Source organism: Microbacterium sp. SS28, assembly GCF_022761035.1.
Classification (GTDB): Bacteria; Actinomycetota; Actinomycetes; order Actinomycetales; family Microbacteriaceae; genus Microbacterium.
Genome location: NZ_JAKWJP010000006.1, coordinates 342,496 through 399,885 on the forward strand (window position 1 = coordinate 342,496; position 57,390 = coordinate 399,885).

Here is a 57,390-nt window from a genome sequence, read left to right on the forward strand (position 1 = left end):
CGGTTCACCTGGATGTGCCCGGACTCCGTCATCTGGATGCCGGCCTGCTCGAGGCCGATGCCCTTCGTGTTGGGCACCGAGCCGACCGCCATGAGGCAGTGGCTGCCCTCGACGGTCCGGCCGTCCGACAGGGTCACGCGGACGCCGTCGCCCGTGTTCTCGACCTTGTCGGCGCGCGACTTCGACAGCAGGGTCATCCCGCCGCGCTTGAAGACCTTCTCGAGAACCGCCGCGGCATCGGTGTCCTCCCCGGGGAGCACCTGGTCACGGCTCGAGACGAGCGTGACCTTGGAGCCGAGGTTCATGTAGGCGCCGGCGAACTCGGCGCCCGTGACGCCGGACCCCACGACGATGAGGTGCCCGGGGAGTGCCTGCATGTCGTAGAGCTGCGTCCACGTCAGGATGCGCTGCCCATCGGGCTTGGCGCTGGGCAGCTCGCGCGGGGACGCGCCCACTGAGACGACGAGCGTGTCGGCGACGATGCGGTCGAAGTCGGTGCCGCCGGGGCCCGTCGAGACCACGACGGCGTTGTCGCTCTCGAGGCGCCCGCAGCCCGGGATGATCCGCACGCCGGCCTCGATGAGCGACGCGCGCATGTCGTCGGACTGCTGCCGCGCGAGCGAGAGGAGCCGCTTGTTGACGGCCGTCAGGTTGATGGCGACCTCGGGCTTGAGCGGCTTGCCGTCCGCCCCCTTCGCGAAGAGCTGCACGCCGAGGTCGCCCGCGCCCTTGATCGCGACGGCGGCGTCGGCGGTCGCGATGAGCGACTTCGAGGGGACGACGTCGGTGATGACCGCCGACCCGCCGATCCCCGCCTGCTCCACGAGGGTGACCTCCGCGCCCAGCTGCGCCGCGGCGAGCGCCGCTTCGTAGCCACCGGGCCCGCCGCCGATGATCGCGACGCTCTGGGTGACCTCGAAGCTGACAGACATGGTTCCTATTCTCACAGTCCGAGGGCCTCATCACGCATTCACGGCGACGGATGCCGCGTCCCGCGCCCGTCGCGGCCGTCTGGCCAGGCGGCATCCGGTCTCCCTAGAGTGGGCTCATGTCAGACCAGACCGGCAATCCTCTCGACGACCCCGCCGCCGACCCGTTCGCGATCGCGGCCCAGGCTGCGTCCGATATCGCGCGCATCACGGGCGTCGAGCGCCATGACATCGCGCTGACGCTCGGCAGCGGCTGGGGAGCGGCCGCCGACATCATCGGCGAGACGACGGCGAACTTCCCCGCGACCGAGGTCACGGGATTCAGCGCGCCCGCGCTGGAGGGCCACGTCGGAACGCTCCGCAGCATCCTGACGCCGCGCGGCAAGCGCGTGCTCGTCATCGGCGCGCGCACCCACTTCTACGAGGGTCACGGCGTGCGCCGCGTCGTCCACAGCGTGCGGACGGCCGCCGCGACCGGCGCCAAGACGATGGTGCTGACCAACGGCGCGGGGGGCATCAAGCACACGTGGAAGCCCGGAACCCCCGTGCTCATCAGCGACCACATCAATCTGACCGCCGCGACACCGCTCGAGGGCGCGACGTTCATCGACCTCACAGACCTCTACTCGATGCGGTTGCGCGACCTCGCGCGCTCGATCGATCCGAGCCTCGACGAAGGCGTCTACTGCCAGTTCACGGGGCCGCAGTACGAGACGCCCGCCGAAGTGCAGATGGCGAAGGCCATCGGCGGCCACATCGTCGGAATGTCGACGGCGCTCGAGGCGATCGCCGCCCGGCAGGCGGGCATGGAGATCCTTGGCTTGACGCTGGTCACGAACATGGCAGCGGGCATCCAGACGACGCCGCTGAGCCATGAGGAGGTGATGGAGGCGGGCCGCCTGGCCGGCCCCGTCATCTCGTCGCTTCTGGCCCGCGTGATCGGGGCGCTGTGAGCGGCTCGCTCGAGCAGGCGCACGCCTGGCTCGCGCAGGACCCCGACCCGCACACGCGGGCCGAGCTGGCAGAGCTCATCTCGTCGGCGGAGGGCGGAGATGCCGCGGCCGAGGCCGACCTCGACGACCGCTTCGCCGGGCGCCTCGCCTTCGGCACGGCAGGACTGCGCGGGCGGCTCGGCGCGGGCAGTAACCGCATGAACCGCGTCCTGGTCGCGCAGGCCGCGGCCGGGCTCGCCGCGTACGTGCGCGAGCGCGCCGGAGCCGACGCCGAGCCGACAGTCGTCATCGGCTACGACGGCCGCCGCAACTCCGACGTCTTCGCGCGCGACTCGGCCGAGATCTTCGCAGGCGCCGGCATCCGGGCCCTGCTTCTGCCCCGCCTCCTGCCGACCCCCGTCCTCGCGTTCGCCGTGCGGCACCTCGGCGCCGACGCCGGGGTCATGGTCACGGCGAGCCACAACCCGCCGAACGACAACGGCTACAAGGTCTACCTCGGGGGCGCCGAGGACGGCGCGCAGATCGTGCCGCCCGCCGATGCCGACATCGCGGCGCGCATCCAGCGCGTCGCGGACGAGGCCGACGCGCCCGCGATCCCGCGCTCCGCCGGGTACGAGACGGCGCCCGAGTCCGTCATCGACGCGTACGTCGCCGCGACGGCTGCCGTCGCTCCGGCCCCTCCCGGTGCCGAGGGGCTGTCGTGGGCGTACACCGCGATGCACGGCGTCGGGTGGGAGACGCTCGAGCGGATCCTGGATGCCGCGGGCTACCCCGCACCGACGCTCGTCGAGGCGCAGATCGCGCCCGACGGCGCCTTCCCCACTGTCGCGTTCCCCAACCCCGAGGAGCCCGGCGCGATGGACCTCGCGTTCGAGACGGCGCGGCAGTCCGGCGCCGAGCTCGTCATCGCGAACGACCCCGACGCCGACCGCCTCGCGGTGGCGCTCCCCGACGAGACCGCCGACGGCGGCTGGCGGCGCCTCACGGGCAACGAGATCGGGCTGCTGCTGGGCTGGCGCGCCGCGCAGCTCGCGAGCCTCAGCGGCGGCGCGAAGGCCGCGGCCGAGGGTTCGGATGAGGCAGAGGGCTCCGAGGACGACCGAGAGCCTCAGGATGCCGCTCCCAAGCCGTCGCTCGCGTGCTCGCTCGTCTCGTCCCCCGGCCTCCAGACGATCGCGGAGCACTACGGCCTCGACTTCCACGCGACGCTCACGGGGTTCAAGTGGATCTCGCGCGCCCCCGGCATGGTGTTCGGCTTCGAGGAGGCCCTGGGCTATCTCGTGAACCCGGAGACCGTCCGCGACAAGGACGGCATCTCGGCCGCGATCGCGATGCTCGGCCTCGTCGCCGACGCGCGCGGCCGCGGCGCGACGCTCGGCGACCTGCTGCACGAGTTCGAGCAGATCTTCGGCTTCTTCGCGAGCGACCAGATCTCGGTCAGGGTCGACGACCTGTCGATCATCGGCCGCATCATGGCGGGGCTGCGGGAGCAGCATCCGTCCCACCTCGCCGACATCCCCGTGACGCGCGTCGACGACCTGCTCGAAGGCGTCGACGATCTGCCGCCGGGCGACGTCCTGCGGCTGTGGCTCGAGGACGGCTCGCGCGTCATCGTGCGCCCGAGCGGCACCGAGCCGAAGCTCAAGGCGTACCTCGACGTGCGCGGCGACTCGGCCGACGACGCGCGGGCGCGGATCGGGGCACTCGCCGCGAGTGTGCGGACGCTGCTCGACGACCACTCCTGACGCGGCCGCACTCTAGGCTCGGGACCGTGCGCTTCACGGAACCGATCACGCTCGAGAACGACTGGGTGCGTCTCGAGCCGCTCTCGCTCGCCCACACGGAAGACCTCGCCGAGGCCACGAAGGGCCTCGAGTACGCCTGGTACACCTCGGCGCCCGCTCCGGACGGCGTGGCCGCCGAGATCGAGCGCCGCCTCGCGTGGCAGGCGGACGGCGAGATGAACCCGTGGGCCGTGAGACGGCTCTCGACGGGGCGCGTCGTGGGCATGACGACGTTCTGCAGCGTCGACCAGCCCAACCGGCACGTCGAGATCGGGTACACGTGGCTCTCGCCGTCGGCGCAGCGCTCCGAGGTCAACTCCGCCGCGAAGCTGCTGCTGCTCGGTCACGCGTTCGAGGCGTGCGACGCGATCGCCGTCGAGCTGCGCACGCACTGGCACAACCGCCAGTCGCGGGAGGCGATCGCCCGCCTCGGGGCCAAGCAGGACGGCGTGCTGCGCAACCACCGCCTCGGTCCCGACGACAGCCTGCGCGACACCGTCGTGTTCTCGATCCTCCCGCACGAGTGGCCGGCCGTCCGCCTGGGCCTGCAGGAACGGCTCGCGCGGCGCTGACCCTCCCCCCTCGCGAAGAGCGGAGACGAACCGGCGGGTGGAGATCCGCACCGCGGGCTTGGGCGGGCGCAGCCGTCGGCGGGCTCAGCCGTCGATGACGGCGACGAGCTCGTCGAGGAAGGTGGCGAAGTCCGTCCCGCGGCGCAGGATGCGCTGGACGCTCTCGCGCTCGGAGAACACCTCGACCAGCTGCTCGAACACCGTCTGGAACGCCTCGCGGTCGGTCTCCGAGAACGCGACGAGCGCGACGACCTGCACGCGGCCGTCGCCCCACGGGATCGACGGGTCAGCGATGCCGACGGCGATCGCGGTGCGCGTCGCCGTCATGCCGAGGGCGTGCGGCACCGCGAGCGCATCCGTGAACGCGGTCGAGGAGAGGTGCTCGCGCTGGATCGCACGCTGCACGTAGTCATCGTCGATCACGCCCCGGGCGACGAGCGGCTCGCCGAGCAGACGGATGACGTCGTCCTCGCCGCCGGCCGGATCGAGGCCGCGCACGAAGGCCGACTCCTCGAACCATCCCTCGAGCTCGGTGCGCAGCCGCGCGAGCCGGCGTCCGCGGCGGATGCGCCCCGCCGCCGCCTGAACGCGCTCGACGTCGCCGTCGGTGAGGAACGGCTGGATCCGCACGAGCCGGTCCCCCGGCATCCAATCCCCCGCCGGCGGCTCGATCGTCGTGAGCACGAGGTCGGTGTCGATCGAGGCCCAGTCCGGGTCGACGCGGGTCTCGACGCCCGTCACCTCGATCGCCTGCCCGAGCGAGCGGTCGACCGACGAGCGCAGCAGCTCGTGCAGCTCGTAGTACCCGGGGCACACGATCGTCGCCGTGAGCAGCTGATCGGCCCGCCGGCTGCGCTCCAGGCGGCCCCCGACATGCATCGCGATGTACGCGATCTCGTCGTCGAGCAGCGGGATCCCGAGACTCTCGTGCAGGCCGTTCGCGATGTACACGGCGACCTCGAAGATCATCGGGTACGACGCCTTGAGCGAGCGCGTGAGCGGATTGCGCGACCACGCGTCCTCGCGGGCGCGCAGGCGCAGGTTCTGCACGTGCAGCGCGAGCCGCAGGATGAAGTCCTCATGCAGGATGTCGACGAGGAACTCGGATGCCGCGGCCTCGACGATCGCGCGCACCGCCTGCTCGACCTCGGCGTCGAGACGTTCGCGCACGTGCATCTGCGGCGCCGTGGCGCCCGGCGCGACGACCCGCGTGAGCACGAGCGACGAGAGGTGCTGCACGTCGGCCGTCCCGAGCGCGACGCCCAGGTGCGCTTCGGCGAGCTCGGCGAGGATCGCGCCGACCTCGGCGCTCGCCGGTGACGCCGAGGCGGTGTCGCTCTCGAGGGGGCGGTGCTGCGCCGTGCGGTCGGCCGAGATCGCGATGTGCATGACGACGTCGGCGATGCCGTACTCGTTGACGAAGTAGCCGAGCGCTCCGAGGCGCGTCACGAGGTCGGTCTTGAACGGCCCGAAGGCGCGCGCCCCGACGGAGGCGTCGCCCAGCGTGCGGCGCAGCGCCTCGAGGTCGAACGACCCCGCGTCCATCTCGTCGTGCGCGAGGCGGCTGAGCAGGCGCCGCTGCGCGCCTTCCGTCCCCCGCAGCCGCGCCTGGGACGCGGATCGCTCGAGCGTCAGCTGCGTGCCGCCGAGGAGCGAGCGCACCCGCGCGAGGTCGGCGTCGAGCGTCGCCGACGACACGTGCAGGCGCTCGGCCGTCTCGAACACGTCGATGCCCTCGGGTTCGTCCAGGAGGGCGCGCACGAGCGTGTGCAGGCGGTCGCGGGGGGTCGCGGCATCCGTCGTTCCATTCGTCCGCAGGGCCGAACCCGCCTCGGACCCCGCGCGGTAGCCGAGCGGGCCGGATTCGATCGCGGTGCCCGGGAGGACGCGCGCGTTGACGGCGGTCACATACGACCGGATGCTGCGCGGAGTCACCCCCAGCGCATCGGCGAGCGTGGACGCCGTCGCCCACTCGCCGTCGCGGGCGAGCAGGACGAGCAGGACGAGCAGGCGGTCCTGCCTCGCTCTGGTCACGATCCCCCTCCGCGCCGCGCACTGCACCGGCGCGCGCGTCCAGTCAACCACGCACCGCTCGCCCGACGGCCGCGGCCTTCCGCAGGGGCGGAAAGAGACATGGTTGTCCCCTCCCAGCGTTTTCACAAGAATGGCCACACGAAGGAAGGCTGGTCGATGAGGATCCTCGTGGTCTGCGGTGCAGGGGCGTCGAGCACCTTCGTCGCGCAGCGCGTGCGCCACGCCGCGAGTGAGGTCGGGCTCGCGTATTCGGCCTTCGCCGGCACCGAGCACTCCCTGCCGATCGACCTCGACTCGGCCGACGTCGTGCTCGTCGGACCCCATCTCGCCCACGCGATCCCCGCGATCGAGAAGGGCGCCGCGGCCCGCGGCACGACTGTCGTGCTGCTCCCGCCCGACATCTTCAACGACCTCGACGGGAAGCGCACGCTGCAGCTCGTCCGCGACGCCCTCGCGAGCGCGGGCGAAACCGACCCGCCGCCCGCCCAGCGGGCCACCACGCCGCCCGACACTTCGACGCTGTAACGACTGAGAGGAAACGACATGCCAGAGATCTCCCGCACCGTGCGGATCGGCTCGTCCCACGGGCTGCACGCCCGGCCCGCGAAGCTCTTCGCGCAGGCCGCCAAGGGCGCCGGCATCCCGATCACGATCGCGAAGGACGCGGGCACCCCGGTCAACGCGGCGAGCATCCTCGGAGTCATCGCGCTCGGCGTCGAGCACGGCGACTACGTGACCCTCACGGCCGACGGCGAGGGCGCCGAGGCGGCGCTCGACACGCTCGCCGAGCTCCTCACGACCGATCACGACGCGGAGTAGATCATGGCAGAGCTGCGAGGAGTCGGAATCGGCCTCGGGGTCGCACAGGGACCTGTCGCGCGGATGGCGGAGCCGCTGCCCGCGCCGAGCGACGGGCCGAGCGCGCTGAGTGCCGACGAGGAGAAGGCGCGCGTCAGCGAGGCAGTCGCCGCGGTCGCGCGCGAGCTCGAGGAGCGCGGCGCACAGGCCGGCGGCGCCGCGAGGGACGTGCTCGAGGCGCAGGCGATGATGGCGGAGGACCCGACCCTCGAGGACGAGGTCGCGTCGCGCATCGCCGCGGGCAAGACGGGCGAGTTCGCCGTGTTCGACGCGTTCGCGTCATTCCGCGACCAGCTGACTGCCCTCGGCGGGTACCTCGGCGAGCGCGCCGCCGACCTCGACGACGTCGCCCAGCGCGTCATCGCGCGGCTGCGCGGCGTGCCGGCTCCCGGCGTGCCCGACCCCGGGCATCCGTTCGTCCTCGTCGCCAAGGATCTCGCGCCCGCCGACACGGCCCTCCTCGACCTCGACAAGGTGCTCGCGCTCATCACGAGCGACGGCGGACCGACCTCGCATACCGCGATCCTCGCGCGCGAGAAGTCGATCGTCGCGATCGTCGGCGTCGCCGCCGCGAAGGACCTCACGGACGGCGAGGAGGTGATCGTGGATGCCGCAGCCGGCGTCGTCACGACCGCGCCGACGGCCGAAGAGCTCGAGCGCGCACTCAAGCGCGCGGCCGACCGTGCGGCACAGGCATCCGCCCCGCTCACGCCGGGCGCCCTCGCCGACGGCACTGCGATCCCGCTGCTCGCGAACCTCGGCAAGCCCGAGGGCGCGGCCGAGGCCGTCGAGCTGGGGGCGGAGGGAGTGGGGCTGTTCCGCACCGAGTTCCTCTTCCTGAGCTCGAACCAGGCGCCGACCGTCGCGCAGCAGAAAGAGGCCTACACGGCGCTCCTGTCGGCCTTCCCCGGCAAGAAGGTCGTCGTGCGCGCCCTCGACGCGGGAGCCGACAAGCCGCTCGCCTTCCTCAACGATGCGCACGAAGAGAACCCGGCACTGGGTCTGCGCGGCATCCGCGCCCTGCGCGCGAGCGAGGACATCCTGCGGGAGCAGCTCACGGCGCTGGCAGAGGCGGATGCCGCGACCCGCCAGACAGCGGATGGCCCGGCCGATCTCTGGGTCATGGCACCCATGATCGCGACCGTCGAGGAGACGGAGTACTTCACGTCGCTCGCACGCGAGTACGGGATCAAGACCGCCGGCGTGATGGTCGAGGTCCCCTCCTCGGCTCTCCTCGCCGACCGCATCCTCGGGATCGCCGACTTCGCGTCGATCGGCACGAACGACCTGACGCAGTACACGCTCGCGGCGGACCGCCTGCTGGGATCGGTCGCGTCCTTCCAGGACCCGTGGCATCCCGCCGTCCTGCGGCTCATCCGCGAGGTGGGTCAGGCGGGCCGCGAGAACGGCAAGCCCGTCGGGATCTGCGGCGAGGCAGCGGCCGACCCGCTCCTGGCCGTCGTGCTCGTCGGTCTCGGCGCGACGAGCCTGTCGATGGCCCCCACCGCACTCGCCGACGTCCGCGCGTCGCTGCTGGAGTACACCCTCGCCGAGGCGCGCGGAATCGCCGAGGCGGCCCTCGCCGCCGATGATGCGGCATCCGCCCGGGACGCGGCGCGGGACGCCGCGGCCGCGAAGGGCACCGTAGCGGCCGGGTAGGCCGTCACCCGAGATAAGGAGAACAGCCATGACAACGGCGTCAACGCCCACTGCAGCCGGCAGAGCGCGGGTCGGAGTTCAGCGCTTCGGAACGTTCCTGTCCGGCATGATCATGCCCAACATCCCCGCGCTCATCGCGTGGGGCATCTTCACGGCCTTCTTCATCGAGGTCGGCTGGACACCCAACGCGGCCCTCGCGACGATCGTCGGCCCCTTCATCCACTACCTGCTGCCGCTGATCATCGCCTACACAGGCGGCTCGATGGTCTACAACATCCGAGGCGGCGTCGTGGGATCGATCGCGACGATGGGTGCGATCGCGGGGTCGGACTACATCGTCGCGCAGTTCAACGCGGGCCTCGAAGAGGGCGCCGCGCAGCTGCCGCAGGTGCATATGTTCATCGGCGCCATGATCCTCGGCCCGCTGGCCGCGTGGACGATGAAGTGGCTCGACTCGCTGTGGGAGGGCAAGATCAAGGCGGGCTTCGAGATGCTCGTCAACATGTTCTCGGCCGGCATCTGGGGCTTCGCGATGGCGATCGTGGGCTTCTACCCCGTGGCCCTGATCGTCAACTGGATCATGGCGGCGCTGGGACGCGGTGTCGAGTGGCTCGTCGACATGAACCTCCTGCCGCTGACCAGCGTCCTGATCGAGCCGGCGAAGGTGTTCTTCCTCAACAACGCGATCAACCACGGCGTCCTGACGCCGCTGGGGCTCGCGCAGGCCGCGGAAGACGGCTCGTCGATCCTGTTCCTGCTCGAGGCCAACCCCGGCCCCGGTGTCGGACTCCTGCTCGCGTTCACGTTCTTCGGCATCGGCGCGGCACGCGCGTCGGCACCCGGCGCGGCAGTGATCCAGTTCTTCGGCGGCATCCACGAGGTGTACTTCCCGTACGCGCTCATGAAGCCGATCCTGATCCTCGCGCTCATCGCGGGCGGTGCGACGGGTGTCACGACGAACATGCTCCTCGGCGGTGCGCTGCGTGCACCGGCGGCACCGGGCAGCATCTTCGCGGTGCTGCTGCAGACGGCGCCAGGGGCGTACTTCGCGGTGATCCTCTCCGTCATCCTGTCGGCGACCGTGACGTTCCTCATCGCAGGCGTCATCCTGCGGGCCTCGCGCAAGCGCGACCTCGAGGCGATGGCGGTCACAGACGACGCATTCGGCGCCGCGATCACGCAGACCGAGGCGGCCAAGGGCAAGAGCTCGGATGCCCTCGCGAACCTGCGCGGCGGTGCGGCGACCGAGGCCGACGGCCGCGGCGGCCCCGCGACCGGCACGCTGCCCCTGATCAAGAACGTCGTGTTCGCCTGCGATGCGGGCATGGGCTCGTCCGCGATGGGCGCGAGCGTCCTGCGCAACAAGTTCAAGAAGGCGGGAATCGAGGACGTCACGGTCGTCAACAAGGCGATCGCGAACCTCGACAAGACGGCCGATCTCGTCATCACGCAGAACCAACTGACGGACCGCGCGCGGCAGCAGACGCCGAACGCCGTCCACGTCTCGGTGGACAACTTCATGAATTCGCCGCGCTACGACGAGGTCGTGGACCTGGTGAAGGGCCAGCACGAGACGCAGGCCTGATCGGAGGCTCTCCGGGGTCGGATGCGCGCGATGCCCCGGCCCCGGAGTCCTCTCCCTACGGCATCCCGAATCAACGAAAGGCGGCAGACATGGCACGTGAGGTTCTCGGCATCGGACAGGTGCGGATCCACTCTTCGAGGTCGTCGAAAGAGGACGCGATGAAGGAGGCCGCCGACATCCTCGAAGCGGCCGGCGCCGTCACGAGCGCCTATTTCGACGCGATGCAGCAGCGCGAGCAGACAGTGTCGACCTACATGGGTAACGAGCTCGCGATTCCGCACGGCACGAACGAGACCAAGAGCACGATCCTGGCCTCGGGGCTGTCGGTCGTGCGCTACGACGGCGGCGTGGACTGGGACGGCGAGCCCGTCACGTTCGTCATCGGGATCGCCGGCAAGGGCGACGAGCATCTCGAGATCCTGTCGCAGATCGCGATCCTCTTCTCGGAGGAGGACGAGGTTGAGCGCCTCAAGAGCGCCCAGACGCCCGAGGAGCTCTTCGAGATGCTGAGCGCGGTCAACGAGTCATGAAGGCCGTCCACTTCGGCGCCGGCAACATCGGCCGGGGCTTCGTCGGACTGCTCCTGCACGAAGGCGGCTACGACCTGGTCTTCTCGGATGTCGCAGCCCCGCTCGTCGACGCCATCAACGAGGTCTCGTCCTACACGGTGCACGAAGTCGGCGAGGGCGGGCACGACACCGTCGTGACCGGCTTCCGCGCGATCAACAGCGCGGACGATCCCGACGACATCGTGGACGAGATCGCGACGGCCGACGTCGTCACGACGGCCGTCGGCCCGACGATCCTGAAGTTCGTCGCGCCGCACATCCTCAAGGGCCTCGCGCTGCGCGACCCCGCGGCACCGCCGCTGCACGTGATGGCGTGCGAGAACGCCATCAACGCGACCGACCTCCTGCGCGATGAGATCCGCGCGCAGGCTGGCGACGCGTGGGACGCGATCCACGGGCGCGCCGTGTTCGCCAACACCGCGGTCGACCGCATCGTGCCCGCCCAGCCTCCCGGCGGCGGCGTCGACGTGACGGTCGAGCCGTTCTACGAGTGGGCGATCGAGGGCCCTCCCTTCGGCGACGCGCCGCCGTCGATCCCCGGCGCGCACTTCGTCGACGACCTCGCGCCCTACATCGAGCGCAAGCTCTTCACCGTCAACACGGGACACGCGACGACGGCCTACTTCGGTGCGCAGGCGGGAGTCGAGACGATCGCCGAGTCGCTCGCGGACGACGCGATCGGGGCGAAGGTCGCGGCGGCGCTCGAAGAGACCTCCGCCCTGCTCGCGGCCAAGCACGGCCTCGACCCGGACGACCTCGCGGCGTACCGCGCGACGATCCTCGGGCGCTTCCGCAACGCGGCTCTCCCCGATACCGTGTGGCGCGTGGGTCGGCAGCCGCTGCGCAAGCTGTCCCGCAACGAGCGGTTCATCGGACCCGCCGCGGAAGCCGCCGAGCGCGGGCTCGCGACGGCCGCCCTCGTCGCCGCGATGGGCGCGGCCCTCGCGTTCGACGACGCCGAGGACGAGCAGTCGGTGCAGCTGCAGGCCCAGCTGCGCGAGCAAGATGCCGCGACCTTCACGGCAGCGGTGACGGGGCTCGAGCCGGAGCATCCGCTCTTCGCCCAGGTGCAGGCCGTCGTGGAGGCGCGACAGGCCGATTTAGGCTGAAGGCATGACCGCAGACGAGACCTCGCCCTCGACCGCAGCCGATGCATCCGACGCGCCTCCCGTGAAGAAGCGCCGCGGTCTGCGGATCCTGTGGTGGGTGCTCGGGATCATCGGCGGTCTCATCGTGGCGGCCATCGTCGGGATCCTGATCTGGAGCCAGGTGGGCGTGATGCAGGCGGAGGCCGAGCCGCTCGCCGCTGTGCAGGCCGATGACCGCATCGTCATCACGGACGACTCCGCGGCCTTCATCCTGGAACCGGCCTCGGGTGCGACGGGCGTCGGCCTCGTCTTCGTGCCGGGCGCCAAGGTCGAGGCCGCCGCGTACGCCGCGAAGCTCTCGGGGCTCGTCGCCGAGCAGGGTCTCACCGTCGTCATCACGAAGCCGTGGCTCAACCTCGCGTTCTTCGACCTCCGCCCGCTCGACGCTTTCACGAGCCTCGCGCCCGACGTCGACACGTGGATCGTCGGCGGCCATTCGCTGGGCGGCGTGCGGTCGTGCATGCTCGCGACGCAGGCCGACGCCCTCGCCCTGTTCGCCTCGTACTGCTCGACCGACCTCGCCTCCTCAGGGCTCCCGGTCCTCAGCATCAGCGGCAGCGAGGACGGACTCTCGACCCCCGAGGACATCCAGGCGGGCAGCACGCAGCTCCCGCCCGACGCCGAGTTCTTCGAGATCGAGGGCGCGAGCCACTCGTCCTTCGGCGACTACGGCCTGCAGGCGGGCGACGGAACTCCCACCATCTCGGACGACGAGATGACGGCCCAGATCACCGAACTCGTCGGCGCACTCGCGGCATCCCTCCAGTGATCCGCACCGCCGCGTGCGGACTCCCGGTTAACGGCGGCTAACATCGAGAGGCCGCTCATCCGGGGCGGGCACGACGGAGTGTGAAGATGCAGGAACACCGGTACGCGATCATCGGCGCGGGCCCGTCGGGCCTGGCCGCGGCACGGGCGCTGCAGAAGGCGGGCATCGCGTTCGACGGGTACGAGGCATCCCGCGGCGTCGGAGGCCTGTGGGACATCGAGAACCCGCGGTCGACGATGTACGAATCGGCCCACCTCATCTCGTCGCGCACGACGACGGAGTTCGCCGAGTTCCCGATGGAGACGGACGCCGACTACCCGAGCCATCGCGTGCTCATCGGGTACTTCCGCGACTACGCGGCCCGCTTCGGGCTCACCGGGCACTTCCGGTTCGAGACACGCGTCACGGCGCTCGAGCGTGAGGGGGACGGATGGATGCTGCGCGCCGACGGCCCCGATGGCGCGACCGAGTCCCGCTACGACGGCGTGGTCCTCGCCAACGGCACGCTCGCCGAGCCGCACATCCCGGCCTTCGCCGGCGAGTTCTCGGGCGAGATCTTCCACACGAGCCAGTACAAGCGCGCGTCGCAGCTCGCGGGCCGGCGCGTGCTCATCATCGGGGCGGGCAACTCGGGATGCGACATCGCCGTCGACGCGGTCCACCACGCGGCATCCGTCGACATGAGCGTGCGCCGCGGCTACTACTTCGTGCCGCGCTACCTGTTCGGCAAGCCGTCGGACACGCTCAATCAGGGCAGGCCCCTGCCTGCGCGCATGAAGCAGTTCGTCGACCGACGGGTGCTGCAGGCTTTCACGGGCGATCCCGTGCGCTTCGGATTCCCGAAGCCGGACTACAAGATCTACGAGTCGCACCCCATCGTCAACACCCTCATCCTCAATCACCTCGGTCAGGGCGATCTGCGGATCAGGCCCGACATCGAGCGGTTCGACGGTCAGACGGTGCACTTCCGCGACAGGACGAGCGGCGAGTACGACACGATCCTGCTCGCGACGGGCTACACGCTCGACTACCCGTTCGTCGCACGGTCCGAGCTCAACTGGACGGGATGGTCGCCGAAGCTCTTCCTCAACGTCTTCCCGCCGTCGTTCAACGGCCTCTACGTGATCGGCATGCTCGAAGCATCCGGCATCGGCTGGCAGGGCCGCTACGAGCAGGCCGAGCTCATCGCGGGCTACCTGTCCGCCCTCGCGCGGCACCCCCAGCGCGCGGCGGCCCTGCGTGCGCGCGTCACGACCCAGCCCTGGCCCGACCTCACGGGCGGATACAAGTACCTCGGCCTCGCGCGCATGTCGTACTACGTCAACAAGGACGCGTATCGCGCAGCCGTGCGGCGCACCGTTGCCGAGTTGAACGAGGCTCCGGATGCCGCTCCCCCGCGCGGCGCCGCGCTCCCCCGGCGCGCGCGGACGAAGGCGCGCGCGTGAACATCGACGACGTCGTCCTGAACTTCACTCCGGGCACGCTCGTCATCCTCAACGTCGTCCTCGCGCTCATCATGCTGGGGATCGCGCTGGACACCTCACCCGAGGACTTCACGGTCGTCGCGCGCAAGCCGAAGCCGTTCGTCATCGCGATCCTCGCTCAGCTCATCGTGCTGCCCGCCGTGACGTTCGCGCTGACGCTGATCCTGCCCGTGACGCCGTCGATGGCGCTCGGCATGATCCTCGTGGCGTGCTGTCCGCCGGGGAACATCTCGCAGGTGCTGACGCACCGCTCCGGCGGCAACGTCGCTCTTTCGGTCTCGATGACGGCTGTCTCGAACCTCGTCTACATCGTCGTGCTGCCGCTCTCGGTCGCCTTCTGGGGGTCGCTGCACCCGACCGCGCGCACGCTGCTCGAGACGGTCGAGCTCAACCCCCTGCAGATGCTGCTCGACATCTTCCTCATCATCGGGGTGCCGTTCCTCGCGGGCCTCGGCATCCGCGCCCGCTACCCCGCATTCGCCGCCCGCGTGCAGCCGTTCGTCAAGTGGTTCTCGCTCCTCGCCCTCGTCGGCTTCATCGTCGCGGCGCTCGCGGGCAACTGGGCGTACTTCGTCGCCTTCCTCGGAGTGATCCTCGTCGTCGTCGCGATCCATGACGCCGTCGCCCTCGCGATCGGCTACTCGACCGCCGTTGTGGGAGGCCTCGGCACGCGCGAGCGGAAGGCGATGACCTTCGAGGTCGGCATCCGCAATGCGGGGCTGGGCCTCGGACTCGTCTTCACCTTCTTCGGGGGCCTCGGCGGCATGGCTATCGTCGCGGGCTGGTGGGGCATCTGGGACATCATCGCGGGGCTCATCGTCGCCGCTCTCTGGGCGCGGCACACGCGGCGCCGCACGGGCTCCGCCAAGGGGGACGCATCACGCCACGCGGCACCTGAGGCAGCGCCGGATGCCGCACCGGAGGCCTCGGCGTGAGCGGGGCGCGCGTCCTCGTGACGGGCGGGTCGGGGTTCCTCGGCTCGCACGTCGCCGCGGCGCTCGTCGCCCATCCGGGGGTCGAGCTCGTCGTCGCGGGCGATGTGCGCCGGCCCGCGCTGGCCGTGGAGGGGGTGGTATACGACGACTGCGACGTGACGCGCGCCGACGGACTCGCGCCCCTGCTACGGCGCCACGGCATCGACGTCGTCGTGCATCTCGCCGCGATCGTGAGCCCCGGACGCGATCATGCGCTCGAGTACCGCGTCGACGTCGACGGCTCGCGTCACGTCCTCGAGGCGTGCGTCGAGGCGGGAGTGCGGCGCGTCGTCGTGTCGTCGTCGGGCGCCGCCTACGGCTACCACGCGGACAGCCCCGAGTGGCTGCGCGAGACCGACCGCATCCGGGGCAACGACGAGTTCCCGTATTCGAAGCACAAGCGGCTCGTCGAGGAGATGCTCGCGTCGTACCGCGCCTCGCACCCCTCGCTCGAGCAGGTCGTGTTCCGCATCGGGACGATCCTCGGCCCCACGGTGCGCAACCAGATCACGGCACTGTGGGACGGCCGCCGCATCCTCGCGATCCGCGGCTCGGACTCCCCCTTCGTCTTCGTGTGGGTCGACGACGTCGCCGCCGCGATGGCGCGGGCCGCAACCGACGGCCCGCCCGGCGTCTACAACGTCGCCGGCGACGGCCGGCTCACGGTGCACGCGATCGCCGCGCGCCTGGGCAAGCCCGTCCTCACGCTGTCGCCGGGGCTGCTCGCGTTCGCACTGCGCATCGGACGGATGCTGCGCCTCACCGTCCACGGACCCGAGCAGGTCGGCTTCCTGCGCTACCGCCCCGTCCTCGCGAACGAGTCCCTCAAGCGGGACTTCGGCTACGCCCCCGCCAAGACCTCGGCCGAAGCCTTCGAGGCCTACCTCGCCACCCACGCCGGGGTCGCCCGGCGCTGAGGTGCTCGGCCCGCCCTGCTCGGCGTGTCCCACTTGGGGCGGATGTGCCGTGTCGAGGTCCGGCCCAAGCGGGACACCAAGCACCACCGCTCGGGCCCCGAGCTCACCCACTCCGCGTGTCCCATTTCAGCCGGACCGGCCCTATCGAGGTCCGGCCCAAGTGGGACATCACCACGGGGTATCGAGGTCAGCCACGCCAACCCGCCTGCACGAGAGCCTGCCTCACGAGGGCCACCGCCAGTCGTCCGTCGCCACGGAGATGCTGCTTGACGATCTGCACCTGGCTCCATCCCAGCGCACGAAGGCTCGCGCGGCGCTCGACATCGCGAAAGTACTGATCGGCATCCTCGGCGTGCTGTCGGCCGTCGTACTCCACGTCGACCTTCCATCGGACGAAGGCGAGATCCAGTACTGCGACAAGCACGCCTCGCTCGTCATGGACCACCCAGTTCAGATCGGGCTCAGGCAGTCCCGCGCGCGCAAGGACCAAGCGCAGCCGCGTCTCCTCTGACGATGCCGATCCGGCTCGCACGTCGAGCAGCGCACGCTCGAGGGCCCTGTGCCTCGGTCCCCGCATGGTGCGCGCCTCGTTCCGCAGCTCCTCGACCGTCGTCAGTCCCCCTCGTCCGACGATGAAGTCGGCCGCGGCGATGAGATCGTCGATCCGCCACGATGTCGCGGCCTGGCGCCAGGCTCGAGCGGCACTCTCGACGCGAAACGACTCGATCACGACGGATGCGTCGTCCCGGGTCTGCAGCCTATGCCCAACGATCCCGTCGATCCGCGGTTCTCGTGCGGGCCGGTGTGCGGAGACGTGGATCGCCACCCTGTGCGGAAAGCGCGGAGTCGGGACCCCGTGCAAGGCGAGCGCCGTCTCGTGGCTGTAGAACTGCCACGGCTTGAGTCGCGGCGCGTACTGCCGGCATCTCTCGAGCGTGTCGCGCGGGCCTTCTCCCTGCAGCTGTCGCAGTCCGCGGTATGGGATGACAAGATCCTTCGCGTCGAGTCGTCCCGCAGTGACGCCTGTGGCGAGCGCCTCATGGACGGAGAAGGATCTCCCGGACAGCGAGGGAGGCAGATCGGAGCGACGAGGCATCCTCGCACTCTGGTGCGCACTGCGGTGCGGTCGCCCGCACCAAATGCGATCTGTGGAGTCCCGTTGCCCGTCGCGCGCTGGGGAGAAGCCGCCGCTCAGATCCATGTCCCACTTTGGCCGGACCACGGCCCTCGAGGTCCGGCCCAACTGGGACACGCCAATCCCGCCTCGCATGTCCTCCTAGGACGCGATCCCTCCGCCGTGGACGATGTCCCACTTCGGCCGGACCCCGGAGGGCGACGTCCAGCCCAAGTGGGACACGAACAGCAGGATCAGGCGTCGAAGCCCTCGGCGATGATGTCGATGAGCTCCTCGCGGTCCTCGACCGGCAGGAACGAGCCGGCCGCGGCGTTCAGCTGGAACGTCTCGAGGTCGTCGAGGTCGTACTCGAAGGTCTCGGCGAGCAGCGCGAGCTCGCGCGTGATCGACGTGCGACTCATCGTGCGGTTGTCGACGTTCACCGTGACGCAGAACCCGAGCTGGTACAGCAGGTCGAAGGGGTGATCCTCGAGCGTCGTCCCCCAGCGCTCGATCGCGCCCGTCTGGAGGTTCGACGACGGCGACAGCTCGAGCGGGATCTCGCGATCGCGCACCCAGCGGGCGAGGTCGCCGAACGTCACGAACACCTCTTCGTCCTCGCGCGAGACGACCTCGAGGTCCTCGGCGAGGCGCACGCCGTGGCCGAGCCGCAGCGCGCGCCCGTCGAGCAGCGCCGAGCGAATCGAGTCGAGGCCCGCCGCCTCACCGGCGTGGACGGTCACGGGGAAGAACTCCGACGCGAGATAGTCGAAGGCCGCCTTGTGGTTCGAGGCGGGGAAGCCGTCCTCGGGGCCCGCGATGTCGAAGCCGACCGCCCCGCGACCGCGGAAGTCGACAGCGAGGCGCGCGATCTCGAGCGACCGGTCGGTGTGCCGCATCGCCGTGATGAGCTGACCGGTCCGGATGTCGCGACCCGCGCGATCGGCGGCGTCTTCGGCCTCCTCGATACCCTCCTGGACCGCCTCGACGGCCTCCTCGAGCGTGAGGCCGCGCGAGAGGTGCTGCTCGGGAGCCCACCGCACCTCGCCGTAGACGACGCCGTCGGCGACGAGGTCCTCGACGAACTCGCGCGCGACGCGACGCAGTCCGCCGGCGGTCTGCATGACGGCCGTCGTCAGGTCGAACGTCTTGAGGTACTCCACGAGCGAGCCCGAGTCGCTCTTCTCGGCGAACCACTCGCCGAGGGACTCGGCGTCGTTCGTCGGCACCTCGAGGCCGATCTCGTCGGCGAGCTCGATGATCGTGCCGGGCCGCACGCCGCCGTCGAGGTGATCGTGCAGCGACACCTTGGGCAGGCTCCGGATCGAGACTCCCTGAAGGACGGCGTCGCCGTTCTGGTCGATGGGCATGTGAGGCTCCTCGGTGGTTCGAAGGGGAATCGGGATGCTGGAGGCGCGCGCCGGGCCGGTCAGGCCGTGATGCGCTCGAGCACGAGAGGGGTCGGGACGGGCGGCTCGGCGCCGATCTGCCACGACCCTTGGACAGCAGCGAGCGCCCGGTCGAACCGAGACGCATCCTGCCCGAGCAAGGTGAACAGCGGCTGACCTGCCGAGATCGCATCGCCGGGCTTGACGTGCAGGTCGATGCCCGCGGCGTGCAGGACGGGGTCCTGCGCACGGGCGCGGCCCGCGCCGAGACGCCAGGCGGCGATGCCGAACGGCAGCGCCTCCATGCGGGTGACGAACCCGTCGGCGTCGGCCGTGACGGTGTGGGTCTCATTCGGAGCGGGGAGCGCGGCATCCGGATTCCCGCCCTGCGCGTGGATCATGGCGCGCCAGGAATCCATCGCGCGCCCGTCGGCGAGTGCCTTCTCGACGTCGGCGTCGGGCTGGCCCGCGAGGGCGAGCATCTCGCGCGCGAGCGCCACCGTGAGCTCGACGACGTCCGCCGGACCGCCGCCCGCGAGCACCTCGACGGACTCGCGCACCTCGTTGGCGTTGCCGATCGCGAGGCCCAGCGGCGTGTTCATGTCGGTGAGGAGGGCCGTCGTCGCAACGCCCGAGTCGGTGCCGAGCGCGACCATCGTGCGGGCGAGCTCGCGTGCGCGGTCGACGTCGCGCATGAAGGCGCCCGAGCCGAACTTGACGTCGAGCACGAGCGAGTCGGTGCCCTCGGCGATCTTCTTGGACATGATGCTCGAGGCGATGAGCGGGATCGCCTCGACGGTGCCCGTGACGTCGCGCAGCGCGTACAGGCGCTTGTCGGCGGGCGCGAGGCCCGATCCTGCGGCGCAGATGACGGCGCCGACATCCCGCAGCTGCGCGACGAGCTCGTCGTTGGTGAGCGCGGCGCGCCACCCCGGGATGGACTCGAGCTTGTCGAGCGTGCCGCCCGTGTGACCGAGGCCGCGGCCCGACAGCTGCGGCACGGCGACGCCGAACGACGCGACGAGGGGCGCGAGCGGCAGCGTGATCTTGTCGCCGACACCACCGGTCGAGTGCTTGTCGACGGTCGGCTTGCCGAGCCCCGCGAAGCTCATGCGCTCACCTGAGGCGATCATCGCGTCGGTCATGACGCGGATCTCGTCGCGCTGCATGCCGTTGAGCAGCACAGCCATCGCGAAGGCCGCCATCTGCGAATCGGCGACGTACTCGCGCGTGTAGGCGTCGATCATCCAGCGCAGCGCGTCCTCGGGGACTGCTCCTCCGTCGCGCTTGAGGCGGATGACGTCGACCGCGTCGAAGGGTTCGACCCGTTCGGATGCGGGGTCGGTCATCGCGAGACCTCCTCGAGGTCTCGCGGACCGAAGGCGTCCGGCAGCACTTCGTCGATCGTGCGGATGCCCGAGACCGTCTCGAGCAGCATCCCGGGAAGCGCGTGCTCGTAGAGAAGCTGGCGGCAGCGCCCGCACGGCATGATCGTCTCGCCGTCGTTGTTGACGCACACGAATGCGACGAGCCGCCCGCCCCCAGACATGTGGAGCTCCGAGACGAGCCCGCACTCGGCGCACAGCGTCACCCCGTACGACGCGTTCTCGACGTTGCAGCCCTGGATGATGCGGCCGTCCGACACGAGCGCCGCAGCGCCCACTCGGTAGCGCGAATAGGGCGCGTACGCCCGTTGCATGGCCTCGGTCGCGGCAGCCCGCAGCTCGTCCCAATCGATGTCGGTCACGCGACTCACCCCTTGATGTACGGTTTGCCGTCCGCGGCGGGAGCTCTCGACTTCCCGACGACGCCGGCGACGACGAAGATGGTGACGACGTACGGCAGCATGAGCATGAACTCGCTCGGCACCGGCGAGCCGATGATGTTGAGCGTGTTCTGGAGGCTCGACGCGAATCCGAACAGCAGGGCGGCGAGTGTCGCCTTGATCGGGTCCCACTGACCGAAGATGACGGCTGCGAGCGCGATGAAGCCGGCCCCCGCCGTCATCTCCTTGTTGAACGCGATCCCGTTGCCGATCGTGAAGACGGTGCCGCCGATCCCGGCGATCGCACCCGCGAGCAGGACGTTCCAGAAGCGCGTCGCGTTGACCTTGATGCCGACGGTGTCGGCGGCCTGGGGGTGCTCGCCGACGGCGCGAAGGCGCAGACCCCAGCGGGTGTGGAACATCCCCACGTAGACCGCCGCCACGGCGACGTACACGAGGTACACGATGATCGTCTGGCGGAAGAAGACAGGACCGATGACGGGGATCTCGCTCAGAAGGGGGATCGGGATGCGCGGGAATCTCGGCGGCGCGTTGAGCTGCGCGGCGTTGGGCTGCAGCACCTGTGTGAAGAAGAAGCTCGTGAGGCCCGTCACGAGCACATTGAGGACGACGCCGATGATGACCTGGTCGACGAGGTACTTGATGGCGAACGCCGCGAGCACGGACGCGACGAGAACCCCGGCGAACGCGGCCGCCAGGAGCCCGAGGATGGGCTGGCCTGTGATCGTCGCGACGATGGAGGCGGTGAAGGCCCCTGCGAGCAGCTGCCCTTCGATCGCGATGTTGACGATGCCGGCGCGTTCGCCGATGACGCCGCCGAGCGCGCCGTAGATGAGCGGGATGGCGAGCCCGAGCGACCCCGCCAAGAGTGCGGTGACGGGAATCGTCGCCTCCGCGGCGGCCCACGTCAGGAAGCCGAAGACGCCGACGAGGACGTACACGATCGTCACCCACAGGGGCGTACGGCCGCCCGCCCGCACGAAATACGCGGCGGCGAGGGTCAGGAGCACGAGCACGACGAAGCAGATCCATGCCGTCGTCATGACGGGCACAGCGACATCGGGAAGCTGGATCGCGTCGGCGTCGGTCGACAGGCGGAAGGTCGTCACGCCCTCCCGCGGCGCGAGCACCAGCAGCAGACCGTAGAGGGCCGTGAAGACGAGCAGTGCGATCGGCGTCTTCCAGCTGCGGATGACGGTCCTCTCGGTCGCCGCGGGCGGCATGAGTCCCTCGACGGAGACACGCGGCGATGTCACTTGGACACCCCCTCGAGCTGGACGTCGGCCTTGACCTCCGCCTTGAGCGCCTTCCGTCGCGCCTTCTCCGCCCTGCGCCGGTCGCGCTCGGGCGACGGCAGGAAGAAGATCGTCCGCACGAGCGGCGGCGCGGCGATGAACAGGACGATGAGCGCCTGCACGACCGTCACGATCTCGATCGGGATCTGCTGCGACGCCTGCATCGAGAAGCCGCCGGCCTTGAACGCGCCGAAGAGGATGCCGGCCGCGAACGTGCCCCACGCCGTCGATCGGCCGAGGAGCGCGACCGTGATCGCGTCGAATCCGATGCCCGCATCGATGTCGGCTCCGAAGCCGGTCGTGACCGTGCCGAGCACCTGGTGGACGCCCGCGAGGCCGACGAGGGCGCCGGAGATCAGCATCCCGTAGAGGTACATCCTCTTGACGTTGATGCCCGCGACGCGCGCGGCGTTCGGGTTCACCCCGACGGCGCGGAATTTGAACCCGAGGCTCGAGCGGTTGAGGATCCACGCCACCAGGAAGGTCGCCGCGACCGAGAGGATGAATCCGAAGTGAAGGTTGAACTGCGGACCGAGCAGCTCGGGGAACACCGCCGTGTCTTTCATGGGCGGCGTCTTCGGGGTGTTGGTCCCCGGCGCCTGGAGCAGACCCTCCGTGCGCAGCATCCAGGCCACCAGGTAGTAGGCGATGTAGTTGAGCATGATGGTCACGATGACCTCGTGCGCGCCCGTCTGCGCCTTGAGGAAGCCCGCGATGCCCGCCCACAGGGAACCGGCGATGAGGCCTGCGATCAGCGCGAGGATCATGTGCAGCGGGAATGGCATGTCGAAGGCGAAGCCGACGTAACCGGCCGCCGCCGCCGCGAGGAGCATCTGGCCGCGGCCGCCGATGTTGAACATGCCGATGCGGAATGCGAGCGCGACGCCGAGACCGGCCGCGATGAGCGGAGTCGCGAAGGTGAGCGTCTCGGTCAGGGGCCGGATCGCACGGGCGAACGTCGGCGCCCCGAAGTTGTAGATCGCACCCTGGAACAGCGCGCTGTACGCCCCCCACACGGCATCCCAGCTCGCGGCGAGCGTGTCGCCGGGGCGCGCGAAGAAGTACTTCGCGGCCGCCTGGACGTCTTCGTCCGTCGCCGCGATGAGGATGCCGCCTCCGATGAAGGCGAGGAGCACGGCGAGCACCGAGATGATGGCATTGCCCTGGGTGATCTTGAGGAAGGTCTGATGCCACCTCGACGGCGGCGGAGCCTCGGTCGGCTCGGACGGCGTGCTCACGCGGCGGCCCCTTCCCCAGCGGGGGTCTCGCCCGCCATCATCAGTCCGAGCACTTCGCGCGGGGTGTCGCCCGGAACGATCCCGACGATCCTGCCGCGATACATCACCATGATGCGGTCGGCGAGCGCGGCGACCTCGTCGAGCTCGGTCGAGACGACGATGACGGGCACGCCTTCGTCGCGCGTCGCGACGATGCGCTTGTGGATGAACTCGATGGAGCCGACGTCGACGCCGCGCGTCGGCTGGGCCGCGACGAGCAGCGAAAGGTCGCGGCTGAGCTCGCGCGCGAGCACGACCTTCTGCTGATTGCCGCCGGACAGCGCGCTGACCGGGCTCTCGATGCCCTGCGCGCGGACGTCGAACTCGGTGAACTTCTCCTGCGCGAACGCCGCGAGCGTGCGCCGCTGCAGGGTCCAGGACCTCACGAAGGGCGCTCCGCTGGAACGATCGAGCATGAGGTTCTCGGCGATCGTGAACTTTCCGACCAGCCCGTCCTCGTTGCGGTCCTCCGGCACGAAGCCGACGCCGTCGTCGAGGATGTGTCGCACGCTCTTGCCGACGAGCTCCTCGCCGTCGAGGGTGATCGACCCGCGGACGCGGTCCTGCAACCCGATGAGGGCCTCGGTGAGCTCGGTCTGGCCATTGCCCTGAACCCCCGCGACGGCGAGGATCTCTCCGCCGCGCACGTCGAAGCTGATGTCATTGACGACGAGCTGTCCGAGCGGGTCGATGACGGTGAGCCCCTCGACCACGAGTCCTCGGTCGTTCGGCTCGGGTGGAGCCTTGTGCACCGTGAGTTCGACCGCTCGACCCACCATCATCGAGGCGAGCTCGGCGTTCGAGGCGGTCGGCGATGCCTCGCCCACGACCTTGCCGAGCCGGATGACGGTGATGCGGTCGGCGACTTCGCGCACTTCGCGCAGCTTGTGGGTGATGAAGACGATGGATGCCCCGGACGCCTTGAGCTGGCGCATGATCTCCATGAGCTCGTCGGTCTCCTGCGGCGTGAGGACCGCCGTCGGCTCGTCGAACACGAGCACCTTCGCGTCGCGGGACAGCGCCTTGATGATCTCCACCCGCTGCTGCACGCCGACCGGCAGATCCTCGACGACGGCGTCGGGGTCGAGGTGGAAGCCGAAGCGCTGCGAGATCTCGCGGACGCGCTCGCGCGCCGCCGCCACATCGAGCAGCCCGCCGGCGCGGGTCGACTCGTGGCCGAGCATCACGTTCTCGGCGACGGTGAAGACGGGGATGAGCATGAAGTGCTGGTGCACCATGCCGATCCCGGCGCGCATCGCGTCGCCGGGGCCCTGGAAGTTCTGCACGTGGTCGTCGAGCAGGATGACGCCCTCGTCGGCGGTGTACAAGCCGTAAAGGACGTTCATGAGCGTCGACTTGCCCGCCCCGTTCTCGCCCAGCAAGCAGTGGATCTCGCCCGGCTCGACGACGAGATCGATGTGGTCGTTTGCGACGAGGGTGCCGAACCGCTTGGTGATCCCGCGGAGTTCGAGCTTCATGGTGCCGATCCTAGTGAGAGGGGACGCGGCGGCGCACGGGACGTGTGCGGCGATCGCCGGGGTCCAGACAGGCGTGGGGGGAGGCCGGCGAACCGGCCTCCCCCCACATTCAGTGGATCACTTGTTGAGGTAGGACTCGACCTTGATGGAGCCGTCCATGATGCCGGCCTTGATCGCGTCGAGCTCACCCTGGAGGTCGGGCGAGACCTTGCTCTCGAAGTCGTGGAACGGGGCGATGCCGACGCCGTCGTTGTCGAGCGTGCCGACGAACGGCGTCGTGTCGAAGTCGCCCTGGCCGGCCTTGAGGACCGCTTCCTCGACGCCGACGTCGACAGCCTTGAGGACAGAGGTCAGCAGGAGCTCGCCGACGGTGGGGTCGGTCTCGAACACGTCGGCGTCGACGCCGAGCAGCGCGATGTCCTTGCCCGAGTCGCGGATGACGGACGCCGCGCTCTGGTAGATCTCGCCACCGACCGGCAGGATCACGTCAGCACCCTGGGCGATGAGACCGCTCGCGGCGTTGATCGCCTCCTGGCCGGCGACGAACGAGCCCGTGAAGAGTCCATCCTGCTTCGCGCGGTCCCAACCGAGCACCGTGACGCTGTCGTCCTTCTGCTCGTTCCAGTAGTCCACGCCCTGGGCGAAGCCGTCCATGAAGATCGACACCGTGTCGAAGTTGCCGCCGCCGAAGGTGCCGACGATCTTCGACGTGCTGTACGACGCCGACGCATAGCCGGCCATGAACGCAGCCTGAGCCGTGTCGAAGATGACGGGCTTGATGTTCGGGGCGTCCGTGGCTCCGTCGAAGTCGTTGTCGACGGTGGTGTCGACGGTGACGAACTGGATGTCGGGGTTGGCGATGGCGGCCTCACCGGCTGCCGCGCCGAGGTCGAAGCCCGTCGTGACGATGAGCGTGCAGTTCTGGTCGATCAGGCTCTGGATGTTGGGCGCGAAGTCGGAGGAGGACGTCGACCGCACGTCGAGGAAGTCGATCCCGAGCTCGTCTGCGGCACGCTCCAGCCCCTCGTAGGAGAGCTGGTTGAACGACTTGTCCTGGAATCCGCCCGGGCTCGCGCCGGACACGACGCAGGGCAGGAAGCCCTCGACCACGGTGGACGTGGCCTCATCTGTGGGCGCCGTCTCCTCGGGCGCCGATGCGCAGCCTGCGAGGGCAACGAACATGCCGGCGGCGACCAGGCCGCCGGCCACTCGCTTGCGGGTGGAAAAAGTCACGTCTGCCTCCACGGAAGTAGACCCGCGGACATCGCGGGTGATGAAGCGAAGTTACCTACTGTGACCGCCGAGTTGCATTCCTGCAAGGCCCCGGGGCCCGAATGGTTACAAAGACGCAACACGGACGGAACCGGATGCCGCATTCCGCGCGACTGCGGATCGTCAGAGCACTTCGTTCCGGCCCGTGACCTTGAGCGCGTCGACGACGCCCTTGACGCGCTGCGCATGCTCGCTCGTCGTGACGAGGAGCGCGTCCTCGGTGTCGACGATCACGATGTCCTGCACGCCGATGACGCTGATGACGCGGTTGGTCTGGCTCACGACGATGCCGCTCGAGGCGTCGGCGAGGATGCGCGCGTTCTTGCCCAGGATCGCGAGGTCGTTGCCGCGCCCGTGGGTGTTGAGCTTGGCGAGGCTCGCGAAGTCTCCGACGTCGTCCCAGTCGAAGTGACCGGGAATCACTGCGAGGCGCCCCTTCTCCGCCGCGGGCTCGGCGACGGCGTAGTCGATCGCGATCTTGGTGATCGTCGGCCACACGCGGTCGACGACCGGCCCGCGCGCGTCGCGGTCGTCCCATGCCTCGGCGAGGTCCATGAGACCCGCATACAGATGCGGCTCGTTCTCGGCGATCTCGCCCAGCAGCACGTCGGCCCGCGCGATGAACATGCCGGCGTTCCAGAGGTACGAGCGATCGGCGTAATAGGCCTTGGCCGTCTCGAGGTCGGGCTTCTCGACGAAGCGCCGCACGAGGGCCGCCTCGGGAGCGCCCTCGACCACGAGCTCGTCGCCCTTCTGGATGTAGCCGAAGCCCACGGACGGCTCCACGGGCGGGATGCCGATCGTGCAGATGTAGCCCTCGCGCGCCGTCGCGACGGCCTGCCGGACCGCCCAGTCGAACACCTGCGCGCCGCGGATGACGTGGTCGGCGGCGAACGAGCCGATGATGACGTCAGGCTCGCGCTTGACGAGGATCGCCGCCGCGAGACCGATCGCCGCCGCCGAATCGCGCGGCTCCGACTCGAGGAAGACGTTCTTGTCGGGGACGCCGGGAAGCTCCCTCTCGACCGCGGCGCGATGCGCGCGACCGGTCACGACGGCGATGCGGTCGCTGCCGGCGAGCGGTTCGAGTCGATCCCACGTGTCGCGCAGCAGCGTCTGCCCCGACCCGGTGAGGTCGTGCAGGAACTTGGGCGCGTCGGCACGCGACAGCGGCCACAGTCTGCTGCCGATGCCCCCCGCGGGGATGACGGCGTAGAAGTCGTTGATCGGCTCGGGCATGACTCCAGGCTACCCAGGGGTGTTGCGCGCGGGTGTCGGGGAGTTGTCAGCCCCGTGAATCGCGTGAGGATCGGCATCCGTCGCCGTAAAGATATCTCGACGTCGAGATACTTCCGAGAGGCCCATCCCTCCGCGCGACATGACGGGAATAGGATGTACGGCGCGCCCGCGTGACGCAGGGGGACGCCATTCCCCCGGGGCAGAGTTCGCCCCCGCACAGTGTTCTAGTCAGGGAGGACGGCCCGTGTCTGCACCAGCACGCATCACCCCGTCGGTCGCGGAGACCACGTCCCGAGTGCCGCGCGGCACTCTCTATCGAGGCCACGAGGGGATGTGGTCCTGGGTCCTGCACCGCATCACGGGTGTCGCGATCTTCTTCTTCCTCCTCGTGCACATCCTCGACACGGCGCTCATCCGGGTCTCCCCGGAGGCGTACAACGCCGTCATCGGCACGTACAAGAACCCGATCATGGGCGTCGGCGAGATCGCACTCGTCGGCGCGATCGCGTACCACGCGTTCAACGGCCTGCGCATCATCGTCGTGGACTTCTGGTCGAAGGGCGCGCGCTACCAGCGCCAGCTGTGGTGGATCGTGCTCGGCGTCTGGTTCGTCACGATGGCGGCATTCGTGCCGCGCCAGTTCATGGTCATCATGAGCGAGATCACCGGGGGGCACTGAGATGACTGCCGACACCATCGCCGACCCCCGCGCTCCGCGGACGACGCCGCGCAAGGGCGCCAACCTCGAGAAGTGGGGCTGGATCTACATGCGCGCCTCGGGCGTGCTGCTCGTCGTCCTGATCTTCGGCCACCTCTTCGTCAACCTCGTGCTGGGCGAAGGCGTCAAGCAGATCGACTTCGCCTTCGTCGCGGGCAAGTTCGCGACGCCGTTCTGGCAGTGGTGGGACGTGCTGATGCTGTGGCTCGCGCTGATCCACGGCGCCAACGGCATGCGCACGATCGTCAACGACTACGTCGGCCACGAGCGCACGCGCCGCGTCCTCGTGTGGGCGCTGTGGCTGTCGGCGGCGTTCCTCATCCTCCTCGGCACGCTCGTCGTCTTCACCTTCGACCCGTGCCCCACCGGCTCCCCCGCCGACCTGCTGCCCAGCTTCTGCGCTGAGCTGTGACCTGGTCGCGCGCGGACACATCGACTGAGACAGAGGCATCCCACACGTGAGCACCCAGACCACCGCCGACAGCTATGTCAAGGACGGCGTCCACTACCACCAGTTCGACATCGTCATCGTGGGAGCCGGCGGCGCCGGCATGCGCGCGGCGATCGAGGCGGGGCCGGGCGCCAGGACGGCCGTCATCACGAAGCTCTACCCGACGCGGTCCCACACGGGCGCGGCGCAGGGCGGCATGGCGGCGGCGCTCGCGAACGTCGAAGAGGACTCGTGGGAGTGGCACACCTTCGACACCGTCAAGGGCGGCGACTACCTCGTCGACCAGGACGCGGCCGAGATCCTCGCGAAAGAGGCGATCGATGCCGTCATCGACCTCGAGAACATGGGCCTGCCGTTCAACCGCACGCCCGAGGGCAAGATCGACCAGCGCCGCTTCGGCGGTCACACCGCCGACCACGGCAAGACCCCTGTGCGCCGCGCGTGCTACGCCGCCGACCGCACGGGCCACATGATCCTGCAGACGCTCTTCCAGAACTGCGTGAAGCTCGGCATCAACTTCTTCAACGAGTTCTACGTCCTCGACCTCGTCACGGTCGGCGAGGGCAAGGACCAGCAGATCGCGGGCGTCGTCGCGTACGAGCTCGCGACGGGCGATCTGCACGTCTTCCAGTCGAAGGCCGTCATCTTCGCGACGGGCGGCTTCGGCAAGATCTTCAAGACGACCTCGAACGCCCACACCCTCACGGGCGACGGCGTCGGCGTCATCTGGCGCAAGGGCCTGCCCCTCGAGGACATGGAGTTCTTCCAGTTCCATCCGACGGGCCTCGCGGGACTCGGCATCCTGCTCACCGAGGGTGCGCGCGGTGAAGGCGCGATCCTGCGCAACGTCAGCGGCGAGCGCTTCATGGAGCGCTACGCGCCGACCATCAAGGACCTCGCACCGCGCGACATCGTGAGCCGCTGCATGGTGCAGGAGGTCGCCGAGGGCCGCGGAGCGGGTCCGCACCGCGACTACGTGCTGCTGGACTGCACGCACCTCGGCGCGGAGGTGCTCGAGACCAAGCTCCCCGACATCACGGAGTTCGCCCGCACGTACCTCGGCGTCGACCCCGTCGTCGAGCCCGTGCCGGTCATGCCCACGGCGCACTACGCGATGGGCGGCATCCCGACGAACAACGACGCCCAGGTGCTCGCGGACAACACGACTGTCGTACCGGGTCTCTACGCCGCCGGCGAGTGCGCGTGCGTCTCGGTGCACGGCTCGAACCGCCTCGGCACGAACTCGCTGCTCGACATCAACGTCTTCGGCAAGCGCGCCGGCCGCAACGCCGTGCAGTACGTGCAGACCGCCGACTTCGTGCCGCTGCCCGAGGACCCCGCCAAGGAGGTCCGCGAGCTGATCGAGGGCCTGCGGAGCAACCCGGGCACCGAGCGCATCGCGGTGCTGCGCAAGACGCTGCAGGACGAGATGGACCGCAAGGCGCAGGTCTTCCGCACGGACGAGTCGCTCAGCGAGGTGATGGACGTCATCGCCGAGCTCCGCGAGCGGTACCGCAACGTCCACGTCGACGACAAGGGCAAGCGCTACAACACCGACCTCCTGGAGGCCGTCGAGCTCGGGTTCCTCCTCGACCTCGCTGAGGTCGTGGTCGTGACCGCGCGCAACCGCAAGGAGAGTCGGGGCGGCCACATGCGCGACGACTACCCGAAGCGCGACGACGAGAACTACATGAAGCACACCATGGCCTATCTCTCGGGCGACGCGCAGTCGTCGCATCCCGAGGACCACATCCGGCTCGACTGGAAGCCGGTCGTGTTCACCAGGAACGCGCAGGGCGAGTTGAACTACCCGCCGATGGAGAGGAAGTACTGAGCATGGCCACTTCCGCGACCGACATCATCGAGCGCACCGACGAGGACGCGCAGGAGACGGCTCAGGATGCCGCGGCGAACGACACCGGCATCCAGTCGTTCCTCGTGACCTTCATCATCCGGCGCTTCGACCCCGAGGTCGATGAAGAGCCGCGCTGGGTCGACTACGACGTCGAGCTCTACTCGACCGACCGCGTCCTGGACGCCCTGCACAAGATCAAGTGGGAGGTCGACGGCTCACTGTCGTTCCGCCGCTCGTGCGCGCACGGCATCTGCGGATCGGACGCCATGCGCATCAACGGGCGCAACCGGCTCGCGTGCAAGACGCTCATCAAGGACCTCGACATCTCGCAGCCGATCTACGTCGAGGCGATCAAGGGCCTGCCGCTCGAGAAGGACCTCATCGTCGACATGGAGCCGTTCTTCGCCTCCTACCGCGAAGTGCAGCCCTTCCTCATCGCCTCTTCCAAGGTCGAGCCCGGCAAGGAGCGCATCCAGTCGATCGTGGACCGCGAAGTGTTCGACGACACGACCAAGTGCATCCTGTGCGCCGCGTGCACCTCGTCGTGCCCCGTCTTCTGGACGGACGGCCAGTACTTCGGGCCCGCCGCGATCGTCAACGCCCACCGGTTCATCTTCGACTCGCGCGACGACGCGGCCGACGTGCGCCTCGACATCCTCAACGACAAGGAGGGCGTGTGGCGCTGCCGCACGACCTTCAACTGCACCGAGGCGTGCCCCCGCGGCATCGAGGTCACCAAGGCGATCGCCGAGGTCAAGCAGGCGGTCCTGCGCGGTAAGCGCTGACGCTCCTCGCCGCGCCCTTCGCGGCGCTGCGTCACGCGCCGCCGGTTCCTCGCCCGGCCCGGGCGGGACGCCGGGCCGCGGCATCCCGTGCTCGCTAGTCTTTCAGCGTGACCGTCTCCCGTGACCGCTCCCCGGCGCCCGCGGCGCAGGACGCCGCCGACGCGGCGGCGGCCGAGGAGGAGGGGCTCCGGCGCAGCTGGGATCAAACGCAGGCAGTGCTGCGCGAGCGCTTCGAGCCGCGCATCGAGCAGGCGCGCGGGTTCACGCAGCGGACGATGCAGTGGTTCCCGATCCGGGTGTGGATGCATTTCCTGCACCACAACGGGTTCCTGCTGGCGGCGGGCGTCAGCTACCAGGCGCTGTTCGCGAGCTTCGCGGCGATCTACGTCGGATTCGCGATCGCCGGGCTCTGGCTCGGCGCGAGCCCCGAGGCGATCGATGCGCTCATCGGCGTCATCAACACCTACATCCCGGGGCTCATCGGCGAGAGCGGCCTGTTCACCGAGGCGGAGGTCACCGAGATCGCGACGAGCAGCGCGACGACCCTCGGCATCACGGGCATCATCGCCCTCGGCACGTTGATCTGGACCGCTATCGGCTTCGTGACCTTCGCCCGCCGCGGCGTGCGCGACATCTTCGGGCTTCCGCCCGACCTGCGCAGCTACTTCTTCCTCAAGGCGCGCGACCTGATCGGCGCCGTGCTCTTCGCCCTCGCCCTGATCCTCGGCTCGGCCCTCACGTCGTTCGGCACGTGGGCGATGAACGGGATCATCACGCTGCTGGGCCTCAGCCCCGCCTCGGGCTGGTCGGAGTTCACGCTGCGGATCGGCACGATCGTCATCTCGTTCGTCGTCTACACGGGCGCGCTCGCGGGACTCATCCGCTTCCTCACCGGCACGAGACTCGCCTGGCGACGGATCTGGCCGGGCGCGCTCCTCGGCGGCGGCGCGATCACCGTCCTCCAGCTCGGCACGGCGTGGCTGTTCCTCTACACGCCGTCCAACTCGCTGCTCGCCGCATTCGCGATCTTCGTCGGCCTGCTGCTGTGGTTCCGCATCATCGGCGTCATCATGCTCGTCGCGGCGGCGTGGGTCGCCGTTTCGGCGCACGACAACGACGTGCCCCTCATGCCCCTCTCGGACGCCGAGCGGCTCGTGAAGGAGCACGAGGCGCTCCTGCTCGCCGCGCAGGTGCGGCTGCGCACGGCCAAGACAGCGGCGGAGCAGGCGCCCTGGTATCGCAAGTGGACCGCCGACAAGGCAGTCCGGGATGCCGTCGACGAGCTGCAGCACGTCGAGTCGGTCGCTCCTCCCCCGCTGCCCAAGCTGCGCGGCACGATCCTGGAGTGACGCCTCTCGGCGTCGGAGGCCGAGGCTAGGCTGGCCGACGTGCCACGCCGCCTCCGCATCGCCTCCGTCAACGTCAACGGCATCCGCGCCGCCGCCCGCAAGGGCATGCTCCCCTGGCTCGAGCAGGCGGACGTCGACATCCTCGCCCTCCAAGAGGTGCGGGCGACGCTCGACGAACTGAGCGCCTCGCTGCCCGGGTGGGAGCTCGTCAACGACGAGGCGCTCGCGAAGGGGCGCGCCGGCGTCGCGGTGCTGTCGCGCTCGGGCTCGGTCGATGTGCGACGGGTGCTCGGCGACGCCGAGACGCTCGACTCGGCGGGCCGCTGGATCGAAGCGGACTTCGACGTCGACGGCGAGACCGTCACGATCGTGAGCGCGTACGTCCCGACGGGCGAGGCGGGCACCGAGCGCCAGGAAGCCAAGTGGGCATTCCTGGACGCCATGGAGAAGCGGATGCCGCTCCTGCGCGCGGAGCGGCCGCTGAGCCTCATCATGGGCGACCTCAACGTCGGGCACCGCGAGTTCGACATCCGCAACTGGAAGGGCAATGTGAAGAAGGCGGGCTTCCTGCCCAGGGAGCGCGCCTACTTCGACCGGTTCCTCGGCGCAGACGGAACCGACGTGACGGGCGTCGACGGCTCGGTCGGGCCGGGCCTCGGTTGGGTCGACATCGGCCGACGGCACGCGGGCGAGGTCGACGGGCCCTACACATGGTGGTCGAACCGCGGGAAGGCCTTCGACAACGACACCGGGTGGCGCATCGACTACCACCTCGCGACGCCCGACCTCGCGGCGCGCGCGACCGACTACCGGGTCGTGCGGGCTCCCTCGTGGGACACGCGGTGGAGCGACCACGCGCCGGTCGTCGCGGACTACGGCGTCGGGGCCTGACAGCTCCACGGCACGCTCTCGCCGCCCGGGCGTGCCCCGCCGTGCCCGCGCTGCGCCACAGCGGCGGGTGAGGCATCCATCTTGAATAGGATTGCCGGGTGACGAAACCGCGCCTCTATTCCGGCATGCAGCCCTCGGCCGACTCCCTCCAGATCGGCAACTACATCGGGGCGCTCATGCAGTGGCGCGACCTTCAGCAGTCGTACGACGCGTTCTTCTCCGTCGTCGACCTGCACGCGCTCACGCAGCCGAACGACCCCGCCGAGCTCCGCGCCAAGACCCGTCGAACGGCGGCGCAGTACATCGCGGCGGGCATCGAGCCGTCGAAGTCGACGCTCTACGTGCAGTCGCACGTTCCCGCCCACACCGAGCTCGCGTGGATCCTCTCGACGCTCACGGGCTTCGGCGAGGCCGGGCGCATGACGCAGTTCAAGGACAAGTCGTCGCGGTACGGCGCGGATGCGACATCCGTCGGTCTGTTCACGTATCCCGTGCTGATGGCGGCCGACATCCTGCTCTACCAGACCGACATCGTGCCGGTCGGCGACGACCAGAAGCAGCACGTCGAGCTCACGCGCGACCTCGCGGAGCGGTTCAACAGCCGGTACGGCGAGACCTTCACGGTGCCGATGCCCGTCATCCAGAAGGAGACGGCCCGCATCTACGACCTGCAGAACCCGACGTCGAAGATGTCGAAGTCGTCCGAGTCGGATGCCGGCACCCTCTGGCTGCTCGACGACCCGGCCGTGTCGGCGAAGAAGGTCATGCGCGCGGTCACGGACTCCGAGGGATCGGTGCGCTACGACCGCGAGGGCAAGCCCGGCGTCTCGAACCTGCTCGTCATCTACGCGGCGCTCAGCGGCCGGCAGATCGGCGCGATCGAGGACGAGTTCGCGGGCCGCGGCTACGGCGACTTCAAGAAGGGCCTCGCCGAGGTCGTCGTGAACGAGTTCGGCCCGGTGCGCGCTCGCGCGCTCGAGCTGCTCGACGACCCCGCCGAGCTCGACCGTGTGCTCGCCGCCAACGCGGCCAAGGCCGAAGAGGTCGCGCGCGGCACGCTCGCCGACGTGTACGACAAGATCGGGCTGCTCCGGCGCGTGTGATGGAGGTCGTCACCCTGCGCACGGCACGGCTCGAGCTGTCGCTGCCGCACGACGGCGACATCGACGCCGTGTTCGCGGCCTGCCAGGATCCCGACATCCGGCGGTACACGCCGGTCCCGTCGCCGTACGAGCGACGGCACGCGGAGGAGTTCGTCCACCGCGTCGCGAAGCACTGGACCGACGGCGTCGACCAGACATGGGCGATGCGCGACGGCGCAACGCTCGCCGGGATGATCGGGCTCTACCGCCACGCCGCCGGCGCCGCAGAGATCGGCTTCTGGGTCGCCCCGGGATCACGGGGGCGCGGGCTGGTGACCGAGGCTGCGGCATCCGTCATCGACTGGGGCTTCTCGGCCGAAGGGCTCGACCTCGACCGCATCGAGTGGCGCGCGGTGGTCGGGAACATCGCGTCGGCGCGCGCCGCGCGGACGCTCGGGTTCCGCTACGAGGGCACGCTCCGCCAGGCGCTGCGCAACGGCGTGGGAGATCGCGACGACGGCTGGATCGCGGGCCTCCTCGCGACGGACGACCGCACGCCGCAGACCTGGGGCGTGCTGGGCGCGTGAGGCGCGCGGGCGCCGTCCCGGCGCGATCCCGCGAGCCCGCCGCGTGCGAGTGACGAGAGTCGCGGCATCCCGAGCCTGATGCCGACGAGTCTCGACGCCTGAACCACCGGGCGCGGCGTCTGCGCCGCGTGCGAGGATGGGCGCATGCCGGAGATGCCGGAGGTGCAGGGGCTCGTCGACTTCCTTCGCGAGCGCGTGACGGGGCTGGAGATCACCCGCGTCTCGGTCGCGAACATCGCGGCGCTCAAGACGTACGACCCGCCCGTGCAGGCGCTGCAGGGTTCCGAGATCACGGGAGCGGCGCGGCACGGGAAGTTCCTCGACCTGAGCGCGACCACCGAGGCGGGGTCCGTGCACCTCGTGTTCCACCTCGCGAAGGCGGGCTGGCTGCGCTGGTACGACCAGCTTCCCGCGACGCTCATCAAGCCGGGCCGCACGCCCATCGCGCTGCGCGTCGCGCTGAGCGACGGATCGGGGTTCGACCTCACCGAGGCGGGCACCAAGAAGTCGCTCGCGGTCTACGTCGTGCGCGCGCCATCCGACGTGCCGGGCGTCGCGCGCCTGGGTCCCGACCCCCTCGACCCCGCGTTCGGCCGCGCCACGTTCGCCTCGCTGCTGGCGGGCAAGCGCACGCAGATCAAGGGTGTGCTGCGCGACCAGATGATCATCGCGGGCGTCGGCAACGCGTACTCCGACGAGATCCTCCACGCCGCAAAGATGTCGCCGTACGCCCTCGCGGCGAGTCTGGATGAGGCCGACGTCGACCGTCTCTACGCCGCGATGACCGAGACGCTCGCCGAGGCTGTGGCCGAGGCATCCGGCAAGCCGCCCGCCGAGTTGAAGGATGCCAAGCGGCGCGGCATGCGGGTGCACGGCCGGCGCGGCGAGACGTGCCCCGTGTGCGGTGACACAGTGCGCAGCGTCTTCTTCGCGGACAACTCGCTCGAGTACTGCCCGACGTGCCAGACGGGCGGCAAGATCCTCGCCGACCGGCGTCTGTCGCGCCTGCTCAAGTAGGCCGACGGCTCGGTCGGACCGCGCATTCCGGCGAGTCGCCGGAATCGGCAGGTGCGCGCCGCGCATTCTGGCGAGTCGCCGGAATCGGCGAGTGCAGACCGCGCGAGGACGCGAACGGGAGCGGCGTGTCAGGCCGTGACGTCGGCGTCGACCCAGTCGAGGGCGCGCGACACGGCCTTCTGCCACAGCCGGTAGCGGCGGGCCCGCTCGTCGTCGGGCATCGCGGGCTCGAAGCGAACGTCCTCCCGCCAGTGCTCGCGCAGTTCGTCGAAGCCCGACCACAGGCCCGTCGCGAGTCCGGCCGCGTAGGCGGCGCCGAGCGCCGTCGTCTCGACGACCTTCGGGCGGATGACCGGCACTCCCAGGATGTCGGCCTGGAACTGCATGAGCAGCGCGTCGCGCGTCATCCCGCCGTCGACCCTCAGCTCGGACACCACGCGGCCCGTGTCGCCGATCACCGCGTCGATGACGTCGCGCGTCTGGAACGCCGTCGACTCGAGGGCTGCGCGCGCGATGTGGGCGCGGTTGACGAAGCGCGTGAGACCCACGAGCGCGCCGCGCGCGTCGGGGCGCCAATATGGGGCGAAGAGCCCCGAGAACGCGGGGACGAAGTAGGCGCCGCCGTTGTCGTCGACGGTCGCCGCGAGCGTCTCGACGTCTTCTGACCGCTCGATGATGCCGAGGTTGTCGCGCAGCCACTGCACGAGCGATCCCGTCACGGCGATCGAGCCCTCGAGCGCGTAGCGGGCCGGATCGTCGGCGCACCGGTAGGCGACCGTCGTGATGAGTCCGTGCTGCGAGCGCACGATCTCGGTGCCGGTATTCACGAGCAGGAAGTTGCCCGTACCATAGGTGTTCTTCGACTCGCCCGCGTCGAACGCGGCCTGGCCGAACGCGGCAGCCTGCTGATCGCCGAGGATGCCTGCGATCGGGATACCGCGGGCGATCCCCGGCAGCTGCGCCACGCCGAGCACCTCGGACGACGAGCGGATCTCGGGCAGCATCGCGCGCGGGATGTCCCACACGGCGAGCAGCTCGTCCGACCAGTCGAGGGTCTGCAGGTCCATGAGCAGCGTCCGGCTCGCGTTCGTGACATCCGTCACATGGATGCCGCCCCGCCCGCCGCCCGTGAGGTTCCAGACGACCCACGTGTCGGGCGTGCCGAAGAGCAGGTCGCCCGCCTCGGCCGCCGCGCGGGCCCCGGGCACGTGCTCGAGGATCCAGGCGATCTTGGAGGCGGAGAAGTAGGTCGCGAGGGGAAGCCCGGTCTGCTCCGCGAAGCGGTCGACGCCGGCCTCGGCCGAGAGGCGGTCGATGTGCTCCTGCGTGCGGGTGTCCTGCCACACGATCGCATTGGCGACGGGCCTGCCCGTGCGGCGGTCCCAGACGATCGCGGTCTCCCGCTGGTTCGTGACGCCGATGCCGACGACATCGCCCGCGCCGAGTCGCGCGCGCGACAGCGCCGACGCGACGACCCACTCGGTGTTGGTCCAGATCTCGACGGGGTCGTGCTCGACCCACCCGGCGCGCGGGAGCACCTGCGAGTGCTCGCGCTGGGCCGTCGCGACGATCGCGCCGCGCGCGTCGAACACGATGGCCCTCGTCGAGGTCGTCCCCTGATCGATCGCCAGGACGTGGTCGGCCACGGCGCCTCCTCTTCGAGTTCGTCGGGATCCGCCCGGCAGGGGCGGTGCGGTCAGGCTATCGGTCTGCCGAGACGGCCGAGGATGCCGCGGGGCCCGCGGGGTCGGCCGCGTGGACGCGGGCGATCGCCCGCTCGACCTCGGCGAGGCGCCGGCGCGGACTCCACCCGAGGACGGGCGCGATGGCCTCGGCGATCTCGGCCGCCGACTCCTCGGTCGCCTCGCCGACGAAGGCGAGGCTCGTGCGCCGCAGCAGGATGTCGTCGAGGTGCACGACCGACTCCGTGCGGGCGAGATGCCGCAGCTCACCGGTCGAGTAGGACGGCACCGTCTCGAGGGGTCGATCGTCCTCGTCGTCGGCGATCGCCTCGATGACGTCGACGGCGACCGTGCCGTAGCGGTCGAGGAGCGTCTCGGCCCGATCGGGGCCGAATCCGCCCTCGTGGGTCGCGATCCACTGGCGCCTCGTTGCTTCGGTCGTCGGGTAGCCGCGGCCGCCGCCGATCGGCGTGCGCTTCGTGGAGCGCAGCCGGGGGCGGGAGAGCACTGCGAGCACGCGGTCGGCGAGGTGCTCGGCGGACGCGCGGAACGTCGTCCACTTGCCGCCGACGAGGCTCAGGACCGTCGTCCCAGGGCTTCCCTCCAGGGGCGCCGTCTCCACGCGGTAGTCGCGCGAGACGAAGCCGGGAGCGACATCGCCGTGCCCGGGGAGAGGACGCACGCCCGCGAACCGGAACACGATCTGGGAGCGATCGACCCGGATGTCGGGCAGCACGTTGCCGATGAGATCGATGAAGTAGTCGACCTCCTCGTCGGTGCACACGATGGGGTCGTCCATGTCGTGCTCGAGATCCGTCGTGCCCACGAGCACACGGCCCTTGATCGGATAGATCAGGACGATCCGGCCGTCACTGTGCTCGAAGAAGAGCTCGCGTCCGCCGGTCGCCGCGAGCAGCTCGGGGTTGTCGAGCACGACGTGCGAGCCCTTCGTGCCGCCCATGTAGGAGGTGGGGTCGCCGAGCGCCGCATTGGTGAGGTCGGTCCAGGGGCCCGTGGCGTTGACGACGACGGATGCCGCGAACGGCGTCTCCTCGCCCGTCTCGAGGTCGCGCAGCAGGATGCCGCCGCCGGCGACCCCGACGGCCGCCGTGTAGTTGGCGGCGCGCGCCTTCCCGCGGCCGGTGGCGATGCCGTCGCGGAGGACGTCGATCGCGAGCCGTTCGGGATCGTGCAGCGAGGCATCCCAGTACGTCGCCGTGTACTTGATGTCGGGATTGAGGTGCGGGAGCGCGGCGAGCGACTTCGCCCGACCGACGAAGGAGTGGCGGGGCACGCGCCCGCCACCGCGCGAGAAGGAGTCGTACAGCACGAGCCCGACCTTGATGAGCAGTGCGCCGCGCTCACGGTGCGCCTTGCCGCCGTGGCGCAGGAAGCGCAGGGGCGCGCTCAGGACGCCCGAGAAGGTCGAGTAGATCGGGATCGTCGTCTGCAGCGGCCGCACGAAGTGGGGCGCGATCCGCAGGAGCGCGTTGCGCTCGGTGACGGCCTCGTGGACGAGGCGGAACTCGCCGTTCTCGAGATAGCGGATGCCGCCGTGGATCATGTGCGAGGAAGCCGCCGATGCGCCGCTCACGAAGTCGGCGCGCTCGACCAGGGCGACGTCGACGCCCTGCAGCGCGAGGTCGCGGAAGGTCGCGAGACCGTTGATGCCGCCGCCGATGATGAGCACGTCGGCGCGCGGACGCGCCACGAGCTGCTCGAAGCCGGTTCCTGCCTCTGTCATGTGCCGCACTCCCCCTCTTCCAGGCTACTTCCGCCGCACGACACCGGCTCCGGCCGTGCGGTGATTCCCATGATCCTTCCGGGGAGACCCCGGTCGCCGGCCGCGGACGCCGGCCACCACCCCCGCCCCGCGGGCACCGACGCTGACGCCGAGGCTCGCGAGGCGGGGGTCGTGGATCATCCGGCTGCTACTTCGCGACCGGGATCGACTGGGCCTCGAGGGCCGCGATGGTCGACTGCTGGGCCGCGGCGAGCGCGTCCGCCAGCGTGCCCGAACCCGAGACGGCCGCCTTGAAGCCGTCCGAGACGTCCGCGTAGGTCTGCGTCATCGTGGGACCCCAGACGAAGTCGGGGTTGACCTCGCCGGCGGCCTGCGCGAAGACTTCGTAGATCTTCTGCCCTCCGTAGAACTCGACGCCCTCCTGCAGTGCGGGCAGGTCGAGTCCGGCCTTCGTGGCGGGGTAGATCGCCGCTGTCTCGTTGAGCGACGTGAGCGCCTCGTCGGACGTGTTCAGCCACAGCGCGAACTTCGCGGCCTCATAGAGGTGGTCGGTGCCCTTGAATACCGCGATGGACGAACCGCCCCAGTTGCCTGCCGCGCTCTCGCCGGCCTTCCACTGCGGCCCCTGCGCGACGGACCAGAGTCCCGACGTGTCGGGCGCGCCGCTCGCGATGGAGTTGGCACCCCAGACGGCGGAGTTCCAGGTCCACACCTCGCCCGAGTTGTAGGCGTTGTTCCACTCGTCGGTCCAGGCGGGGTACGTCGAGACGAGGTCGTTCTCGATGAGGTCCTGCCAGTAGTCCGCGACAGTCGTCGACGCGTCGCCGGTCAGGTCGACCGTCCACTCGTCTCCGTCGTTGGCGAACCACTGCCCGCCCGCCTGCCACACGAAGCCCGCGAACTGGTTGATGTCGGTCTGCGAGAAGTTCGTGATGTAGCCGCCGAGCTCGCGGACCTTGACCGCAGCCTCGCGGTACTCGTCCCACGTCGTCGGGACCGCGATGCCGTTCTGCTCGAACAGGTCGCTGCGGTAGAACAGGGCCATCGGGCCGGAGTCCTGCGGAACGCCGTAGACCTCGTCGGTCGTGCCGAGCGTGACCTGGCCCCACGTCCAGTCCACGAACTGGTCGGCCGCCGCGACGACGTCCTCGCACGCGGCGAGGTCTTCGAGGCCGTCCTGCACGCGGAAGTTCGGCAGCGCGTCGTACTCGATCTGGCCGAGGTCGGGCGCGTTGCCCGCCTCGAGCTGGTTGAAGAAGTTCTGGTAGGTGCCGGCGTTGCCCGAGGGACCGGTCTGAACCTCGACCTGGATGTCGGGGTTCGCGTCGTTCCAGAGGGCGACGGCATCCTCGATCCCGGGGATCCACGATGTGAAGGTGAGCGTGACATCCTCACCGGCCGGCTCGCAGGCGCCGCTGGAGGAGGCGTCGTCGCCTCCGGCCGCGGAGCATCCCGCGAACGCGAGTGCGCCCGCGGTGAGCAGGGCGACGGTGGCCGCTCGTCTCATGTGCTGCATTTCTTCTCTCTCTCGGTTGGCCGTCGGGGGTGCCGACGGGGGTTTCTCACTTCAGCGCGCCGGTCCCGAGACCGGTGCGCCAATACCTCTGAAGCAAGAGGAACGTGATGATGAGGGGGATGACCGACAGCAGCGACCCGACGAGCACGAACGTGCGCAGCTCGGGGAACTGGTTGATGGTCGAGTTCCACGCGTAGAGCCCGAAGGTCACGGGGAAGAGCTCCTCGCTGCGCAGCATGATGAGCGGCAGGAAGAAGTTGTTCCAGATCGAGACGAACTGGAACAGGAACACCGTGACCAGGGCCGGCATCATGAGCCGGATCGACACCGTGAAGAACGTGCGGATCTCGCCCGCGCCGTCGAGACGGCTCGCTTCGATGAGCTCGTCCGGGACGGATGCCTCGGCGAAGACCCGCGCGAGGTAGACGCCGAAGGGGCTCACGATGCTCGGGAGGAGCACCGCCCAGTAGGTGTCGGTGAGCCCCACGCGGCTGAAGAGGAGGAACAGCGGCAGGGCGAGCGCCGTCGCCGGGACGAGCACCCCGCCGAGCACGGTGTTGAAGAGCGTCTCGCGGCCCGGGAACCGGTATTTCGCGAGGGCGTAGCCGCACATCGCGGCGATGACCGTGGCGAGCACGCCACCGACGCCGGCGTAGAGGACGCTGTTGAGCATCCACTTCAGGTAGACGCCGTCGTTGTAGGCGAAGAGCCCCGTGATGTTCTCGATGAGCTGCGGGTCGGCGAACCACAGGGGGTTCGTCGTGAAGAGCTTGCCGCGGCTCTTGGTCGAGGCGACGAAGAGCCACCACAGCGGAATCAGGAAGTAGAGCGTGAAGACCGCCATGACGGTCATGGCGCCCGCGCGCCCGAGGATGCTCTCGCGCGGTCCGCTTCCGGTCGCGGGGCGGCCTCCGCGACGGCCCGTCGTGATGACGCGCGTGTCGGCGGTGTCGGTGAAGCTGGAGGCGGTCATGCGCCCTCCCCCCGTCGGCTGAGCTTGAGGAACGTGAACGAGAGCACGAAGGTCGCGAGCGCGAGCACGACCGAGAACGCGGCCGCGAGCGACACGTTCGGGATCGCGCTGGTCGCGTAGATCGTCATGTTGGGCGTGTAGGTGCTCGTCACGGCGGAGCTGAAGGCGCGGAAGGTCTGCGGCTCGGCGAGCAGCTGCAGCGTGCCGATGATCGACAGGACGCCTGTCAGCACGAGCGCGGGGCGCACGAGCGGGATCTTGATCGACCAGGCGATGCGGGCCTGCCCGGCGCCGTCGATGCGCGCCGCCTCGTAGATCTCCTGCGGGATCGCGAGCAGCGTCGAGTAGATGATGAGCATGTTGTAGCCGACGAACACCCACGTGACGACGTTCGCGATGGCCCACAGCACCCACTCGGCCGACATCAGGTCGACGCTGCTGGTGAGCGCCGTGAAGGGCGAGAGGTTCGGCGAGTAGAGGAAGCCCCACATGATCGCCGCGATGACGCCGGGCACGGCGTACGGCACGAAGAAGGCGAGCCGGAAGAACGGCTTGCCCTTGATGAGCGGCGAGTCCAGGAGCAGTGCGAACAGCAGGGCGAGCCCGAGCATGACCGGCACCTGCACGACGCCGAACAGCAGCACTCGGCCGACCGAGGTCCAGAATGCGGTGTTCTGGAACACGAGCAGATACTGCTGGATGCCGCCGAAGACCTCGCGCGCTTCGCCGAACGTGCCCTCGCGCTCGATCACCAGGAGCGACTGCCACACGGCGTAGCCGATGGGGATGAGGTAGAAGAGCAGGAACAGCACGGCGAACGGCGCGACGAAGGCGATGATCGCCTTCTTGTGTGGCACATGCCGACGGCGTGCGACCGCCGGCGCCGATGTGGACGTCTGGGTCGTCATGCGACCAGCTCCTCTCGTACGATGCGCACGGCGCCGCCGGGCACCTGTGCGACGCCTGCCACCGGCATCCCGGTGATGAGTTCTGTTCCGCTCGCCTGCACGGATGCAGCCGCCGACCCGTGGTTGACGACGAAGAGGTACGACGTGTCGCTCCCGCGGCGCCGGACCACCTCGAGCGCACCGTCCGCGCCCGTCGCGGGTGCGGCCGGGCGCACGTCCGCGGCGTCCGCGAGCCGTTCGATCAGGCTGCGATACGCGTCGGGGGCGAGGTGCGTCGCGGCATACCAGGCCTCGCCGTCGCCCCACGCGTTGCGCGTGATGGCGGGCCGCCCCTGCGAGGGACCGTCTGCGAAGGATGCCGCGACGGCGGCCGTCGTGACGCGCGAGCGCTCCGACCACAGGGTCGCGCTCGAGCCATCCGTGAGGGTCAGCGTCTCGCCCGGCGCGACGGGGGCGAACTCCTCGACGCGGATGCCGAGCGCCTCGCGGAGCGGCCCCGTGTAGCCGCCCGCCCAGACGCGGTCCTGCTCGTCGACGGTGCCCGAGTAGTACGTCACGAGGGCGATTCCGCCCGCTGCGATCCAGTCGGTCAGGACCGCCGCCTCCGCGGCGCGCAGCAGGTGCAGCCCCGGGACGACGACGAGGCGGTAGTCCGACAGGTCGGCGCCCGGCGCCACGACATCCACCGTGATCCCCGCGGCGTGCAGCGCCCCGTAGGCTGCGTGCACCTGGTCGAGGTAGCCGACGGCCTGGCTCGGCCGCGACTCGGTCTGCGTCGCCCACCACGACTCCCACGAGAAGACGAGCGCCGCGTGCGCCTCGACGCGGGTGCCCGCGACCTCTTCGAGTCGCTCGACGATCCCGCCGAGCTCGACGACCTCGCGCCAGAGGTCGGTGTCGGTTCCCGCGTGCGGGAGCATCGCGGAGTGGAACTTCTCGCTCCCCTGCAGGGACGCGCGCCACTGGAAGAAGCAGACGCCGTCGGCGCCGCGCGCGACGTGCGTGAGCGAGTTGCGCAGGAGCTGGCCCGGCGCCTTCGCGAGATTGAGCGGCTGCCAGTTGACGGCGCCGGTCGAGTGCTCCATGAGGATCCAGGGCGCACCGCCCGAGAGGCCGCGTGAGAGGTCCGCGGCGAACGCGAGCTCGGCGGTCGAGTCGGCGAGCCGGCCGTCGAGGTAGTGGTCGTTCGCGATGACGTCCATGTCGGCCGCCCACGACCAGTAGTCCATGTTCTCGATGTGCGCCGTGACCATGAAGTTGGTCGTGACGGGCTTGTCGCTGAACCGGCGGATGACCTCGGTCTCGGCGCGGTAGTAGCCGAGCAGCTCGTCGGAGCTGAAGCGGTGGAAGTCGAGGGACTGCGCGGGGTTGCGGCTCGAGAGGGTCGCGCGGGGCGGGAGGATCTCGTCCCACTCGGAGTACGTCTGGCTCCAGAACGCCGTCCCCCACGCCGTGTTGAGCGCCTCGAGCGTGCCGTACCGGCGGTGCAGCCAGAAGCGGAAGGAGTCGGCGCTCACGTCGCAGTAGCAGAGCGCGTTGTGGCATCCGAGCTCATTGGAGACGTGCCACAGCTCGACGGCGGGGTGGTCGCCATAGCGACGGGCGACCGCCTCGACGAGCCGCAGTGCCGCGTCGCGGAAGAGGGGCGAGCTGGGGCACCAGGCCTGGCGTCCACCCTGGTAGCGGCGCGTGCCGTCCTCTGCCATGGGCAGGATCTCGGGATACCGGCGCGTGAGCCACGCGGGCGGCGACGCGGTCGCGGTGCCGAGGTTGATGCGGATGCCGGCCGCGTGCAGCAGGCGGATGATCTCGTCGAGGCGCGCGAAGTCGAACTCCCCCGAGCGCGGCTCGATGTGCGACCACCCGAAGATGTTGACGGCGACGAGATCGACTCCCGCCTCGGTCATGAGGGCGATGTCCTCGTCCCAGACGTCAGGCGTCCACTGCTCCGGGTTGTAGTCGCAGCCGAAGGCGATGCCCCGGTGCGAGAAGGAACGGGCGGTGGAAGTCATTCGATCCTCTGGTCTGTGAACGTGCACAGACTAGACCGTTGAATCTCAACGATGAGTTTCTGTGAACGTGTACAGAGTAGGAACCCGACTCCCTCCTGTCAACACGGCAATCCAAATCTGTGCTCGTGCACATAGGATCGTGGCGTGGAGAGCAACGGTCGCCGCCGCCCAGCCACGGTGAAGGACGTCGCCGTGGAGGCCGGCGTGTCGCGCGGCACCGTGAGCCGGGTCCTCAACGGGCAGCCCTACGTGTCGGACGAGGCGCGGGAAGCCATCGAGGCCGCCATCGCCAAGGTCGGGTTCGTCCCGAACCGCGCCGCGCGCAGCCTCGTTATGCGCAGCTCTCAGGCCGTCGGCCTCATCGTGCACGAGCCGCACTCGCTCTTCGTCGAGGATCCGAACATCGGATCGATCCTGCTCGGCGCCAACGCCGCGCTGTCCGAGGCCGACTACCAGCTGTCGTGCCTCATCGCCGATTCTCCCCGCGACATCGAGCGGCTCTCCCGCTATCTGCACGGCGGACTCATCGACGGCGTCATCATCGTCTCGGCCCGCGTCGGCGATCCGATCACGCGCGCCGTCGCCGACCTCGGCATCCCGGCATCCTTCGTGGGAAATCCCCGCGACATCGGCGATTCGCCGCACGTCACGATCGACAACCGGGGCGCCGCCCGCGAGATCACGGCGCGCCTCGCCGCAACGGGGCGCGCGCGCATCGGCATGATCGCCGCCGCGCTCGACCGGGACTCGGGCGCGGACCGCCTCGCGGGCTTCGTCGATGCGCTCGGCGCACGCTTCGACCCGCAGCTCGTGCAGAGCGTCCCGCTGTACTCCTACTCGGAAGGGCAGGCGGGCATGCGCGAGCTGCTCGCGCGCTGCCCCGACATCGACGGTGTCTTCGCCTCGAGCGATGCCGTCGCGGCGGGTGCGATGGAGGTGCTCAAAGAGGCGGGGCGCTCGATCCCCGGCGACGTCGGCATCGTCGGATTCGACGACAGCACGTGGGCGCTGCGGTGCGACCCTCCCCTCTCGACCGTGCATCAGCCGGCGACCGAGCTGGGCCGGGCAGCGGCGGAGTCGGTGCTCCGCCAGATCCGCGGCCAGGACGCCGACGCCGGGCTGCGCGTGCTCGAGTGCCCCGTTGTGTGGCGCGCGTCGGCCTGACGTTTCTCGGATGGCGCGGCGCCACACGGCGAAACGGAATGAATCGCCCGCCGGCGCGTTTACTACAATCGAGAGCATCGACGTGCTCCGGGGTCGGTGAGAATCCGAACCGGCGGTGATAGTCCGCGAGCCGAGGCATCCGCTTCCCGTCCGGGAAGCGCGCCGAAGCCGATCCGGTGGAAATCCGGAACCGACGGTGATGCAGTGCACATGCGCTGCGAGTCCGGATGGGAGGCGCACGGGCGACGCGGCGTATGCCGTTGTCCGCCCTTGCCTGTGACCCCGCAAGCCAGGCAGGGAAGACGGATGAAGGTCACCGACGTGGAGCAGGGCGCCATGCGCCGCGCTTTCGCGCTCGCCCTCAACGGGCCCCGCGGGATCAACCCGCAGGTCGGCGCCGTGCTGCTGTCGGCCGATGGCCGCGTGATCGCCGAGGGCTGGCACCGCGGTGCGAGCACTCCGCACGCCGAAGTCGACGCGCTTTCGAAGCTCTCACCCGGCGCCGCGCGCGGCGCGACCGCGGTCGTGACACTCGAGCCCTGCAACCACACGGGCCGCACCGGCCCCTGCGCCGAAGCGCTCATCGCGGCGGGCGTCGCCCGTGTCATCTACGCCGTCGACGACCCGGGCGATCACTCCTCCGGCGGCGGCGAGCGGCTGCGCGCCGCCGGCGTCGACGTCGTGCCCGGCCTCCTCGCCGACGAGGGCGCGGCGCTGCTGGACTCGTGGCTCACGGTGCAGCGCCTCGGCCGCCCGCACGTCACGGTCAAGTGGGCGCAGAGCCTCGACGGCCGGGCCGCGGCCTCCGACGGCACGAGCCAGTGGATCACCGGGCCCGAAGCGCGCGCCGACGTCCACCGTCGCCGTGCGCTGGCCGACGCGATCGTCGCGGGCACGGGCACCGTGCTGGCCGACGACCCTGCCCTGACGGCTCGGGATGCCGCGGGCGCGCTTCTCCCGCACCAGCCGCGCCCTGTGGTGCTGGGCATGCGGCCCGTCCCCGAGGGAGCTGCCGTGCTGCAGCATCCGCTCCCCCTCCTGCAGTACGACGGACGCGATCTGCGCGCGACGCTCGCCGACCTCCGCGACCGCGGCGTGCAGCGTGTCTTCGTCGAAGGCGGCCCCGTGATCGCGAGCGCCTTCCTGCGCGCCGGACTCGTCGATGAGGTGCTCGCGTACGTCGCGCCCGTGCTGCTCGGGGGCCACCGGCTCGCACTGGGCGACATCGGCGTCGGGACGATCGCCGACGCGCAGCGCCTCGACATCGTCTCGATCGACCGGCTCGGCGACGACCTGCTCGTCGTCGCGGCACCGCCGACCGCCCCGCCCCTCGCCGTCGGCGCCCCCGCACGCACACACGAAGAAGGAGACGCCTGATGTTCACAGGGATCGTCGAAGAGATCGGCGAAGTGACGGATGTCGCAGCCTCGGGCGACGGCGTGCGCCTCACGGTGCGCGCACCCAAGGCCGTGTCGGACGCGGGGCACGGCGACTCGATCTCGGTGAGCGGCGTATGCCTCACGGTCGTCGATCAGGGCGAGGACTGGTTCACGGCCGACGTCATGAAGCAGACCCTCGACATGTCGACCCTCGCGGGCGTCGCGAGCGGCCGTGCCGTCAACCTCGAGCGCGCGACGCGCGCCCACGGACGCCTCGGCGGACACATCGTGCAGGGCCACATCGACGGCACGGGCGAGGTGCTCGAGGTGCGCGACGGCGCGCAGTGGCGCGTCGTGCGCATCGCGGTGCCCGGCCACCTCGCGCCCCTCGTCGTCGACAAGGGCTCGATCGCGGTCGACGGCGTCTCGCTCACCGTGAGCTCCGTCTCGCCCGCCGGCGCCGCGCAGCAGTGGCTCGAGGTGTCGCTCATCCCCGAGACCCTCGAGGCCACGACGCTCGGAGCGCGCACTGCCGGCGACCGCGTCAACCTCGAGACCGACATCCTGGCGCGCCATGTGCAGCGCCTGCTTTCTTTCGCGGCACCGGCCGCACCCGCGCTCCGCGTGGCCGCATTTGGAATCCCCGCGGCCGATGCCGCCCTCGCAGACCCCGCGGCGGATGCCGCGGCCACGGAAGGAGGCTCTCGATGAGCCTTGCCACCATCCCCGAAGCCCTCGAGTCGCTGCGCGCGGGACGCCCCGTCATCGTCGCGGACGACGAGAACCGCGAGAACGAGGGCGACGTCGTGCTGTCGGCCGAGCTCGCGACCCCCGAGTGGGTCGCGTGGACGGTCCGCTGGTCGAGCGGCTTCATCTGCGCGCCGATGCCCGCCGAGTGGGCCGACCGCCTCGACCTGCCGCCGATGGTCGCGGTCAACGAGGACGCCCGCGGCACCGCGTACACCGTGAGCGTCGACGCCGCCGACCGCCAGTCGACCGGCATCAGCGCCTCGGACCGCGCGCACACCCTCAACGTGCTCGCCGATCCCGCGTCGACGCCGACGAGCGTCATCCGTCCCGGGCACATCCTGCCGCTGCGCGCCGTCGACGGCGGCGTGCGCGAGCGCGGCGGCCACACCGAAGCCGCTGTCGACCTCATGCGTCTCGCGGGCCTCAAGCCCGTCGGCGCGATCGCCGAGGTCGTCGCCGAGGACGGGTCGATGATGCGGCTGCCGGGGCTCATCGATCTCGGTGCGCGCGACGACGTGCCCGTCATCACGATCGAGCAGCTCGTGGCCTACCTTCAGGAGAACGAGCCCGTCGAGACGCCCGCGCACTCGGCGCACAAGCGCCGCGTGAGCCTGCGCGCCGAGGCCAACGTGCCGACGGCGCACGGCGCTTTCCGCTTCCTCGCCTACAAGGACCGCATCACGGGCACCGACCACGTCGCGGTCGTCTCGGGCGAGCTCGAGGACGCCCCTCTTGTGCGCGTGCACTCGGAGTGCCTGACCGGCGAGGCGTTCGACTCGCTCAAGTGCGAGTGCGGCCCGCAGCTGCAGGCGGCGCTGGATGCGATCGAGCAGGACGGCGGCGTCGTCATCTACATGCGCGGCCACGAGGGTCGAGGCATCGGCCTCATCAACAAGCTCCGCGCGTACAGCCTTCAGGAGCGCGGCCTCGACACCGTCGACGCGAACCTCGCGCTGGGCCTGCCTGCCGACGCCCGGGACTACGCGGCAGCCGCCGGCATCCTCGCCGACCTCGGCGTCGAGAAGGTGCGCCTGCTCACGAACAACTCCGACAAGGTCAAGCAGCTGCGCGAACTGGGCCTCGACATCGTCGAGCAGGTCCCCCTGCTCGTGGGCGTCGGCCCGAACAACCACCAGTACCTCGCCACGAAGCGGGACCGGATGGGTCACATCATCGACGAGCAGGAACTCAGCGACGCCCTCGCGCAGATGAAGGAGTCGCACCTGGCAGGAGGAGCAACCGCATGAGCGGCAAGGGAGCGCCGATCACCGGCGGCACGGACGCGACGGGCCTGGACATCGTCGTGATCGCCGGCACGTGGCACGACGTCATCACGGACGGGCTCATCGCGGGGGCCGAGCGGACGCTCGACGCCTCAGGCGCCTCGTGGCGGCTCGTGCGCGTGCCCGGATCGTTCGAGCTGCCGGTGGCCGCGAAGGCTGCGCTCGATGCCGGAGCCGACGCCGTCGTGGCGCTCGGCGTCATCATCCGGGGCGGAACGCCGCACTTCGACTTCGTCTCGAACGCGGCGACCGACGGCCTGACCCGCGTCGCGCTGGACACGGGCAAGCCCGTCGGATTCGGGGTGCTGACCCTCGACGACGAGCAGCAGGGCATCGACCGGGCGGGACTGCCCGGCTCGAAGGAGGACAAGGGCGCCGAGGCCGCGGATGCCGCGATCCGCACGGCGCTCGTCCTGCGCGAGCTGCGCGCCGCGCAGCTCCGGCCCGCCGGCTTCTGACGGCTCCACCTTCAGCCTTACGTAAGGTAGCCTGAGGCCATGGAGATCCTGCGCCACGTCGTTCTGCTCGTCCACCTCACCGGCTTCGCGATCCTCTTCGGCGCGTGGGTCGTCGAACTCGTGAGCGGCCGCCGCCAGGTGACGCGCCTCATGAGCTGGGGCCTCGCGATCGCAGCGGTCGCCGGCCTCGCCCTCGCGGCGCCGTGGGGCATCGAGTACGACCTGAACTACACCAAGATCGGCGTCAAGTTCGTGATCCTCCTCGCGATCGGCGCGCTCCTGGGCATCGGCACGGGCCGCCAGCGCAAGACCGGCTCGCTGCCGCCCGCGATCTTCTGGTCGGTCGGCATCCTGACCTTCGCGAACGCCGCCATCGCGGTGCTCTGGCGCTGACGCTTCCCCGCACCACGTAGAGCGGATGCCGCCCCTCGGGGTCGCGGCATCCGCTCTTCTCTTTCCCGCTCTCCCCACTCCCGTCCGCCGTCGGCCCGGTCGACGTCACACAGTGACACGCGGGTCGGCCGGGCATCGCGGGTGCTCGTAGTCTGATCCGGCGCCGGACCCGTGGCGCGAGCGAGGAGCGATCATGTCGGAGCAGCAGAAGGTCGTCCTGGACTGGTTCCTGCCACTCACGGGCGACTCGCGCACGAATCTCGCGCTCGGCAGCGCGACCGACAACGACCCCGCGCGGCTCAACGCGGCATCCCGTCGCCCCGACCTGCCGTATCTGTCGCAGATCGCGCAGGCCGCCGAGAATCTCGGCTTCGAGTCGGTGCTCGTCCCCACGGGCGGCGGCAACGAAGAGAGCTGGACGATCGCGACGGCCCTGACGCAGCACGCGCGGCGGCTCGAGTACCTCGTGGCCGTGCGACCGGGGCTCGTATCGCCGACACTGCAGGCGCAGGTCACCGCGAGCTTCCAGAACGTGAGCGGCGGGCGGCTGCGCATCAACCTCGTCGCGGGCGGCGAGGATGCCGAGCAGCGGCGCTTCGGCGATCGCATCGGCAAGGAGGGGCGCTACGCGCGGGCCGCGGAGTACGTCACGCTCCTGCGCCGCCTGTGGACGGGCGAGCGCGTGACCCACCGCGGTGAGTTCTTCGACATCGAGGACGCCTACATCCCGCAGCTCGCGAAGATCCCCGAGGTCTACCTCGGCGGATCATCGGATGCCGCGATCGACGTCGCGGCGGAGCACGCCGACGTCTACCTGACGTGGGGAGAGCCCCCGGCGCAGGCGGGCGAGAAGATCGCGCGCGTCGCCGAGCGAGCGGCGGCGCACGGCCGCACGCTGCGCTACGGCGTCCGGCTGCACGCCATCGCGCGCCCCACGTCGGACGAGGCCTGGGCGATCGCCGACGGGCTCGTCGCGGGGCTCGATCCCGAGGTCGTCGCGGATCGCCGCGCGGCGTTCGCGGCATCCGGATCCGAAGGCCAGCGCCGTCAGTTCGCCCTCACCGACGGCGGCACCTCGCGCGGTGAGCTCGAGATCCACCCGGGCCTGTGGGCCGGTGCGTCGCTCGTGCGCGGCGGCGCGGGGACAGCGCTCGTGGGCAGCTACGCCGAGGTCGCTGCGCTCATCGAGGAGTACCGCGCGGTCGGGTTCAGCGAGTTCGTGCTGTCGGGGTATCCGCACCTCGAAGAGGCGTACTGGTTCGCCGAGGGCGTGCGCCCCGAGCTCGCGCGGCGCGGCCTGCTCTGAGCACGGTCCTCACGACATTCGGACGATTGCACGAGATTCGGATGCTGTGCGCCGAATGATCCGATTCAGGCGCACTCGTCCGCACTTCGCGGGTCGGGAGCCGCCGACTCGGCTTCGACCGCTCGGCAGCGTGCTGATCGTGGTGCCGTCAGTCGAGGAAGAGTGCGCGCAGGCGCTTGGTCGTGAAGATCAGGCCCACGGCGATCATCACGAGGTAGTACAGGACGTGCCACCACATCGCGGGCGCGAGGACACCCGTCGTGAGGCCGCGGATCAGCTCGACGCCGTGCCACAGCGGAAACGCCATGACGATCGTCTGCACCCACTCGGGGTAGACCGTGATGGGGTACAGCGTCGCCGAGAACAGGAACATCGGCAGCAGCACGAGGTTGATCCAGTCCATCTGCTGGAACGTCTTCATGTAGCTCGTGACTGCCATGCCGAGCGCCGCGAAGCCGAACGCGATGAGCAGCACAGCGGGGATCGCGAGGATCGCGGTCGGCGCGAGATTCAGGCCCAGGATCTGCATGATGATCATGAAGCCCGTCGCGTAGAGCAGTCCGCGCAGCAGCGCGTAGAGGATCTCGCCGAGCGCGACGTCGAGCGGACCGAGCGAGGTCGCGAGCATGCCCTCGTAGAGCTTGCCGTAGTTGAGCTTGAAGAAGACGTTCCACGTCGAGTCGTAGATCGCGCCGTTCATCGCCGAGACGGCCAGGAGCGCGGGCGCGATGAACGCCGCATACGACACCTCGACCCCGCCGGACGTCTCGACGTCGCCGATGAGCGCACCGAGGCCGAGTCCCATCGACGCGAGGTACAGGACGGGCTCGAAGAACCCCGAGACCACCACGACCCAGCTCGATGAGCGAGCCGCGACGAGCCCGCGCTGCACGACCGCGCCGGGGTTCCCCGCCCACAGGGCCCGCACGCCGCCGCGACGGGTCGGGGCATCCGTCGTCGTCGCCGTCATTTCGCGAGCCTCTTCGTGAAGACGCGGCGCCCCGCGATGAATCCGCCGACGGTCAGGACGAGCAGGTAGGCGAGGTGCACCCACGCGAGCGGCTCGGCGGACCAGTCGCCGTAGGTCACGATGCGGCCGAGCTCGGACGCGTGCCACAGCGGAGAGATCCACCCCACCCACTGCAGCCAGAGCGGCAGCACGGCGAGCGGGTAGAAGGTGCCCGAGAAGAGGAACATCGGCATGAAGACGAACCGCTGCACGAGGGCGAACTGCCCCTTGTCGTCTTCGAGGGATGCCGCGTATGCCATCAGCGGAATGCCGAACGAGAGCCCCGCGAGCACGCCGATCGGGATCATGAGCCACGACGTCGAATCCGCTGTCGCGTCGGGGTACAGCCACGCGAAGAAGACCCAGATGAAGACGTAGTAGAGCCCCACCGTCAGCAGCATGCGCGCCGCGGCGCCCAGCACGACGCCCGCCGCGATCTGCGGCGAGGACAGCGCCGACGAGCTGAACCCGAAGAAGTACCGCCGCCACTTGAACCCCGCCATCACGGGGTAGGTGAACTCCTCCGACGCGACCGAGATCGCCGCCGTCATGAGCAGCGCCGGCGCGACGAAGACGAGATACGGAACCTCCATGCCGCGGTCGTCGACGGGCGCCTGGATGAGGGCCGCGAGCCCGACCGCGAGCCCGAGGAGGTAGAGGATCGGCTGCCCGACGGCTCCGACGATGATCGTCCAGCCGTACGCGCGCATCGCGCGGACCATGTGCTCCGTGACGTACCAGGTGCCGAGACGGCGCGGCTTGCGCCCCCATTCCATCGCCTCCGCGCGGAGCTCTTCGAGGGTCGGCTGCGCGAGGGCGGATGCGGCTCCCGCGGCGCCGCCGGGACCCGGCATCCCGTCCCCCGTGTCGCCGCCGGACTGACTCGGGTCGCTCATTCGATCAGCGACCTTCCCGTCAGGCGCAGGAACACGTCCTCGAGGCTCGAACGGCGGACGAGCGACGTGAGCGGCTCGAGCCCCGCGTGCGTGACGCGCTCGAGCGCCTGCTCGCCGTTGGACGCGTAGATGAGGATGCGGTCGGGCAGCACCTCGATGCGATCGCCGATGCCCTGCAGCTGCGGCGCGACCTCGGCGTTTCGATCCGAGCCGAAGCGCACCTCGAGCACCTCGCGGCTCGAGTGCTCGCGGATGAGCGACGCAGGGGTGCCCTCGGCCATGATGCGGCCCTTGTCCACGACGATGAGACGGTCGCACAGCTGCTCGGCCTCGTCCATGTAGTGCGTCGTCAGGACGAGTGTCGTGCCGCGCTCCTTGAGGCGGAAGAGGCGGTCCCAGAGGACGTGGCGCGCCTGCGGGTCCAGACCCGTCGTCGGCTCGTCGAGGAGCAGGATGCGCGGGTCGTTGATGAGGCCGCGCGCGATCGTGAGGCGCCGCTTCATGCCGCCCGAGAGCTGGTCGACCTTGCTCTTCGCCTTGTCTTCGAGAGCCGCGAAGGCGAGCAGCTCGTCGGCCTTCTCGTGGCAGACCTTGGCGGGCAGGCCGAAGTACCGGCCGTAGATGTAGAGGTTCTCGCGGGCGTTGAGCTCGCCGTCGAGGTTGTCCTGCTGGGGCACGACGCCGAGGCGGGAGCGGATCTCGGGCCCGTACTGATCCGGGTCGAGACCCAGGATCGAGAGGTCGCCGCGCGTGCGGGTCGAGACGGCGCCGACCATCTTCATCGTGGTCGACTTGCCCGCGCCGTTGGGGCCCAGAAGGCCGAAGGACTCGCCCGGCGCGACCTCGAAGCTCAGCCCGTCGACCGCGAGGAAGTCCGGCTTGCCCTTGACCTTGTAGGCCTTCACGAGATTCTTGGCTTCGATGACAGGGGCAGGCACCGGACAACCCTATCCCCGGCCTCCGACGCGGGCGCGGGCATCCCGAGGTCCCGTCCGCCGGCCTGCAGCCGCGCCGCCCGGTCTCCCGGGCTTGGGATGCGGATGCCGTCAACCTGAGTTGACGACATCCCGAACCGTCAACTATGGTTGACGACCATGAGCGACGACATCCGCACCGCGATCGCCTCGGCACAGGGCGGCGACCCCCTGCCGGAGCTGCGGCGGCTGCGCGCTCTGCACGCCGAACTCGCGCGCGCCGAAGCCGAGCAGGTGCGGCGGGCGCGAGGCCTGGGCTTCTCGTGGGTGGCGATCGCCGACGCCCTCGGAGTGAGCAGGCAGGCAGTCCACAAGAAGTACGGTCGAAGGTAGGGCCATCGCCCTCCTCCCCCGGACGAACGACGGAGAATCCCGCATGTCCACCACGACCTCCCCCGCCCGCGGACGCCGCGGACGCCGCGCCCCCGAAGACGGGCCGCGCGCGAGCCTCAAGCAGCTGCTGCCGTTCCTGCTCGAGCACAAGCGCGTGCTCATCCTGGTCGCGATCCTGAGCATCATCGGCGCCGTCGCGGTGCTCGCGCAGCCGCTGTTCGTCGGAGTGCTCATCCAGCGGGTCGAAGCCGGCGAGCCGCTCGGGATGCTCGTGTGGGGCATCGTCGGGCTCGTCATCGTCGCGTCGCTCATCGGCGGCTACCAGCACTTCCTGCTGCAGCGCACCGGCACGGCCGTCGTGTACTCCTCGCGGCGCAAGCTCATCGGCCGGATCCTGCACCTGCCGATCGGCGAGTTCGACTCGCGGCGCACGGGCGACCTCGTCTCGCGCGTCGGCACCGACACGACACTCCTCTACGCCGTCCTGACGCAGGGCCTCGCGGACGCCGTCGGCAACTCGCTCGTCTTCCTCGGTGCGCTCGTCGCGATGGCGCTCATCGATCCCGTGCTGCTCGGGCTCATCGTCGTCGTCATCGGCGTCTCGATCGCGGTCGTGACGGTGCTCAGCGGCCGCATCCGCGAGGCGACGGCGACCCAGCAGGAGCGCGTCGGCGAGCTCGCGTCGGGCGTCGAGCGCGCCGTCGGCTCCATCCGCACGGTGCGCGCCGCGGGCGCGAGCGACCGTGAAGAGGCAGCCATCGCCGACCTCGCCAAGGACGCCTATCAGCAGGGCGTGCGCATCGCGAAGGTCTCGGCGCTCGTCGTGCCGATCGCGAACATCGCCCTGCAGGTGTCGCTGCTCGTCGTCCTCGGCGTCGGCGGCCTGCGAGTCGCCTCGGGTGCGATCCCGGTCGCGGCCCTCGTGACCTTCGTGATGTTCCTGTTCCTCCTCATCGCGCCGCTCGGCTCGTTCTTCGGCGCGATCACGTCCGTCAACCAGGCGCTCGGCGCGCTCGGCCGCATCCAGGAGGTCATGGACCTCCCGACCGAGACCCAGGACGATCCGCAGGTTGCGGCGCGCGTGCGCGAGCGCACCGACGAGCGGACGGATGCCGCGCCCGGCGCCGCGGCCGCGATCGAGTTCCGCGATGTGCGGTTCCGGTATCCCGAGGCCGTCGTCGCCGCCCGCCGCAAGGCCGAGGACGCGGCACTCGCTGCCCTCGAAGACGCCCACGTCGACAAGTCGGTCGCCGACGATCTGCGCCGCCTCGCCGAGACCGAGGGCGCACCGGCACCGGAAGAGGACACGACGGCCGACGTGCTGCGGGGCGTCTCGTTCACGGTCCCGCGCGGGTCGCGCGTCGCGCTCGTCGGGCCCTCGGGCGCGGGAAAGAGTACGACGCTCGCGCTCATCGAGCGCTTCTACGACCCGACCGACGGCGCCGTCCTGCTCGACGGAGCCGACGTGCGCACGCTCGACCGCGGCGCCCTGCGCGCGCAGCTCGGCTATGTCGAGCAGGACGCTCCGACCCTCGCGGGCACGATCGCCGAGAACCTGCGCCTCGCCTCTCCCGCGGCATCCGACGACGACTGCGAACGCGTGCTGCGCGCCGTCAATCTCGGCGAAGTCCTCGAGCGGTCGCCGCTCGGCATCGAGGCGCCGGTCGGCGAGTCGGGTGTCATGCTCTCCGGCGGAGAGCGTCAGCGGCTCGCGATCGCGCGGGCGCTGCTCGCGGCTCCCCCGATCCTGCTGCTCGACGAGTCGACCTCGTCGCTCGACGGCCTCAACGAGCAGCGCATGCGCGACGCGATCGACGCCGTCGCAACGGGCCGCACGCTCATCGTGATCGCGCACCGCCTGTCGACTGTCGTCGACAGCGACCACATCGTCGTGATGGATCACGGCCGTGTCATCGGCCAGGGCACGCACTCCGAGCTCGTCGAGACGACTCCGCTCTACCGCGACCTCGCGCGGCACCAGCTGCTCGTCTGAGATCGGGCCGCGCGACGCGGTTCCATCTGCTCGCCTGCGGCAAAGTGCGAAACCCACGCACCCGCACGATTCCGCGGGCGAGCCGGCCGGGAGTGCCCCGGCGCGGGACGACGGATGCCTCGCCCTCCGCGAGGGCGGGGGCGAGGCATCCGTCGGCCGTCGTCAGGAGCGCTGGGCGACCTTCAGGCGGTAGCGGAGCGCGGCGAGCTCGGCGTGCAGGGCGGCGGGGACGCGGCCGTCGAACTCGGCGTAGAACTGCTCGGTGAGGTCGGCTTCGTGCTGCCAGAGCTCGGGGTCGACGGCGAAGAGCTCGTCGAGGTCGGCCTGCGGGACCTCGATGCCGTCGAGGTTGAGGTCTTCGGTGCGGGGCAGGCGTCCGATGGGGCTGTCGACGGCCGGCACCTGGCCTTCGATGCGGCGGATGATCCAGTCGATGACACGAGAGTTGTCGCCGAAGCCGGGCCACAGGAACCGGCCGTCGGCGCCCTTGCGGAACCAGTTGACCTGGAAGATGCGCGGGGCGCGGTCGAAGCGCAGCTTCTGCCCGACCTTGAGCCAGTGGCCGAAGTAGTCGGCCATGTTGTAGCCGCAGAACGGGAGCATCGCGAACGGGTCGCGGCGCAGCTCGCCGACCGTGCCCTCCGCGGCGGCGGTCCGCTCGGAGGAGATGTTGGAGCCCATGAACACGCCGTGCGTCCAGTCCGTGGCCTCGACCACGAGCGGGACGTTCGTCGCCCGCCGTCCTCCGAACAGGATCGCGTCCAGCGGAACGCCCTGCGGAGCATCCCAATCGTCCGC

General features: G+C 70.2%; 52 protein-coding genes (2 of these 52 cut by a window edge). 31 read left to right on the forward strand and 21 right to left on the reverse strand.

Annotated elements, in window-relative coordinates; translation table 11 throughout:
• Positions 1 to 932, reverse strand: partial view of an NAD(P)H-quinone dehydrogenase gene (locus MJ607_RS18070; protein WP_243077002.1) — the 5' portion only. It extends 517 nt beyond the left edge of the window; 932 of the gene's 1,449 nt are visible here — the first part of the coding sequence; its start codon is at positions 930 to 932; the stop codon falls past the left edge of the window.
• A 116-nt stretch (positions 933 to 1,048) separates the two neighbouring features.
• Between MJ607_RS18070 and MJ607_RS18075 the strand changes: the two genes are divergently transcribed.
• The 3 genes from MJ607_RS18075 to MJ607_RS18085 are packed head-to-tail and all read left to right on the forward strand — an operon-like array spanning position 1,049 to position 4,238.
• Positions 1,049 to 1,882, forward strand: a complete 834-nt coding sequence (locus MJ607_RS18075) for a purine-nucleoside phosphorylase (RefSeq protein ID WP_243077003.1) — start codon at positions 1,049 to 1,051, stop codon at positions 1,880 to 1,882.
• Positions 1,879 to 3,627 carry a phospho-sugar mutase gene (locus tag MJ607_RS18080; protein WP_243077004.1) on the forward strand — a complete coding sequence of 583 codons (1,749 nt, stop codon included), beginning with the start codon at positions 1,879 to 1,881 and terminating at the stop codon, positions 3,625 to 3,627. Before MJ607_RS18075 ends, MJ607_RS18080 begins: the two co-directional genes overlap by 4 nt.
• Positions 3,628 to 3,653: 26 nt before the next feature.
• Entirely contained in the window at positions 3,654 to 4,238 is a 585-nt protein-coding gene (locus MJ607_RS18085; RefSeq protein WP_243077005.1) for a GNAT family N-acetyltransferase, read from the forward strand.
• Between the two features lie 84 nt (positions 4,239 to 4,322).
• Here the strand turns inward: MJ607_RS18085 and MJ607_RS18090 are convergent, their stop codons facing one another.
• Positions 4,323 to 6,272, reverse strand: coding sequence for a transcription antiterminator (locus MJ607_RS18090; RefSeq protein ID WP_243077006.1), 1,950 nt, complete (start codon positions 6,270 to 6,272; stop codon positions 4,323 to 4,325).
• 156 nt (positions 6,273 to 6,428) lie between these two features.
• Between MJ607_RS18090 and MJ607_RS18095 the strand changes: the two genes are divergently transcribed.
• From MJ607_RS18095 to MJ607_RS18140, 10 genes are all read left to right on the forward strand, one after another.
• Positions 6,429 to 6,797, forward strand: a complete 369-nt coding sequence (locus tag MJ607_RS18095) for a PTS sugar transporter subunit IIB (RefSeq protein WP_243077007.1) — start codon at positions 6,429 to 6,431, stop codon at positions 6,795 to 6,797.
• Between the two features lie 18 nt (positions 6,798 to 6,815).
• Positions 6,816 to 7,091 carry an HPr family phosphocarrier protein gene (locus tag MJ607_RS18100; RefSeq protein ID WP_243077008.1) on the forward strand — a complete coding sequence of 92 codons (276 nt, stop codon included), beginning with the start codon at positions 6,816 to 6,818 and terminating at the stop codon, positions 7,089 to 7,091.
• A gap of 3 nt (positions 7,092 to 7,094) precedes the next feature.
• Complete coding sequence (ptsP, locus tag MJ607_RS18105) at positions 7,095 to 8,789, forward strand: phosphoenolpyruvate--protein phosphotransferase (RefSeq protein WP_243077009.1); 1,695 nt, start codon at positions 7,095 to 7,097, stop codon at positions 8,787 to 8,789.
• A gap of 28 nt (positions 8,790 to 8,817) precedes the next feature.
• On the forward strand, positions 8,818 to 10,374 hold the full coding sequence (locus tag MJ607_RS18110) for a PTS mannitol transporter subunit IICB (protein WP_243077010.1): 1,557 nt from the start codon (positions 8,818 to 8,820) through the stop codon (positions 10,372 to 10,374).
• A gap of 89 nt (positions 10,375 to 10,463) precedes the next feature.
• Complete coding sequence (locus tag MJ607_RS18115; RefSeq protein WP_243077011.1) at positions 10,464 to 10,904, forward strand: PTS sugar transporter subunit IIA; 441 nt, start codon at positions 10,464 to 10,466, stop codon at positions 10,902 to 10,904.
• On the forward strand, positions 10,901 to 12,052 hold the full coding sequence (locus MJ607_RS18120) for a mannitol-1-phosphate 5-dehydrogenase (RefSeq protein WP_243077012.1): 1,152 nt from the start codon (positions 10,901 to 10,903) through the stop codon (positions 12,050 to 12,052). The genes MJ607_RS18115 and MJ607_RS18120 overlap by 4 nt, the downstream gene beginning before the upstream one ends.
• Before the next feature lie 4 nt (positions 12,053 to 12,056).
• Positions 12,057 to 12,860, forward strand: a complete 804-nt coding sequence (locus MJ607_RS18125; protein ID WP_243077013.1) for an alpha/beta hydrolase — start codon at positions 12,057 to 12,059, stop codon at positions 12,858 to 12,860.
• 86 nt (positions 12,861 to 12,946) lie between these two features.
• Positions 12,947 to 14,305 carry an NAD(P)/FAD-dependent oxidoreductase gene (locus MJ607_RS18130; RefSeq protein ID WP_243077014.1) on the forward strand — a complete coding sequence of 453 codons (1,359 nt, stop codon included), beginning with the start codon at positions 12,947 to 12,949 and terminating at the stop codon, positions 14,303 to 14,305.
• Positions 14,302 to 15,279 carry a bile acid:sodium symporter family protein gene (locus MJ607_RS18135; RefSeq protein WP_243077015.1) on the forward strand — a complete coding sequence of 326 codons (978 nt, stop codon included), beginning with the start codon at positions 14,302 to 14,304 and terminating at the stop codon, positions 15,277 to 15,279. The genes MJ607_RS18130 and MJ607_RS18135 overlap by 4 nt, the downstream gene beginning before the upstream one ends.
• Positions 15,276 to 16,235, forward strand: a complete 960-nt coding sequence (locus MJ607_RS18140) for an SDR family oxidoreductase (protein WP_243077016.1) — start codon at positions 15,276 to 15,278, stop codon at positions 16,233 to 16,235. Before MJ607_RS18135 ends, MJ607_RS18140 begins: the two co-directional genes overlap by 4 nt.
• Positions 16,236 to 16,422: 187 nt before the next feature.
• Here the strand turns inward: MJ607_RS18140 and MJ607_RS18145 are convergent, their stop codons facing one another.
• The 9 genes from MJ607_RS18145 to MJ607_RS18185 form a co-directional block, all read right to left on the reverse strand.
• The gene (locus MJ607_RS18145) at positions 16,423 to 17,331 is read right to left on the reverse strand and encodes a hypothetical protein (RefSeq protein ID WP_243077017.1); all 909 of its coding nucleotides are present in this window, start codon (positions 17,329 to 17,331) and stop codon (positions 16,423 to 16,425) included.
• 272 nt (positions 17,332 to 17,603) lie between these two features.
• On the reverse strand, positions 17,604 to 18,719 hold the full coding sequence (locus MJ607_RS18150; protein WP_243077018.1) for an adenosine deaminase: 1,116 nt from the start codon (positions 18,717 to 18,719) through the stop codon (positions 17,604 to 17,606).
• Between the two features lie 59 nt (positions 18,720 to 18,778).
• Positions 18,779 to 20,086: a thymidine phosphorylase gene (locus tag MJ607_RS18155; RefSeq protein WP_243077019.1), complete on the reverse strand. Its 1,308-nt coding sequence runs from the start codon at positions 20,084 to 20,086 to the stop codon at positions 18,779 to 18,781.
• Positions 20,083 to 20,484: a cytidine deaminase gene (locus MJ607_RS18160; protein ID WP_243077020.1), complete on the reverse strand. Its 402-nt coding sequence runs from the start codon at positions 20,482 to 20,484 to the stop codon at positions 20,083 to 20,085. Before MJ607_RS18160 ends, MJ607_RS18155 begins: the two co-directional genes overlap by 4 nt.
• Positions 20,485 to 20,489: 5 nt before the next feature.
• Positions 20,490 to 21,746, reverse strand: a complete 1,257-nt coding sequence (locus tag MJ607_RS18165) for an ABC transporter permease (RefSeq protein WP_243077073.1) — start codon at positions 21,744 to 21,746, stop codon at positions 20,490 to 20,492.
• 29 nt (positions 21,747 to 21,775) lie between these two features.
• A complete protein-coding gene (locus MJ607_RS18170) occupies positions 21,776 to 23,056 on the reverse strand; it encodes an ABC transporter permease (protein WP_243077021.1) in 1,281 nt (426 codons plus the stop codon).
• Positions 23,053 to 24,573 (reverse strand): ABC transporter ATP-binding protein, encoded by a 1,521-nt coding sequence (locus tag MJ607_RS18175; RefSeq protein WP_243077022.1) that lies wholly within the window; start codon positions 24,571 to 24,573, stop codon positions 23,053 to 23,055. The genes MJ607_RS18170 and MJ607_RS18175 overlap by 4 nt, the downstream gene beginning before the upstream one ends.
• Positions 24,574 to 24,690: 117 nt before the next feature.
• Positions 24,691 to 25,806 (reverse strand): BMP family protein, encoded by a 1,116-nt coding sequence (locus tag MJ607_RS18180; protein ID WP_243077023.1) that lies wholly within the window; start codon positions 25,804 to 25,806, stop codon positions 24,691 to 24,693.
• Between the two features lie 162 nt (positions 25,807 to 25,968).
• Positions 25,969 to 27,084, reverse strand: coding sequence for a mannose-1-phosphate guanylyltransferase (locus MJ607_RS18185; protein ID WP_243077024.1), 1,116 nt, complete (start codon positions 27,082 to 27,084; stop codon positions 25,969 to 25,971).
• A 244-nt stretch (positions 27,085 to 27,328) separates the two neighbouring features.
• On the opposite strand from MJ607_RS18185, the gene sdhC reads away from it, so the two are divergent.
• From sdhC to MJ607_RS18230, 9 genes are all read left to right on the forward strand, one after another.
• Entirely contained in the window at positions 27,329 to 27,763 is a 435-nt protein-coding gene (gene sdhC, locus MJ607_RS18190) for a succinate dehydrogenase, cytochrome b556 subunit (protein WP_243077025.1), read from the forward strand.
• A 1-nt stretch (position 27,764) separates the two neighbouring features.
• A complete protein-coding gene (locus MJ607_RS18195) occupies positions 27,765 to 28,214 on the forward strand; it encodes a succinate dehydrogenase hydrophobic membrane anchor subunit (protein ID WP_243077026.1) in 450 nt (149 codons plus the stop codon).
• Positions 28,215 to 28,260: 46 nt separating this feature from the next.
• On the forward strand, positions 28,261 to 30,087 hold the full coding sequence (gene sdhA / locus MJ607_RS18200; protein ID WP_243077027.1) for a succinate dehydrogenase flavoprotein subunit: 1,827 nt from the start codon (positions 28,261 to 28,263) through the stop codon (positions 30,085 to 30,087).
• 2 nt (positions 30,088 to 30,089) lie between these two features.
• Positions 30,090 to 30,893 carry a succinate dehydrogenase iron-sulfur subunit gene (locus tag MJ607_RS18205; protein ID WP_243077028.1) on the forward strand — a complete coding sequence of 268 codons (804 nt, stop codon included), beginning with the start codon at positions 30,090 to 30,092 and terminating at the stop codon, positions 30,891 to 30,893.
• 107 nt (positions 30,894 to 31,000) lie between these two features.
• Positions 31,001 to 32,242 carry a YihY/virulence factor BrkB family protein gene (locus tag MJ607_RS18210; protein WP_243077029.1) on the forward strand — a complete coding sequence of 414 codons (1,242 nt, stop codon included), beginning with the start codon at positions 31,001 to 31,003 and terminating at the stop codon, positions 32,240 to 32,242.
• 39 nt (positions 32,243 to 32,281) lie between these two features.
• Positions 32,282 to 33,133 carry an exodeoxyribonuclease III gene (locus MJ607_RS18215; protein ID WP_243077030.1) on the forward strand — a complete coding sequence of 284 codons (852 nt, stop codon included), beginning with the start codon at positions 32,282 to 32,284 and terminating at the stop codon, positions 33,131 to 33,133.
• A gap of 98 nt (positions 33,134 to 33,231) precedes the next feature.
• Complete coding sequence (trpS, locus tag MJ607_RS18220; protein ID WP_308193860.1) at positions 33,232 to 34,236, forward strand: tryptophan--tRNA ligase; 1,005 nt, start codon at positions 33,232 to 33,234, stop codon at positions 34,234 to 34,236.
• Complete coding sequence (locus MJ607_RS18225; RefSeq protein ID WP_243077031.1) at positions 34,236 to 34,802, forward strand: GNAT family N-acetyltransferase; 567 nt, start codon at positions 34,236 to 34,238, stop codon at positions 34,800 to 34,802. The genes trpS and MJ607_RS18225 overlap by 1 nt, the downstream gene beginning before the upstream one ends.
• 144 nt (positions 34,803 to 34,946) lie before the next feature.
• Positions 34,947 to 35,819: an Fpg/Nei family DNA glycosylase gene (locus tag MJ607_RS18230; protein WP_243077032.1), complete on the forward strand. Its 873-nt coding sequence runs from the start codon at positions 34,947 to 34,949 to the stop codon at positions 35,817 to 35,819.
• A 128-nt stretch (positions 35,820 to 35,947) separates the two neighbouring features.
• Here the strand turns inward: MJ607_RS18230 and glpK are convergent, their stop codons facing one another.
• From glpK to MJ607_RS18260, 6 genes are all read right to left on the reverse strand, one after another.
• Entirely contained in the window at positions 35,948 to 37,465 is a 1,518-nt protein-coding gene (gene glpK, locus MJ607_RS18235; protein ID WP_243077033.1) for a glycerol kinase GlpK, read from the reverse strand.
• Positions 37,466 to 37,520: 55 nt separating this feature from the next.
• Complete coding sequence (locus tag MJ607_RS18240; RefSeq protein ID WP_243077034.1) at positions 37,521 to 39,245, reverse strand: glycerol-3-phosphate dehydrogenase/oxidase; 1,725 nt, start codon at positions 39,243 to 39,245, stop codon at positions 37,521 to 37,523.
• A gap of 187 nt (positions 39,246 to 39,432) precedes the next feature.
• Positions 39,433 to 40,752: an ABC transporter substrate-binding protein gene (locus tag MJ607_RS18245; RefSeq protein ID WP_374238076.1), complete on the reverse strand. Its 1,320-nt coding sequence runs from the start codon at positions 40,750 to 40,752 to the stop codon at positions 39,433 to 39,435.
• Positions 40,753 to 40,807: 55 nt separating this feature from the next.
• Complete coding sequence (locus MJ607_RS18250) at positions 40,808 to 41,734, reverse strand: carbohydrate ABC transporter permease (RefSeq protein ID WP_243077036.1); 927 nt, start codon at positions 41,732 to 41,734, stop codon at positions 40,808 to 40,810.
• A complete protein-coding gene (locus MJ607_RS18255; protein ID WP_243077037.1) occupies positions 41,731 to 42,642 on the reverse strand; it encodes a carbohydrate ABC transporter permease in 912 nt (303 codons plus the stop codon). Before MJ607_RS18255 ends, MJ607_RS18250 begins: the two co-directional genes overlap by 4 nt.
• Positions 42,639 to 44,654 carry a beta-galactosidase gene (locus MJ607_RS18260; RefSeq protein ID WP_243077038.1) on the reverse strand — a complete coding sequence of 672 codons (2,016 nt, stop codon included), beginning with the start codon at positions 44,652 to 44,654 and terminating at the stop codon, positions 42,639 to 42,641. Before MJ607_RS18260 ends, MJ607_RS18255 begins: the two co-directional genes overlap by 4 nt.
• A gap of 144 nt (positions 44,655 to 44,798) precedes the next feature.
• Here MJ607_RS18260 and MJ607_RS18265 point away from each other — a divergent pair, with 144 nt between their 5' ends.
• The 7 genes from MJ607_RS18265 (at position 44,799) to MJ607_RS18295 (ending at position 51,387) form a co-directional block, all read left to right on the forward strand.
• Positions 44,799 to 45,818 carry a LacI family DNA-binding transcriptional regulator gene (locus tag MJ607_RS18265; RefSeq protein WP_243077039.1) on the forward strand — a complete coding sequence of 340 codons (1,020 nt, stop codon included), beginning with the start codon at positions 44,799 to 44,801 and terminating at the stop codon, positions 45,816 to 45,818.
• Between the two features lie 306 nt (positions 45,819 to 46,124).
• Positions 46,125 to 47,195, forward strand: coding sequence for a bifunctional diaminohydroxyphosphoribosylaminopyrimidine deaminase/5-amino-6-(5-phosphoribosylamino)uracil reductase RibD (gene ribD / locus MJ607_RS18270; RefSeq protein ID WP_243077040.1), 1,071 nt, complete (start codon positions 46,125 to 46,127; stop codon positions 47,193 to 47,195).
• Positions 47,195 to 47,908, forward strand: a complete 714-nt coding sequence (locus tag MJ607_RS18275; RefSeq protein ID WP_243077041.1) for a riboflavin synthase — start codon at positions 47,195 to 47,197, stop codon at positions 47,906 to 47,908. The genes ribD and MJ607_RS18275 overlap by 1 nt, the downstream gene beginning before the upstream one ends.
• Positions 47,905 to 49,194, forward strand: a complete 1,290-nt coding sequence (gene ribA, locus MJ607_RS18280; protein ID WP_243077042.1) for a GTP cyclohydrolase II — start codon at positions 47,905 to 47,907, stop codon at positions 49,192 to 49,194. The genes MJ607_RS18275 and ribA overlap by 4 nt, the downstream gene beginning before the upstream one ends.
• A complete protein-coding gene (gene ribH, locus MJ607_RS18285) occupies positions 49,191 to 49,688 on the forward strand; it encodes a 6,7-dimethyl-8-ribityllumazine synthase (protein ID WP_243077043.1) in 498 nt (165 codons plus the stop codon). The genes ribA and ribH overlap by 4 nt, the downstream gene beginning before the upstream one ends.
• A 39-nt stretch (positions 49,689 to 49,727) precedes the next feature.
• Positions 49,728 to 50,081 (forward strand): Fe-S protein, encoded by a 354-nt coding sequence (locus MJ607_RS18290; RefSeq protein ID WP_243077044.1) that lies wholly within the window; start codon positions 49,728 to 49,730, stop codon positions 50,079 to 50,081.
• Between the two features lie 193 nt (positions 50,082 to 50,274).
• The gene (locus tag MJ607_RS18295; RefSeq protein ID WP_243077045.1) at positions 50,275 to 51,387 is read left to right on the forward strand and encodes an LLM class flavin-dependent oxidoreductase; all 1,113 of its coding nucleotides are present in this window, start codon (positions 50,275 to 50,277) and stop codon (positions 51,385 to 51,387) included.
• A 148-nt stretch (positions 51,388 to 51,535) separates the two neighbouring features.
• On the opposite strand, the gene MJ607_RS18300 is transcribed toward MJ607_RS18295, so the two are convergent.
• From MJ607_RS18300 to MJ607_RS18310, 3 genes are read right to left on the reverse strand one after another with little or no spacing between them, the layout of a single operon-like run.
• Entirely contained in the window at positions 51,536 to 52,357 is an 822-nt protein-coding gene (locus tag MJ607_RS18300) for an ABC transporter permease (RefSeq protein WP_243077046.1), read from the reverse strand.
• Positions 52,354 to 53,250: an ABC transporter permease gene (locus MJ607_RS18305; RefSeq protein ID WP_243077075.1), complete on the reverse strand. Its 897-nt coding sequence runs from the start codon at positions 53,248 to 53,250 to the stop codon at positions 52,354 to 52,356. Before MJ607_RS18305 ends, MJ607_RS18300 begins: the two co-directional genes overlap by 4 nt.
• Before the next feature lie 38 nt (positions 53,251 to 53,288).
• Positions 53,289 to 54,230, reverse strand: a complete 942-nt coding sequence (locus tag MJ607_RS18310) for an ABC transporter ATP-binding protein (RefSeq protein WP_243077047.1) — start codon at positions 54,228 to 54,230, stop codon at positions 53,289 to 53,291.
• 156 nt (positions 54,231 to 54,386) lie between these two features.
• Here MJ607_RS18310 and MJ607_RS18315 point away from each other — a divergent pair, with 156 nt between their 5' ends.
• Together MJ607_RS18315 and MJ607_RS18320 are read left to right on the forward strand one after the other, a co-directional pair.
• Entirely contained in the window at positions 54,387 to 54,599 is a 213-nt protein-coding gene (locus tag MJ607_RS18315) for an AsnC family protein (protein ID WP_243077048.1), read from the forward strand.
• A 43-nt stretch (positions 54,600 to 54,642) separates the two neighbouring features.
• Positions 54,643 to 56,592, forward strand: coding sequence for an ABC transporter ATP-binding protein (locus tag MJ607_RS18320; RefSeq protein ID WP_243077049.1), 1,950 nt, complete (start codon positions 54,643 to 54,645; stop codon positions 56,590 to 56,592).
• Positions 56,593 to 56,754: 162 nt separating this feature from the next.
• On the opposite strand, the gene MJ607_RS18325 is transcribed toward MJ607_RS18320, so the two are convergent.
• Positions 56,755 to 57,390, reverse strand: the 3' portion of a protein-coding gene (locus tag MJ607_RS18325) for a phosphoenolpyruvate carboxykinase (GTP) (RefSeq protein ID WP_243077050.1). 1,257 nt of this gene lie beyond the right edge of the window; only the last 636 of its 1,893 coding nucleotides appear in the window; its start codon lies off the right edge, out of view — the gene reads right to left on this strand; it ends in the stop codon at positions 56,755 to 56,757.

Bases quoted from the DNA above. Each gene is read 5' to 3' on its own strand.
- MJ607_RS18300 (WP_243077046.1), bottom strand. From the start codon at position 52,357: ATGACGGCGACGACGACGGATGCCCCGACCCGTCGCGGCGGCGTGCGG.
- MJ607_RS18275 (WP_243077041.1), top strand. From the start codon at position 47,195: ATGTTCACAGGGATCGTCGAAGAGATCGGCGAAGTGACGGATGTCGCA.
- MJ607_RS18145 (WP_243077017.1), bottom strand. From the start codon at position 17,331: ATGCCTCGTCGCTCCGATCTGCCTCCCTCGCTGTCCGGGAGATCCTTC.
- MJ607_RS18110 (WP_243077010.1), top strand. From the start codon at position 8,818: ATGACAACGGCGTCAACGCCCACTGCAGCCGGCAGAGCGCGGGTCGGA.
- MJ607_RS18075 (WP_243077003.1), top strand. From the start codon at position 1,049: ATGTCAGACCAGACCGGCAATCCTCTCGACGACCCCGCCGCCGACCCG.
- ribH (WP_243077043.1), top strand. From the start codon at position 49,191: ATGAGCGGCAAGGGAGCGCCGATCACCGGCGGCACGGACGCGACGGGC.
- ribD (WP_243077040.1), top strand. From the start codon at position 46,125: ATGAAGGTCACCGACGTGGAGCAGGGCGCCATGCGCCGCGCTTTCGCG.
- MJ607_RS18230 (WP_243077032.1), top strand. From the start codon at position 34,947: ATGCCGGAGATGCCGGAGGTGCAGGGGCTCGTCGACTTCCTTCGCGAG.
- MJ607_RS18155 (WP_243077019.1), bottom strand. From the start codon at position 20,086: ATGACCGACCCCGCATCCGAACGGGTCGAACCCTTCGACGCGGTCGAC.
- MJ607_RS18115 (WP_243077011.1), top strand. From the start codon at position 10,464: ATGGCACGTGAGGTTCTCGGCATCGGACAGGTGCGGATCCACTCTTCG.
- MJ607_RS18165 (WP_243077073.1), bottom strand. From the start codon at position 21,746: ATGCCGCCCGCGGCGACCGAGAGGACCGTCATCCGCAGCTGGAAGACG.
- MJ607_RS18120 (WP_243077012.1), top strand. From the start codon at position 10,901: ATGAAGGCCGTCCACTTCGGCGCCGGCAACATCGGCCGGGGCTTCGTC.
- MJ607_RS18125 (WP_243077013.1), top strand. From the start codon at position 12,057: ATGACCGCAGACGAGACCTCGCCCTCGACCGCAGCCGATGCATCCGAC.
- MJ607_RS18175 (WP_243077022.1), bottom strand. From the start codon at position 24,573: ATGAAGCTCGAACTCCGCGGGATCACCAAGCGGTTCGGCACCCTCGTC.
- MJ607_RS18205 (WP_243077028.1), top strand. From the start codon at position 30,090: ATGGCCACTTCCGCGACCGACATCATCGAGCGCACCGACGAGGACGCG.
- MJ607_RS18195 (WP_243077026.1), top strand. From the start codon at position 27,765: ATGACTGCCGACACCATCGCCGACCCCCGCGCTCCGCGGACGACGCCG.
- MJ607_RS18150 (WP_243077018.1), bottom strand. From the start codon at position 18,719: ATGCCCATCGACCAGAACGGCGACGCCGTCCTTCAGGGAGTCTCGATC.
- MJ607_RS18130 (WP_243077014.1), top strand. From the start codon at position 12,947: ATGCAGGAACACCGGTACGCGATCATCGGCGCGGGCCCGTCGGGCCTG.
- MJ607_RS18305 (WP_243077075.1), bottom strand. From the start codon at position 53,250: ATGCCGGGTCCCGGCGGCGCCGCGGGAGCCGCATCCGCCCTCGCGCAG.
- MJ607_RS18250 (WP_243077036.1), bottom strand. From the start codon at position 41,734: ATGACCGCCTCCAGCTTCACCGACACCGCCGACACGCGCGTCATCACG.
- MJ607_RS18295 (WP_243077045.1), top strand. From the start codon at position 50,275: ATGTCGGAGCAGCAGAAGGTCGTCCTGGACTGGTTCCTGCCACTCACG.
- MJ607_RS18100 (WP_243077008.1), top strand. From the start codon at position 6,816: ATGCCAGAGATCTCCCGCACCGTGCGGATCGGCTCGTCCCACGGGCTG.
- ptsP (WP_243077009.1), top strand. From the start codon at position 7,095: ATGGCAGAGCTGCGAGGAGTCGGAATCGGCCTCGGGGTCGCACAGGGA.
- MJ607_RS18225 (WP_243077031.1), top strand. From the start codon at position 34,236: ATGGAGGTCGTCACCCTGCGCACGGCACGGCTCGAGCTGTCGCTGCCG.
- MJ607_RS18095 (WP_243077007.1), top strand. From the start codon at position 6,429: ATGAGGATCCTCGTGGTCTGCGGTGCAGGGGCGTCGAGCACCTTCGTC.
- MJ607_RS18185 (WP_243077024.1), bottom strand. From the start codon at position 27,084: ATGCCCGAGCCGATCAACGACTTCTACGCCGTCATCCCCGCGGGGGGC.
- ribA (WP_243077042.1), top strand. From the start codon at position 47,905: ATGAGCCTTGCCACCATCCCCGAAGCCCTCGAGTCGCTGCGCGCGGGA.
- MJ607_RS18240 (WP_243077034.1), bottom strand. From the start codon at position 39,245: ATGACAGAGGCAGGAACCGGCTTCGAGCAGCTCGTGGCGCGTCCGCGC.
- MJ607_RS18315 (WP_243077048.1), top strand. From the start codon at position 54,387: ATGAGCGACGACATCCGCACCGCGATCGCCTCGGCACAGGGCGGCGAC.
- MJ607_RS18260 (WP_243077038.1), bottom strand. From the start codon at position 44,654: ATGACTTCCACCGCCCGTTCCTTCTCGCACCGGGGCATCGCCTTCGGC.
- MJ607_RS18320 (WP_243077049.1), top strand. From the start codon at position 54,643: ATGTCCACCACGACCTCCCCCGCCCGCGGACGCCGCGGACGCCGCGCC.
- MJ607_RS18245 (WP_374238076.1), bottom strand. From the start codon at position 40,752: ATGAGACGAGCGGCCACCGTCGCCCTGCTCACCGCGGGCGCACTCGCG.
- MJ607_RS18255 (WP_243077037.1), bottom strand. From the start codon at position 42,642: ATGACGACCCAGACGTCCACATCGGCGCCGGCGGTCGCACGCCGTCGG.
- MJ607_RS18290 (WP_243077044.1), top strand. From the start codon at position 49,728: ATGGAGATCCTGCGCCACGTCGTTCTGCTCGTCCACCTCACCGGCTTC.